54 protein-coding genes and 1 tRNA gene (1 of these 55 only partly in view) are annotated in these 55,935 nt (G+C 67.6%); 34 read left to right on the forward strand and 21 right to left on the reverse strand.

All coding sequences use genetic code 11. The features are described 5' to 3' along the window. Positions 1 to 579 precede the first annotated feature (579 nt). On the reverse strand, positions 580 to 1,845 hold the full coding sequence (locus QZM15_RS30150; protein WP_060008757.1) for an SGNH/GDSL hydrolase family protein: 1,266 nt from the start codon (positions 1,843 to 1,845) through the stop codon (positions 580 to 582). A gap of 200 nt (positions 1,846 to 2,045) precedes the next feature. Between QZM15_RS30150 and paaA the strand changes: the two genes are divergently transcribed. From paaA to QZM15_RS30205, 11 genes are all read left to right on the forward strand, one after another. Continuing rightward, on the forward strand, positions 2,046 to 3,044 hold the full coding sequence (paaA, locus tag QZM15_RS30155; protein WP_059578252.1) for a 1,2-phenylacetyl-CoA epoxidase subunit PaaA: 999 nt from the start codon (positions 2,046 to 2,048) through the stop codon (positions 3,042 to 3,044). A 36-nt stretch (positions 3,045 to 3,080) separates the two neighbouring features. Beyond that, positions 3,081 to 3,365 (forward strand): 1,2-phenylacetyl-CoA epoxidase subunit PaaB, encoded by a 285-nt coding sequence (gene paaB / locus QZM15_RS30160; protein WP_006482881.1) that lies wholly within the window; start codon positions 3,081 to 3,083, stop codon positions 3,363 to 3,365. Positions 3,366 to 3,375: 10 nt separating this feature from the next. Continuing rightward, positions 3,376 to 4,179: a 1,2-phenylacetyl-CoA epoxidase subunit PaaC gene (paaC, locus tag QZM15_RS30165; protein ID WP_059578249.1), complete on the forward strand. Its 804-nt coding sequence runs from the start codon at positions 3,376 to 3,378 to the stop codon at positions 4,177 to 4,179. 25 nt (positions 4,180 to 4,204) lie between these two features. Then, positions 4,205 to 4,768, forward strand: a complete 564-nt coding sequence (gene paaD, locus QZM15_RS30170; protein ID WP_302107809.1) for a 1,2-phenylacetyl-CoA epoxidase subunit PaaD — start codon at positions 4,205 to 4,207, stop codon at positions 4,766 to 4,768. 2 nt (positions 4,769 to 4,770) lie between these two features. Continuing rightward, positions 4,771 to 5,859: a 1,2-phenylacetyl-CoA epoxidase subunit PaaE gene (paaE, locus tag QZM15_RS30175; protein WP_059578243.1), complete on the forward strand. Its 1,089-nt coding sequence runs from the start codon at positions 4,771 to 4,773 to the stop codon at positions 5,857 to 5,859. Between the two features lie 128 nt (positions 5,860 to 5,987). Next, on the forward strand, positions 5,988 to 6,809 hold the full coding sequence (locus tag QZM15_RS30180; RefSeq protein WP_302107810.1) for a DUF1835 domain-containing protein: 822 nt from the start codon (positions 5,988 to 5,990) through the stop codon (positions 6,807 to 6,809). Positions 6,810 to 6,825: 16 nt separating this feature from the next. Further along, a complete protein-coding gene (locus QZM15_RS30185; RefSeq protein ID WP_059578238.1) occupies positions 6,826 to 7,431 on the forward strand; it encodes a TetR/AcrR family transcriptional regulator in 606 nt (201 codons plus the stop codon). 233 nt (positions 7,432 to 7,664) lie between these two features. After that, the gene (locus tag QZM15_RS30190) at positions 7,665 to 8,300 is read left to right on the forward strand and encodes a GNAT family N-acetyltransferase (protein WP_302107811.1); all 636 of its coding nucleotides are present in this window, start codon (positions 7,665 to 7,667) and stop codon (positions 8,298 to 8,300) included. A gap of 431 nt (positions 8,301 to 8,731) precedes the next feature. Next, a complete protein-coding gene (locus QZM15_RS30195) occupies positions 8,732 to 9,319 on the forward strand; it encodes a hypothetical protein (RefSeq protein ID WP_302107812.1) in 588 nt (195 codons plus the stop codon). Between the two features lie 215 nt (positions 9,320 to 9,534). Then, positions 9,535 to 9,825 (forward strand): hypothetical protein, encoded by a 291-nt coding sequence (locus tag QZM15_RS30200; protein WP_302107813.1) that lies wholly within the window; start codon positions 9,535 to 9,537, stop codon positions 9,823 to 9,825. Between the two features lie 2 nt (positions 9,826 to 9,827). Continuing rightward, on the forward strand, positions 9,828 to 10,214 hold the full coding sequence (locus QZM15_RS30205) for a DUF805 domain-containing protein (protein WP_059578232.1): 387 nt from the start codon (positions 9,828 to 9,830) through the stop codon (positions 10,212 to 10,214). A gap of 56 nt (positions 10,215 to 10,270) precedes the next feature. Here the strand turns inward: QZM15_RS30205 and QZM15_RS30210 are convergent, their stop codons facing one another. Further along, positions 10,271 to 10,786 (reverse strand): Lrp/AsnC family transcriptional regulator, encoded by a 516-nt coding sequence (locus QZM15_RS30210; RefSeq protein ID WP_059578229.1) that lies wholly within the window; start codon positions 10,784 to 10,786, stop codon positions 10,271 to 10,273. Between the two features lie 214 nt (positions 10,787 to 11,000). Here QZM15_RS30210 and hppD point away from each other — a divergent pair, with 214 nt between their 5' ends. Continuing rightward, positions 11,001 to 12,098, forward strand: a complete 1,098-nt coding sequence (gene hppD / locus QZM15_RS30215; RefSeq protein WP_059578227.1) for a 4-hydroxyphenylpyruvate dioxygenase — start codon at positions 11,001 to 11,003, stop codon at positions 12,096 to 12,098. Positions 12,099 to 12,232: 134 nt separating this feature from the next. Here hppD and QZM15_RS30220 read toward each other — a convergent pair whose 3' ends face one another. After that, a complete protein-coding gene (locus QZM15_RS30220) occupies positions 12,233 to 12,427 on the reverse strand; it encodes a hypothetical protein (protein ID WP_059578224.1) in 195 nt (64 codons plus the stop codon). 329 nt (positions 12,428 to 12,756) lie between these two features. Here QZM15_RS30220 and QZM15_RS30225 point away from each other — a divergent pair, with 329 nt between their 5' ends. Beyond that, entirely contained in the window at positions 12,757 to 16,347 is a 3,591-nt protein-coding gene (locus QZM15_RS30225; protein ID WP_302107814.1) for an indolepyruvate ferredoxin oxidoreductase family protein, read from the forward strand. A 166-nt stretch (positions 16,348 to 16,513) separates the two neighbouring features. Here QZM15_RS30225 and QZM15_RS30230 read toward each other — a convergent pair whose 3' ends face one another. Continuing rightward, positions 16,514 to 18,784: an NADP-dependent malic enzyme gene (locus QZM15_RS30230; RefSeq protein ID WP_302107815.1), complete on the reverse strand. Its 2,271-nt coding sequence runs from the start codon at positions 18,782 to 18,784 to the stop codon at positions 16,514 to 16,516. A gap of 459 nt (positions 18,785 to 19,243) precedes the next feature. Between QZM15_RS30230 and QZM15_RS30235 the strand changes: the two genes are divergently transcribed. From QZM15_RS30235 to QZM15_RS30265, 7 genes are all read left to right on the forward strand, one after another. Next, positions 19,244 to 19,930, forward strand: coding sequence for an orotate phosphoribosyltransferase (locus QZM15_RS30235; RefSeq protein WP_059578215.1), 687 nt, complete (start codon positions 19,244 to 19,246; stop codon positions 19,928 to 19,930). 240 nt (positions 19,931 to 20,170) lie between these two features. Next, positions 20,171 to 20,767, forward strand: coding sequence for a YbhB/YbcL family Raf kinase inhibitor-like protein (locus QZM15_RS30240; protein ID WP_302107816.1), 597 nt, complete (start codon positions 20,171 to 20,173; stop codon positions 20,765 to 20,767). Positions 20,768 to 20,985: 218 nt separating this feature from the next. Then, on the forward strand, positions 20,986 to 21,558 hold the full coding sequence (locus tag QZM15_RS30245; protein ID WP_011546661.1) for a flavodoxin family protein: 573 nt from the start codon (positions 20,986 to 20,988) through the stop codon (positions 21,556 to 21,558). A gap of 165 nt (positions 21,559 to 21,723) precedes the next feature. After that, positions 21,724 to 22,674, forward strand: a complete 951-nt coding sequence (argC, locus tag QZM15_RS30250; RefSeq protein ID WP_059578210.1) for an N-acetyl-gamma-glutamyl-phosphate reductase — start codon at positions 21,724 to 21,726, stop codon at positions 22,672 to 22,674. A gap of 433 nt (positions 22,675 to 23,107) precedes the next feature. Continuing rightward, the gene (locus tag QZM15_RS30255; RefSeq protein WP_059578207.1) at positions 23,108 to 24,529 is read left to right on the forward strand and encodes a DUF2957 domain-containing protein; all 1,422 of its coding nucleotides are present in this window, start codon (positions 23,108 to 23,110) and stop codon (positions 24,527 to 24,529) included. A 147-nt stretch (positions 24,530 to 24,676) separates the two neighbouring features. Next, entirely contained in the window at positions 24,677 to 25,918 is a 1,242-nt protein-coding gene (locus tag QZM15_RS30260; RefSeq protein WP_302107817.1) for a DUF2957 domain-containing protein, read from the forward strand. A gap of 18 nt (positions 25,919 to 25,936) precedes the next feature. Then, complete coding sequence (locus QZM15_RS30265) at positions 25,937 to 26,770, forward strand: OmpW family protein (RefSeq protein ID WP_060966385.1); 834 nt, start codon at positions 25,937 to 25,939, stop codon at positions 26,768 to 26,770. A 186-nt stretch (positions 26,771 to 26,956) separates the two neighbouring features. Here QZM15_RS30265 and QZM15_RS30270 read toward each other — a convergent pair whose 3' ends face one another. Then, a complete protein-coding gene (locus QZM15_RS30270) occupies positions 26,957 to 27,886 on the reverse strand; it encodes a LysR family transcriptional regulator (protein ID WP_059578201.1) in 930 nt (309 codons plus the stop codon). A 97-nt stretch (positions 27,887 to 27,983) separates the two neighbouring features. On the opposite strand from QZM15_RS30270, the gene QZM15_RS30275 reads away from it, so the two are divergent. Further along, positions 27,984 to 29,267, forward strand: coding sequence for an MFS transporter (locus tag QZM15_RS30275; RefSeq protein ID WP_302107818.1), 1,284 nt, complete (start codon positions 27,984 to 27,986; stop codon positions 29,265 to 29,267). Positions 29,268 to 29,356: 89 nt separating this feature from the next. Here the strand turns inward: QZM15_RS30275 and QZM15_RS30280 are convergent, their stop codons facing one another. Together QZM15_RS30280 and QZM15_RS30285 are read right to left on the reverse strand one after the other, a co-directional pair. Then, the gene (locus QZM15_RS30280) at positions 29,357 to 29,992 is read right to left on the reverse strand and encodes a LysE family translocator (RefSeq protein WP_059643694.1); all 636 of its coding nucleotides are present in this window, start codon (positions 29,990 to 29,992) and stop codon (positions 29,357 to 29,359) included. Positions 29,993 to 30,064: 72 nt separating this feature from the next. Then, positions 30,065 to 30,973 (reverse strand): NAD(P)-dependent oxidoreductase, encoded by a 909-nt coding sequence (locus QZM15_RS30285; protein WP_226094309.1) that lies wholly within the window; start codon positions 30,971 to 30,973, stop codon positions 30,065 to 30,067. 67 nt (positions 30,974 to 31,040) lie between these two features. Between QZM15_RS30285 and QZM15_RS30290 the strand changes: the two genes are divergently transcribed. Then, the gene (locus tag QZM15_RS30290; RefSeq protein ID WP_302107819.1) at positions 31,041 to 31,829 is read left to right on the forward strand and encodes a Mut7-C RNAse domain-containing protein; all 789 of its coding nucleotides are present in this window, start codon (positions 31,041 to 31,043) and stop codon (positions 31,827 to 31,829) included. A gap of 78 nt (positions 31,830 to 31,907) precedes the next feature. Here the strand turns inward: QZM15_RS30290 and QZM15_RS30295 are convergent, their stop codons facing one another. Further along, positions 31,908 to 32,141 (reverse strand): hypothetical protein, encoded by a 234-nt coding sequence (locus QZM15_RS30295; RefSeq protein ID WP_023477920.1) that lies wholly within the window; start codon positions 32,139 to 32,141, stop codon positions 31,908 to 31,910. Between the two features lie 350 nt (positions 32,142 to 32,491). Here QZM15_RS30295 and QZM15_RS30300 point away from each other — a divergent pair, with 350 nt between their 5' ends. Genes QZM15_RS30300 through QZM15_RS30315 form a run of 4 tightly spaced genes read left to right on the forward strand, consistent with a single transcriptional unit; the run spans position 32,492 to position 36,752 of the window. Further along, positions 32,492 to 33,697, forward strand: coding sequence for an efflux RND transporter periplasmic adaptor subunit (locus QZM15_RS30300; protein ID WP_059578187.1), 1,206 nt, complete (start codon positions 32,492 to 32,494; stop codon positions 33,695 to 33,697). 5 nt (positions 33,698 to 33,702) lie between these two features. Continuing rightward, entirely contained in the window at positions 33,703 to 34,401 is a 699-nt protein-coding gene (locus tag QZM15_RS30305) for an ABC transporter ATP-binding protein (protein ID WP_302107820.1), read from the forward strand. A 21-nt stretch (positions 34,402 to 34,422) separates the two neighbouring features. After that, the gene (locus QZM15_RS30310; protein ID WP_060008773.1) at positions 34,423 to 35,577 is read left to right on the forward strand and encodes an ABC transporter permease; all 1,155 of its coding nucleotides are present in this window, start codon (positions 34,423 to 34,425) and stop codon (positions 35,575 to 35,577) included. An 8-nt stretch (positions 35,578 to 35,585) separates the two neighbouring features. Next, a complete protein-coding gene (locus QZM15_RS30315; RefSeq protein ID WP_059643682.1) occupies positions 35,586 to 36,752 on the forward strand; it encodes an ABC transporter permease in 1,167 nt (388 codons plus the stop codon). A gap of 19 nt (positions 36,753 to 36,771) precedes the next feature. Here the strand turns inward: QZM15_RS30315 and QZM15_RS30320 are convergent, their stop codons facing one another. Together QZM15_RS30320 and QZM15_RS30325 are read right to left on the reverse strand one after the other, a co-directional pair. Further along, on the reverse strand, positions 36,772 to 38,103 hold the full coding sequence (locus QZM15_RS30320; RefSeq protein WP_302107821.1) for a carotenoid oxygenase family protein: 1,332 nt from the start codon (positions 38,101 to 38,103) through the stop codon (positions 36,772 to 36,774). 15 nt (positions 38,104 to 38,118) lie between these two features. Then, complete coding sequence (locus QZM15_RS30325; protein WP_302107822.1) at positions 38,119 to 38,760, reverse strand: DUF2239 family protein; 642 nt, start codon at positions 38,758 to 38,760, stop codon at positions 38,119 to 38,121. Between the two features lie 331 nt (positions 38,761 to 39,091). Here QZM15_RS30325 and QZM15_RS30330 point away from each other — a divergent pair, with 331 nt between their 5' ends. The 3 genes from QZM15_RS30330 (at position 39,092) to QZM15_RS30340 (ending at position 42,323) form a co-directional block, all read left to right on the forward strand. Next, complete coding sequence (locus QZM15_RS30330) at positions 39,092 to 40,432, forward strand: MFS transporter (RefSeq protein WP_275905634.1); 1,341 nt, start codon at positions 39,092 to 39,094, stop codon at positions 40,430 to 40,432. Positions 40,433 to 40,494: 62 nt separating this feature from the next. Beyond that, the gene (locus tag QZM15_RS30335) at positions 40,495 to 41,886 is read left to right on the forward strand and encodes an enolase C-terminal domain-like protein (RefSeq protein WP_302107823.1); all 1,392 of its coding nucleotides are present in this window, start codon (positions 40,495 to 40,497) and stop codon (positions 41,884 to 41,886) included. Between the two features lie 125 nt (positions 41,887 to 42,011). Continuing rightward, positions 42,012 to 42,323: a hypothetical protein gene (locus tag QZM15_RS30340; RefSeq protein WP_059578168.1), complete on the forward strand. Its 312-nt coding sequence runs from the start codon at positions 42,012 to 42,014 to the stop codon at positions 42,321 to 42,323. Positions 42,324 to 42,391: 68 nt separating this feature from the next. On the opposite strand, the gene QZM15_RS30345 is transcribed toward QZM15_RS30340, so the two are convergent. From QZM15_RS30345 to QZM15_RS30365, 5 genes are all read right to left on the reverse strand, one after another. Continuing rightward, positions 42,392 to 42,467, reverse strand: a tRNA-Ala gene (locus QZM15_RS30345). 66 nt (positions 42,468 to 42,533) lie between these two features. After that, positions 42,534 to 42,896 (reverse strand): c-type cytochrome, encoded by a 363-nt coding sequence (locus QZM15_RS30350; protein ID WP_302107824.1) that lies wholly within the window; start codon positions 42,894 to 42,896, stop codon positions 42,534 to 42,536. Next, a complete protein-coding gene (locus QZM15_RS30355; protein ID WP_059578262.1) occupies positions 42,893 to 43,693 on the reverse strand; it encodes a BON domain-containing protein in 801 nt (266 codons plus the stop codon). Before QZM15_RS30355 ends, QZM15_RS30350 begins: the two co-directional genes overlap by 4 nt. Before the next feature lie 17 nt (positions 43,694 to 43,710). Continuing rightward, the gene (locus tag QZM15_RS30360) at positions 43,711 to 44,295 is read right to left on the reverse strand and encodes an SIS domain-containing protein (protein ID WP_060310187.1); all 585 of its coding nucleotides are present in this window, start codon (positions 44,293 to 44,295) and stop codon (positions 43,711 to 43,713) included. 126 nt (positions 44,296 to 44,421) lie between these two features. Continuing rightward, on the reverse strand, positions 44,422 to 44,850 hold the full coding sequence (locus QZM15_RS30365; protein ID WP_275905656.1) for a YraN family protein: 429 nt from the start codon (positions 44,848 to 44,850) through the stop codon (positions 44,422 to 44,424). Positions 44,851 to 44,896: 46 nt separating this feature from the next. On the opposite strand from QZM15_RS30365, the gene rsmI reads away from it, so the two are divergent. Continuing rightward, entirely contained in the window at positions 44,897 to 45,784 is an 888-nt protein-coding gene (rsmI, locus tag QZM15_RS30370; protein ID WP_226225734.1) for a 16S rRNA (cytidine(1402)-2'-O)-methyltransferase, read from the forward strand. Between the two features lie 91 nt (positions 45,785 to 45,875). Here rsmI and QZM15_RS30375 read toward each other — a convergent pair whose 3' ends face one another. Then, on the reverse strand, positions 45,876 to 46,487 hold the full coding sequence (locus QZM15_RS30375) for a septal ring lytic transglycosylase RlpA family protein (protein ID WP_059578260.1): 612 nt from the start codon (positions 46,485 to 46,487) through the stop codon (positions 45,876 to 45,878). Positions 46,488 to 47,139: 652 nt separating this feature from the next. Here QZM15_RS30375 and QZM15_RS30380 point away from each other — a divergent pair. The 3 genes from QZM15_RS30380 to QZM15_RS30390 all read left to right on the forward strand — a co-directional run bounded on the left by QZM15_RS30380 (position 47,140) and on the right by QZM15_RS30390 (position 48,990). Beyond that, positions 47,140 to 47,784: an MBL fold metallo-hydrolase gene (locus QZM15_RS30380; protein WP_060008793.1), complete on the forward strand. Its 645-nt coding sequence runs from the start codon at positions 47,140 to 47,142 to the stop codon at positions 47,782 to 47,784. Next, entirely contained in the window at positions 47,781 to 48,440 is a 660-nt protein-coding gene (locus QZM15_RS30385) for an exonuclease (protein WP_006483674.1), read from the forward strand. The genes QZM15_RS30380 and QZM15_RS30385 overlap by 4 nt, the downstream gene beginning before the upstream one ends. A 79-nt stretch (positions 48,441 to 48,519) precedes the next feature. Continuing rightward, on the forward strand, positions 48,520 to 48,990 hold the full coding sequence (locus tag QZM15_RS30390; protein ID WP_006477376.1) for an Lrp/AsnC family transcriptional regulator: 471 nt from the start codon (positions 48,520 to 48,522) through the stop codon (positions 48,988 to 48,990). A 50-nt stretch (positions 48,991 to 49,040) separates the two neighbouring features. On the opposite strand, the gene QZM15_RS30395 is transcribed toward QZM15_RS30390, so the two are convergent. The 3 genes from QZM15_RS30395 to QZM15_RS30405 all read right to left on the reverse strand — a co-directional run bounded on the left by QZM15_RS30395 (position 49,041) and on the right by QZM15_RS30405 (position 51,762). Then, positions 49,041 to 50,198 carry a cation diffusion facilitator family transporter gene (locus QZM15_RS30395; protein ID WP_059578152.1) on the reverse strand — a complete coding sequence of 386 codons (1,158 nt, stop codon included), beginning with the start codon at positions 50,196 to 50,198 and terminating at the stop codon, positions 49,041 to 49,043. A 256-nt stretch (positions 50,199 to 50,454) separates the two neighbouring features. Then, complete coding sequence (locus QZM15_RS30400; protein ID WP_006491875.1) at positions 50,455 to 50,748, reverse strand: H-NS family nucleoid-associated regulatory protein; 294 nt, start codon at positions 50,746 to 50,748, stop codon at positions 50,455 to 50,457. A 354-nt stretch (positions 50,749 to 51,102) separates the two neighbouring features. Beyond that, a complete protein-coding gene (locus tag QZM15_RS30405; protein WP_226225732.1) occupies positions 51,103 to 51,762 on the reverse strand; it encodes a HugZ family protein in 660 nt (219 codons plus the stop codon). 239 nt (positions 51,763 to 52,001) lie between these two features. Between QZM15_RS30405 and QZM15_RS30410 the strand changes: the two genes are divergently transcribed. Continuing rightward, a complete protein-coding gene (locus QZM15_RS30410; protein WP_059578148.1) occupies positions 52,002 to 53,219 on the forward strand; it encodes an MFS transporter in 1,218 nt (405 codons plus the stop codon). Between the two features lie 89 nt (positions 53,220 to 53,308). Here the strand turns inward: QZM15_RS30410 and QZM15_RS30415 are convergent, their stop codons facing one another. Both QZM15_RS30415 and QZM15_RS30420 read right to left on the reverse strand, forming a co-directional pair. Then, the gene (locus QZM15_RS30415; RefSeq protein ID WP_059578145.1) at positions 53,309 to 54,451 is read right to left on the reverse strand and encodes a branched-chain amino acid ABC transporter substrate-binding protein; all 1,143 of its coding nucleotides are present in this window, start codon (positions 54,449 to 54,451) and stop codon (positions 53,309 to 53,311) included. 441 nt (positions 54,452 to 54,892) lie between these two features. Continuing rightward, a protein-coding gene (locus tag QZM15_RS30420; RefSeq protein ID WP_089464469.1) for a nitronate monooxygenase family protein crosses the window boundary here: on the reverse strand, positions 54,893 to 55,935 show its 3' portion. 40 nt of this gene lie beyond the right edge of the window; 1,043 of the gene's 1,083 nt are visible here — the last part of the coding sequence; its start codon lies beyond the right edge, outside the window; its stop codon occupies positions 54,893 to 54,895.

Here is a 55,935-nt window from a genome sequence, read left to right on the forward strand (position 1 = left end):
TCAAACTCTTCAGTTCAAACCTGTTACTGTTTTCGGTTCCGTAGAACCGGTCGCTCACTCAAAGCTGACAGGAATATGAATCACTTCATAAACCTGACTTACTTTAGTGTGAGACTCTTGATACTTTTGCTATCTGATCCGAGGATCAGCTCGCTTTCATCAAGCGCCCACACTTATCGGCTGTTAATTTTTAAAGAGCGTTTCTGCGAGAAACTCCGTGTTTCCCAGCAGCGCTGCGTTTTCAGCAGCAGAGAAGCGAGATTATGAACCGTATTTCGCAGCTCGTCAACAACTTTCTGAACGACTTCGTTGCGACTGCGGGGCCCATCTTCCTGCGCCGCCGAGGCTCGTTACCACCGAACCCCAACAGCACCGCTTCCCCTCCCCCCGCGCCGCGTTTCCGGTAGCGCGAAAGAGGCGTGATTCTAAGCACCCGCCCCCATCCACGCAAGCTCTTTGTGAAGAAAGCTTGAAAAAGCCTCCGTGCGCTGTCGCGCACGGAGGCTGGGGGCTCGACGAACGATGTAGCGCTGTCCGCCGACAGGCCGTCTGCAATATTCCTCTCTATATAGAGGGGCGTCACTTGCCGCCCACGGCAGCCTGCAATTGCTCGAGCGGCACCGCATCGGCCATCGCCGTGTAACCGGCATCGCTCGGATGGATTCCATCGCCGCTATCGTATCGGCGCTGCAACACGCTCGCACGCGCCGGATCGCGCAGCACCGCGTCAAAGTCCACCACGCCGTCGAACCCGCCGCCGCTCCGGATCCACCGGTTCACCTCGAGCCGGATCGCCTCGCGCCCGGCCGGCAACGCCGCCGGCGTGAGCGTCGCGCCGAAGACCTTCACGCCCTGGCGATGCGCCGCGTCGATCAGCCGGCGATAGCCGTCGATCAGCGATGCGGCCGTTACCTGCGTATGCGGGTGATCGCAATCGAGCCCGGCGCGCGGCGGCATCGCCGCGAAGTTGATGTCGTTGATCCCGATCAGCACGATCGCCGCCTTCACGCCGGAGCGCGACAGCGCATCATGCTCGAATCGCGACGCCAGCGAGGTGCCGTAGCACGCGGAGTCGCTGAGCAGCCGGTTCCCGCTAATGCCGAGATTCACGACACCGACCGAATCGGCGCCCGACGCGGCCAGCCTGCGCGCGAGTGCGTCCGGCCAACGGCGGTTCCGGTTGACGGTGGAGCGCAGCCCGTCGGTGATCGAATCGCCGATCGCGGCGACGCTGGCGCGCGCGGCGCCGGACTCGACAGCCAACTCGGTCACCCACGCATATTGGGTAAAACGGGTGCGGAACGCGTCGGCGCCCGGGTCGCCCACGTGATCGCCCGGCGCGGACACATAATTGAACTGGTTCGACACGCGGTGCCAGACCGTCATCCGCTCGTTCGGCCCCATCTGGAGACTGATCGCATACGGGCGCGCGGCCGTCACGTCGATCGTCACCGGATCGCTTTCGATCTCGTGACCAGGCGCGAGCGTCACCGACGCCTTGCCGCCAAACCGGACCGGCACCGCCGCGCCGCCGGCGAGCGCGGCACCTTCGCCGGCACGCGCGAGGCTCGCGGCCTCGACGACCAGCGGCGCGCGACCGTATGCGTTGCTCACGCGAATCCGCGCGGCCCGCCCCGACACGGTCGGATAGACGACCTGGCGCACGGTTCGGCCGGCCACGTCGGGCGCGCGGTAAAGCGGCGGCGGCGCGGCGAGGTCGGGAATCGGCTGCAGTGCGGTCGCCCACGCGGCGACCCATCCGGCCGGCGCGGCCGACGCCTCGAGCGGCGACACGAAAACGGCCGCCCCCAGCACGGCCGCGGCGAAACTGCTTCGAAATGACATCGGCAAGATCCTCATCGGAAAGCGGGCATTGTGCCGCAGAAGACGCCGGACCCTCGCGCGAAGCCGCACTTGCGCCATTCGATCGCGCCCCGATGTCCCTCGTTTACCCCAGTCCCGCCGCAAATCCGCAAGAAATTTATTAACCGACCGGTCGGTTGGTTTATACTTCGCACACATTCAACCGGACGAGAGCCTCCGCCATGTACACGCAATCCCTCGACATCCCCGGCAACGTCGCGCCGCTCGACGCCGCAGCCGAGTCGCCCGAGCAGGCGCGGTTCGATGCGGTGATGGCCGCGGACGGCAAGATCGAACCGCAGGACTGGATGCCCGACGCCTATCGCAAGACGCTGATCCGCCAGATCTCGCAGCATGCGCACTCGGAAGTCGTCGGCATGCTGCCGGAAGGCAACTGGATCTCGCGCGCGCCGAGCCTGAAGCGCAAGGCGATCCTGCTCGCGAAGGTGCAGGACGAAGCCGGCCATGGCCTCTATCTTTACAGCGCGGCCGAAACGCTCGGCGTATCGCGCGATTCGCTGGTCGACGCGCTGCACGCGGGCAAGGCCAAATACTCGAGCATCTTCAACTACCCGACGCCGACCTGGGCCGACGTCGGCGTGATCGGCTGGCTCGTCGACGGCGCCGCGATCATGAACCAGATCCCGCTGTGCCGCTGCACGTACGGCCCCTACGCGCGCGCGATGATCCGCGTGTGCAAGGAAGAGTCGTTCCATCAGCGCCAGGGTTTCGACGCGCTGCTGTCGATGATGAAGGGCACCGACGCGCAGCGTGCGATGGTCCAGCAGGCCGTCGACCGCTGGTGGTGGCCGGTGCTGATGATGTTCGGCCCGAGCGATGCGGATTCGGTCCACAGCAATCAGTCCGCGAAATGGGGCATCAAGCGGATCTCGAACGACGATCTGCGCCAAAAATTCGTCGACGCGACCGTCGATCAGGCGAAGGTGCTCGGCGTGACGCTGCCCGACCCCGACCTGAAATGGAACGAGGCGCGCGGTCACTACGACTACGGCGCGATCGACTGGGACGAATTCTGGCGCGTGGTCAACGGCGACGGCCCGTGCAACAAGGAACGCCTCGCCACTCGCGTGAAGGCGCACGAGGACGGCGCCTGGGTGCGCGAAGCCGCGCTCGCGCACGAAGCGAAGCGCCGCGCCCGCGCCGAACAGCACGCCGCCTGAGCGGCACCCCTCGAATTCATGAATCAGGAGAAGGTAATGAACAAGGAATGGCCGATCTGGGAAGTATTCGTGCGCAGCAAGCAGGGCCTCGACCACAAGCACTGCGGCAGCCTGCACGCCGCCGATGCGACGATGGCGCTGCGCATGGCGCGCGACGTCTACACGCGTCGCCAGGAAGGCGTGAGCATCTGGGTGGTGCCGTCGTCGGCGATCACGGCGTCGGATCCGAGCGAGAAGGCCGAACTGTTCGAGCCGGCGGGCGACAAGATCTACCGTCACCCGACGTTCTACACGCTGCCCGACGAAGTCAACCACATGTAACGCCCGCGCCATGACGATCACGCCCGAACACCTCTCCTACGTGCTGCGCCTCGCGGACAATGCGCTGATCCTCGGTCAGCGCAACGCCGAATGGTGCGGCCACGGCCCGATCCTCGAGGAAGACATCGCGCTCACCAACATGAGCCTCGACCTGATCGGCCAGGCGCGCATGCTGTACACGCACGCGGCCGAGCTCGAGCGCCAGCTCACCGGCGCGACGAAGACCGAGGACGATTACGCGTACTTCCGCACCGAGCGCGAATTCGCGAACTTCACGCTCGCCGAGCTGCCGCACTATGGCCCGCTCTCCGGTACCGCGCACGCCGACAAGGACTACGCGGTGACGATCGTGCGCAACTTCCTGTACGCGGCGCTGATGCTGCACGTGTGGAGCGCGCTGGAAACGTCGACCGACACGCAACTCGCCGCGATCGCCGCGAAATCGGTGAAGGAAACCCGCTATCACGTCCAGCATGCGCGCGAATGGCTCGTGCGCCTCGGCGACGGCACCGACGAATCGCACCGCCGCGCGCAGGCCGCGCTCGATTACCTGATGCCGTACACGCGCGAATTCTTCACCGCCGATGCGATCGACGACGCGATCGTCGCACCGGGCATCGGCCCGGCGCCGGCCGCGATCGAGGCCGCGTGGCGCGCGGACGTGGACGACGCGCTCGCCGAGGCCACGCTCACGCCGCCGACTCCGGTGAAGCATGTAACGACCGGCAAGCAGGGCGAGCACTCGGAGCACATGGGCTACCTGCTCGCCGAAATGCAGAGCCTCGCGCGTCAGCATCCCGGCGCGAGCTGGTAACCGCCCCACGCCACGGAGCCCGACGATGTCCGCCCAGACCGCCGCCCCTACCCACGGCGCTCCCGCCGCGCACTGCGACGATCCGCTGCTCGCCCGCGCATGGGACGTGCTGGAAGCCGTGCCCGATCCGGAGATTCCTGTCGTGTCGATCCGCGAGCTCGGCATCCTGCGCGACGTCCGCCGCGCGGACGACGGCCGGCTCGAAGTCGTGATCACGCCGACCTACTCGGGCTGCCCGGCGATGTCGCAGATCGCCGAGGACATCGCCGCCGCGCTGCAGGCCGCCGATCTGCCGCCGCACCGGATCGAGACGGTGCTCGCCCCCGCGTGGACGACCGACTGGATCACGCAGGAAGCGCGCGACAAGCTGCGGGCCTACGGCATCGCGCCGCCGGTCGGCCAGTGCGGCAGCACCGCGCCGCGGGAGAACGTCGTGCGCTTCGTGCCGCGGCCGGTCGCGGCGCCCACCTGCCCGCGCTGCGGCTCCGCGCGCACCGAACGTCTCGCGCAATTCGCGTCCACGGCCTGCAAGGCGCTGTATCGCTGCGTCGACTGCCGCGAACCCTTCGACTACTTCAAACCCTACTGAATATGGCGACCCCGCAATTTCACCCGCTGCGTATCCGCGACGTGCGGCCCGAGACCGCCGATGCCGTCACCGTCTCGTTCGACGTGCCGCCCGAACTGCGCGACGCATACCGCTTCACGCAGGGCCAGTTCGTCACGCTGAAGACCCACATCGACGGCGAGGAGACGCGCCGCTCGTATTCGATCTGCGTCGGCACGACGGACTACGATCGCGACGGCGAATTGCGCATCGGCATCAAGCGCGTGCGCGGCGGCCGCTTCTCGAACTTCGCGTTCGACACGCTGAAGCCCGGCCACACGATCGACGTGATGACGCCGGACGGCCGCTTCTTCACGCACCTGAACGCCGACCACGGCAAGCAGTACGTCGCGTTTTCCGGCGGCTCGGGGATCACGCCGGTGCTCGCGATCGTGAAGACGACGCTCGAACTCGAGCCGCGCAGCACGTTCACGCTGATCTACGGGAACCGCAGCGTCGACGCGATCATGTTCGCGGAGGAGCTGGAGGACCTGAAGAACCGCTACATGAACCGCTTCGTCCTCTATCACGTGCTGTCGGACGACCTGCAGGACGTCGAGCTGTTCAACGGCGTGCTCGATCAGGCGAAATGCGCGGAATTCCTCGCCACGCTGACGCCGGCCGACGCGATCGACGAGGCGTTCATCTGCGGCCCGGCGCCGATGATGGACGCCGCCGAAGCGGCGCTGAAGGCGGCCGGCGTGCCGCAGGCGAAGGTGCACGTCGAGCGCTTCGGCACGCCGCTGCCGCAGGCCGGCGCACCGGTCGTCGAGATCACCGCGCAGACGCCTGCCGCCGACCTCGAAATCGTGCTCGACGGCAAGAAGCGCAAGCTGCGCTTGCCGTACGAAGGCGTGAGCCTGCTCGACGTGGGCCTGCGCGCGGGCCTCGCGCTGCCGTACGCATGCAAGGGCGGCGTGTGCTGCACGTGCCGCGCGAAGGTGATCGAAGGCGAAGTGCGGATGGAGAAGAACTACACGCTCGAGGAGCACGAAGTGAAGGACGGTTTCGTGCTCACGTGCCAGTGCCACCCGATCAGCGACAAGGTCGTAGTGAGCTTCGACGAACGTTGAGCGGCGTCGCGTCGCGGCGCCGGGCGGTTTCTCGCCGTCACACATCTCGCTTACACTAGGGGCCGCCGGCCGGCTGGACATCGCAACGTCCGCCCGGCCGGCGGTTTTCTTTTGTTGACGACAGGCCGATGAGTACCATTCATGTGATTCAGGGCGGCACCGCCGCCGCGTCGCTGCGCGAGGCCCTTGCGCTAGCCGGACGCGACGAGCGCGTCGTCGGGTTGCTCGACGATCTCGGCGTCGGGCCGCTGAAGGGCGTCGACGAGACGCCCGACACGCGCGCCGCGTTCTGGCAGCACGTGCTCGGCGACCAGATTCCCGACTGGAACGCGGAAATCGAGGCCGAATTCGCGCGCCTCGACCAGCTTGCGATGGATGCCGGCCAGGTCGTCGTGTGGCACGCGCCGAGCGTCGGCGACAAGCTGCTGCTGCGCCGCGTTGCCTATCACCTGCGCAACGTGCCGCAGCGCCTGAACGAGGTGCGGCTGTCGGCCGCCGACCTCGACGCCGAGCAGCGCGCGGCGCTGTCGCGCACCGACCAGGCGTGCGCGACCGGAATGTTCTCGCCCGCGGAACTGGCGCGCAAGCGGCCGGCGGCCGCGCCGGTCTCGGTCCTGCGCATCGGCCGCCTCGCGCTCGAATGGCAGGAGGCGAAGCACCTGAACGCCGAACTGCGTTATTGGGTCAGCAACACGATCAAGAGCGGCCACTACGCCGATCTCGACGCGCTGATCGTCGCGCGCGCGGAAGCCGACTGGCAGCCCGCGCAGCGCCTCGTCGGCAGCATCATGGCCGCGGCCGACCGCGGCGGGCTGTTCGTCAGCGACTCGATCGCCTGGTGGCGTTGCCGCGAGCTCGCGGCAGCCGGCCGGCTCGAACTGCAGGACGATGCGCCCGCAGCCCTCTCTTCCACGCAGGTGCGCGCCGCCCACGCCGCCGCGCACCGCTAATCTTCCGCATTCGACCATGGCCCGAACCCGAGCGCCCGACCACGAATCCCAACGCGAGCAGATCCTCGACCTGGCCGCCGAGAAATTCGCGCAGACGAGCTACCCGAGCACGTCGATGTCCGATCTCGCGACCGCGAGCGGCACGTCGAAGGCGCGGCTCTATCACTATTACGAGAGCAAGGAAGCGATCCTGTTCGACCTGCTCGACCGCTACACGAAACGGCTGATGCTGATCATCGCCGAGGTCGAGGGCGCAAGCCAGCGGCGCGGCCTCAGCGAGCGCGACGCGTTCGCCGAACTCGTGCGCGCGTTCCTCGCCGAGTACGAGACGTCGCACAGCCGCCATGTCGCGCTGCTCAACGACGTGAAGTATCTGGAGGACGCGCAGCGCGAAATCGTGCTCGACCGCCAGCGCGACATCGTCGCGGCGTTCACGCGCCAGCTCGCGCGCGCCTACCCGGACCGGATCTCGAAGGAAAACCAGACCCCGGTGACGATGATGGTGTTCGGGATGATCAACTGGACCTTCACGTGGCTGAAGCCCGGCGGCCGCCTCGGCTACCGCGACTTCGCCGAACAGGTGATCGACCTGATCGAGCGCGGGCTGTCGACGGCGGCCTGATTGTCGCGCAGCAGCATGCGTTGCGCGACGGGCACAGTGGCGCCACCCGTCGCGCATTTCATATGATGAATTTTAAATCCATTCAAAATCAGCAGGTTACGGAATGAACTAAGCGGATTTAGAATTCCCCCTCAGGACAAAGAACGTCAAATACGGGTTTTCCCCAACCTCGCTCGGGTAAAATGCTGTTGCATTGCACAACCCGCTTGTGCACCCACACTGAGGAACCCACGATGAACACGCAATTCAACGGTCGTGCCGATGCTGTCGGCAAGGTCGGTACTGCGCCGGTTCTCGTCAGGGAACTGGCTTCCAAAGACCGTGAGCACATGCTCACCCACTTTCTCTCGCTCGACGAAGAGGACCGCCTGCTGCGCTTCGGCCAGATGGTGCCCGACCACGTGATCGAGAACTATGTCCGCACGATCGATTTCGGTCGCGATACCGTGTTCGGCGTGTTCGACCACGACCTCGAACTGATCGGCGTCGGCCACCTGGCCTACTTGCCGGCCGAGGGCGACACGCGCACGGCCGAATTCGGCGTGTCGGTGCTCGAAAGCGCGCGCGGCCGCGGCGTCGGCTCGAAGCTGTTCGAGCGCGCGGCGATCCGCAGCCGCAACACGCACGTGACGATGCTGTACATGCATTGCCTGTCGCGTAACGCGACGATGATGCACATCGCGAAGAAATCCGGGATGCGGATCGAGTACGCGTACGGCGAAGCCGATGCGTACCTGTCGCTGCCGCCGGCCGACCACTCGACGATCATCGCCGAGATGCTGCAGGAACAGGCCGCGGTGTTCGACTACGCGATGAAGCGCCAGGCGCGCCGCACGACGAAGTTCATCGAATCGCTGATGCCGGCCTGACGCCGGGCCCGACTCGCCAACCTCAAGCCCCAACGCGCTGCCGTTGCAGCCCGCGAAAAAGGGCTCGCCCCTTTCGCGCTTCGCGTGTCCGGCGGCTGCCGACGTCATTGTCACCCCATCGCCTCACCGATACGGCCGCCCTTGCAGCCGACATCACGGCATGTTTCCCGCGCTCCGGCGCAGCGCGTCCGCTGGCAGTGCGGTTCAAGCTCCTCTGTCGCCGGACAGTGCTCGCGCAGAAGAACATCTACTTTCGTATCCGTCCCATTGATCTTTGAGCGCCCGCCGATAGATGATCGGTCGCTTATTTCACTCGGCGAAAGGTCGAAGTGACAGGCTGTCTACCCGTGGTTTCTCCATACTCGGGCTACGCCTTCATCCATCGAACCTATTTTCCCGATTCGTCTATTTCATGTTGCGAGGATAAGGGTATGACGGGACAACGCATCAATTACGGGCAGCCTACCGGAATGTATCTGTTGATCGAACAACTGCATGCGAAGTCCGGACTGCCATCGTTGGCTAACACGGTTGGTGCATCCAATCTGCAAATCTATCGGACCGTTGCCCAACTGTATGAAACTGCCGATATCTACATCGACAATCAACGGGTCGTGTCTGGCGAGATGACCATGTGGCAAATGCTAAAGGGAGCATTCGGCATCGATGTCGTCACGCGCCCCAATGGTAAAACCACGCTGGTGCTTGAATATGCGGGCTTCGTCAGCAACATCACACCATTGCCCAAAATCGGCAACCTCTTGCCCGAACTCATTACCAAGGAATATACGCTGAAGCTTCGTTCTCCCTATATCTTCGGTACTGATCCCCTACCAGACATCCAACTCTACAGGCATGCCAAATCCGTATTTATGCAGCGCAATGGTGGCCAGTCTCCAGCCACGGCAATGGCGAAATACAATCGCCGAACCAGGGAGCTGATCCGACTTAATACAATCAGCGAAATCGACACCGTCCTGCGCGGTCAGCGCACGGCGCTTCCGTCGTTGAATTTCTGAACTTCCGTCTATCGCGACATGCGCCTCACCATCGCCAAACCGATATCGCTGGCCTTCTTTACAGTGCTAGGCGGTCTGCTGGGCTTCACCCTCCACAACAGGTTCATAGAGAGCCTCGCTAGCACGCATGCCGTATGGTTCGTCGCCGGCCCGCCATCACAGATGTTCGTCGATCAACTTCGGACCACTATCGCCTTTGGTACTCTTGGGGGGCCGTGAGCATCGGAATTTCGTTCTTCCGTACACACATCGCATCGGCCAAGGTTTGCACCGTGGCGACGTTGCTGGTTATCGCTGTCGCGGTAGCAGGTACATGGGGCGCGCAGGCGATTATTCTCGCCCGACTCGCCGCGACGACGGCGGCCACAGCGCAGTTGAACATCCCTTTATTACTCCCCTTACCCCACATTCCCGCTTTCTGGATCGCGGGAACAGCAACCGTCTGTGTTGTCATCGACGTCGGTATCACCATGCTGTTCCTGCGCCGCCGCCATGGTTGGAGATGACAATGAAGACCGCGCTGCATGCATGGCTGAACGGCTATCGGCGCATGCTGTCGTTTCGGGGCCGAGAACGACGCCGGGATTTCCTCTGCTTCCTGCTCGGCCATTACCCGCTCTTTTATCTTCTGATCACGCTGATCAAATGGTCCCACACTCGGCTTTCCGCCGACGCAACGCTCACGTCGTTCCTGCTGTTCTGCGCCGGGCTCGCGTCGCTATGCGCGACCCTGGCCTACAACGTCAGGCGCCTGCACGACAGCAATCGCTCCGGCCTGCTGTGCATCGGCTACTTCCTGTTCGCAGCCCCCATTGTGATCCTCGTGTCGCTGTGGCTCGCGCCCCGCAACGCCGGTAATCAATACGGCCCCGATCCGCGCCGCACGCGCACGTAGCTCCCGCACCGGCGGTACGGCAAGCCGGCGCGTCGCATCTACATCACACGTCGCCGTCAGCGAATCGGCAACGCCGTCGTTTCCTTGAAGCAATCGAGCGAGAAGCTCGTTTTCACGTCGATCACCGACGGGTGATGCAGCAGATGCTCCTGCACGAAGCGGGAGAAATGCGCCATGTCCTCGACCTGCACGCGCAGCAGGTAATCCATGTCACCCGTCATCGCGTGGCACGCGACCACTTCCGGCCAGGTCTGCACGGCCGCGCGGAACAGCTCCGCGTGGGTCGCGCCCGCGCGCGCCGACGTCTCGTCGGCCCGGACCGGCGCGAGGCCGCCGCGCTTTTCGAGCCGCACGCTCACGTACGCGAGCAGGTCGAGCCCGAGCTTCTGCGGATTCAGCAGCGCGACATAGCCGGTGATCACGCCGATTTCCTCGAGCCGCCGGATTCGCCGCAGGCAGGGGCTCGGCGACAGGTTCACGCGCTCGGCGATCTCCTGGTTCGACAGGCGCCCGTTCTCCTGAAGAATCGCGAGAATCCGCCGGTCGATGGCATCCAATTCAGCCTGCGCCATCTTCTGCCCTCCATCGATAATTTTGAGACTGGAAATTGCGCCATCGTAGGCGCGGGCGATTAAGTTCGCAAGTTTTCGCTCGCGGCCGCCCGCTACACTCTGTCGCATGTATCGACTTGCCGCGCATGCTCGTGACGGGCACGGCCGTCGACATCGAACCACGCCGGACATGCGCACGCCGCGCCGGCCGATCGCCCCGCACAGGAGACACGACATGCAGATCCCCACCTGGGACAACCCCGTCGGCACCGACGGCTTCGAATTCATCGAATACACGGCGCCGGACCCGAAAGCGCTCGGACAACTGTTCGAGCGGATGGGTTTCACCGCGATCGCGCGCCACCGCCACAAGGACGTGACGGTGTACCGCCAGGGCGACATCAACTTCATCATCAACGCGGAACCCGATTCGTTCGCGCAACGCTTCGCGCGGCTGCACGGCCCGTCGATCTGCGCGATCGCGTTCCGCGTGCAGGACGCCGCCAAGGCATACCAGCGCGCGCTCGAACTCGGCGCGTGGGGCTTCGACAACAAGACGGGCCCGATGGAACTGAACATCCCGGCGATCAAGGGGATCGGCGATTCGCTGATCTACTTCGTCGACCGCTGGCGCGGCAAGAACGGCGCGCAACCGGGCGCGATCGGCGACATCAGCATCTACGACGTCGACTTCGAGCCGATTCCCGGCGCGAACCCGAACCCGGTCGGCCACGGCCTCACCTACATCGATCACCTGACGCACAACGTGCATCGCGGCCGCATGCAGGAATGGGCCGAGTTCTACGAGCGCCTGTTCAACTTCCGCGAAGTGCGCTACTTCGACATCGAAGGCAAGGTGACGGGCGTGAAGTCGAAGGCGATGACGTCGCCGTGCGGCAAGATCCGCATCCCGATCAACGAGGAAGGCTCGGATACGGCCGGCCAGATCCAGGAATACCTCGACGCGTATCACGGCGAAGGCATCCAGCACATCGCGCTCGGCGCGAGCGACATCTACCAGGCGGTCGACGGGTTGCGCAGCAAGGAAGTGAAGCTGCTCGACACGATCGACACGTATTACGAGCTGGTCGACCGCCGCGTGCCGAACCATGGCGAATCGCTGGAAGAACTGAAGAAGCGCAAGATCCTGATCGACGGCGCGCGCGACGACCTGCTGCTGCAGATCTTCACCGAGAACCAGATCGGGCCGATCTTCTTCGAGATCATCCAGCGCAAGGGCAACCAGGGCTTCGGCGAGGGCAACTTCAAGGCGCTGTTCGAATCGATCGAACTCGACCAGATCCGCCGCGGCGTCGTGCAGGACAAGGCCTGACGCATCCGCCGGGTGGCGCAGCGCCGCGCCACCGGGCCAGCCGCACGATCCGGCGACGCAAAGAAAAAGGGCGGGAACCCGAGGATTCCCGCCCTTTTTGCATGTCGGCGCGGCCCGCAGGCCGCGCGATCGCATCAACGCACGCTCGCCTTCGACTCGGCGGCACGCGCGGCCGACGGCTGTGCCACGGCGTCCTGGGCCGGCACGATCTGAAGCATCTGCGCGCCGGCTGCCGCCAGCGCGCTCGCGCCTTGCGCACGCACCGGGCCGGTCATCGCGAAAAACGCGGCGGACACGATCAGGAAACTCTGGATATGACGTGTGTTCATTGCACCTCCTGTAAAACTGCCGGCGCCTCCCCGAGCGCGTCGGAACGCACCCACGCGGCCGGGCACCTCCGGCAGGCCGACAAGATTAACGGCATTTGCCCGCAGATCAATGCCGCTTTACATGCTTTTACATGATGTAACGCATGATCTCGCCCTGTTTCGCGACGTGCGGACGCCCGTGCCCCGCGTCGCGACCGATGGGCGGCGGGTTTGCCCCAGTGCTACCATCCCTTAAAACCGGCGAACATGCCGGCCACTGCAGACGCGTCCAAAAGATGCCGACGCAACCGAAGTTTTGGTGATCCCAGACCGGGTGGAGGAGACAGTTAATGAATGCCCCGCTAGACGCAGACCAACGCGCGTCGCTAGAAGCCGCGCTGAAGTCCGTCACGCTTGACGACAAATACACGCTGGAACGCGGCCGCGCGTACATGAGCGGCATCCAGGCCCTCGTGCGCCTGCCGATGCTCCAGCAGGAACGCGACCGCGCCGCCGGTCTCAATACGGCCGGCTTCATCTCCGGCTACCGCGGCTCGCCGCTCGGCGGCCTCGATCTGTCGCTGTGGAAAGCCAAGCAGCACCTGGCCGCCCACCAGATCGTGTTCCAGCCCGGCCTCAACGAAGATCTCGCCGCCACGGCCGTGTGGGGTTCGCAGCAGGTGAACCTGTACCCCGGCGCGAAATACGACGGCGTGTTCGGCATGTGGTACGGCAAGGGCCCGGGCGTCGATCGCACCGGCGACGTCTTCAAGCACGCGAACTCGGCCGGCTCGTCGCAGCACGGCGGCGTGCTCGTGCTCGCCGGCGACGACCACGCGGCGAAATCGTCGACGCTCGCGCACCAGTCCGAGCACATCTTCAAGGCCTGCGGGCTGCCGGTGCTGTTCCCGTCCAACGTGCAGGAATATCTCGATTTCGGCCTGCACGGCTGGGCGATGAGCCGCTACTCGGGCCTGTGGGTCGCGCTCAAGTGCGTGACGGACGTCGTCGAATCGTCCGCGTCGGTCGACATCGACCCGCATCGCACCGAAATCGTGCTGCCGACCGATTTCATCCTGCCGGAAGGCGGGCTGAACATCCGCTGGCCCGATCCGCCGCTCGTGCAGGAAGCGCGGCTGCTCGACTACAAGTGGTACGCGGCGCTCGCCTATGTGCGTGCGAACAAGCTCGACCGGATCGAGATCGATTCGCCGCATGCGCGCTTCGGGATCATGACCGGCGGCAAGGCGTACCTCGACGTGCGCCAGGCGCTGATCGACCTCGGCCTCGACGACGAAACCTGCGCGCGGATCGGCATCCGGCTCTACAAGGTCGGCTGCGTGTGGCCGCTCGAAGCGCAAGGCGCGCAGGCGTTCGCGCGCGGCCTCGACGAAATCCTGGTGGTCGAGGAAAAGCGCCAGATCCTCGAATACGCGATCAAGGAAGAGTTGTACAACTGGCCCGACGCGCAACGCCCGCGCGTGTTCGGCAAGTTCGACGAGAAGGACGGCGCCGGCGGCGAATGGTCGGTGCCGATGGGCAACTGGCTGCTGCCCGCGCACTACGAGCTGTCGCCCGCGATCATCGCGAAGGCGATCGCGACGCGGCTCGATAAATTCGAATTGCCGTCCGACGTGCGCGCGCGCATCGCGGCGCGGCTCGCGGTGATCAACGCGAAGGAAATGGCGCTCGCGAAGCCGCACGTGCAGACCGAGCGCAAGCCGTGGTTCTGCTCGGGCTGCCCGCACAATACGTCGACCAACGTGCCGGAAGGCTCGCGCGCGATCGCCGGGATCGGCTGCCACTACATGACCGTGTGGATGGACCGCAGCACGAGCACCTTCAGCCAGATGGGCGGCGAAGGCGTGCCGTGGATCGGCCAGGCGCCGTTCACCGACGAAAAGCACGTGTTCGCGAACCTCGGCGACGGCACCTATTTCCATTCGGGGCTGCTCGCGGTGCGCGCGGCGATCTCGTCGAAGGCGAACATCACCTACAAGATCCTCTACAACGACGCGGTGGCGATGACGGGCGGCCAGCCGGTCGACGGCGTGCTGACGGTGCCGCAGATCACGCACCAGCTCGCGTCCGAAGGCGCGAAGAAAATCGTGATCGTCACCGACGAGCCGGAGAAATACGACAGCCAGAAGGCGCTGCTCGCGCCGGGCGTGACGATCCATCACCGCGACCAGCTCGACGACGTGCAGCGCGAGCTGCGCGAGATCGAAGGCACGACGATCCTGATCTACGACCAGACCTGCGCGACCGAGAAGCGCCGCCGCCGCAAACGCGGCACGTATCCGGACCCGGCGAAACGCGTCGTGATCAACGAAGCGGTGTGCGAAGGCTGCGGCGACTGCTCGGTGCAGTCGAACTGCCTGTCGGTCGAGCCGCTGGAGACCGAATTTGGTACGAAGCGCCAGATCAACCAGTCGAGCTGCAACAAGGACTTCTCGTGCGTGAAGGGCTTCTGCCCGAGCTTCGTCACGGTCGAGGGCGGCCAGTTGAAGAAGCCGAAGGCCGTGTCGGTCGACGGCAGCGCATTGCCGCCGATTCCGGAACCGACGCTGCCGGCGATCGACCGTGCGTACGGCGTGCTCGTCACCGGCGTGGGCGGCACGGGCGTCGTCACGATCGGCGCGCTGCTCGGGATGGCCGCGCACCTGGAGAACAAGGGCGTGACCGTGCTCGACGTCACGGGTCTCGCGCAGAAAGGCGGCGCCGTGATGAGCCACGTGCAGATCTCGCACGCGCCGACCGACATCCATGCGACGCGGATCGCGATGGGCGAAGCCGATCTCGTGATCGGCTGCGACGCGATCGTCACGGCCGGCGACGAATGCACGTCGCGGATGCGGCACGACGCGACGCGCGTGGTCGTCAACAGCGCGCAGACGCCGACCGCCGAGTTCATCAAGAACCCGAACTGGGCGTTCCCCGGCCTGTCCGCCGAGAACGACATCCGCGCGGCCGCCGGTGAAGCGGTCGATTTCATCGACGCGAACCGCTTCGCGGTCGCGCTGCTCGGCGACGCGATCTACACGAACCCGTTCGTGCTCGGCTACGCATGGCAGAAGGGCTGGCTGCCGCTGACGCTCGCGTCGCTCGAACGCGCGATCGAGCTGAACGCGGTGTCGGTCGACAAGAACCGCGCGGCGTTCGACTGGGGCCGCCGCGCCGCGTACGACCTGGCCAGCGTGAAGCAGGCCGCGGCCGGCGACGCCCGGCCCGCGCAAGGCGCCACGGTGATCTCGCTGCACACGAGGAAGGCGGTCGACGCGCTGATCGCGAAGCGCGTGGAATTCCTCACCGCGTACCAGAACGCCGCTTACGCGTCGCGTTATGCGGCCTTCGTCGACAAGGTACGCGCGACCGAACGGGCGCTCGCGGACGGCGACGCAATGCAGGAGCCGCTGACCGAAGCGGTCGCGCGCAACCTGTTCAAGCTGATGGCGTACAAGGACGAATACGAGGTCGCGCGGCTGCAGTCCGACCCTGCGTTCCTCGCGCGCCTGACCGCGCAGTTCGAAGGCGACTGGAAGCTGAAATTCCACCTCGCGCCGCCGCTGTTCGCGAAGACGGACGCCCACGGCCATCTCGTGAAGAAGGCGTACGGCCCGTGGATGATGTCGGCCTTCCGGCTGCTCGCGAAGGCGAAGTTCCTGCGCGGCACGGCGCTCGACCCGTTCGGCCGCACCGCGGAGCGCCGCACCGAGCGCGCGCTGATCGGCGAGTACGAAGCGCTGATCGACGAGGTGCTGGCCAAGCTGAACGCGGCCAACCGGCCGCTCGCGCTCGAGCTCGCGGCGCTGCCGGACGGCATTCGCGGCTACGGCCACGTGAAGGAGAACAACCTGCGCGCGGTACGCCAGAAATGGGACGCGCTGCTCGCGAAATGGCGTTCGCCGGCAGGCGGCCAGTCGCACCAGCAGGTCGCGTAACGAACGGCGCGCGCCGCGGGCGGGCGCATTCCGGACGGTCTTCGTGACGTCCTGCCGGCGCCCCGCCCTCGGCCCGTTACGGTTCACGCGAAAAAAAGCCACGGAACGCAGGTTCCGTGGCTTTTTCATTGCGCCGCGCGTGACGCGCGGCACCGCGGGCGTGGACTTACTTCGTGTTCACGTTCGCGGCGGCAACGGCCGTCATGTTGATGATCCGGCGCACGGTCGCGGCCGGGGTCAGGATGTGGACGGGCTTGGCCGCGCCGAGCAGGAACGGGCCGACCGTCACGCCTTCGCCGCCGACCATCTTCAGCAGGTTGTACGCGATGTTCGCCGCTTCGACGTTCGGCATGATCAGCAGGTTCGCCTCGCCCGACAGCGTCGTGCCCGGGAACGCCTGCTTGCGGATCAGTTCCGACAATGCCGCGTCGCCGTGCATTTCGCCGTCGACTTCGAGGTTCGGCGCACGTTCGACGATCAGCTTGCGGGCCTCGGCCATCCGGCGCGACGACGCCGACGGCGCGCTGCCGAAGTTCGAGTTCGACAGCAGCGCGGCCTTCGGCGTGATGCCGAAGCGCTCGATCTCGGCCGCGGCCTGGATCGTCATGTCGGCGAGCTGGTCGGCGCTCGGCAGCTCGTTCACGTACGTGTCGCACACGAACAGGTTGCGGCCCGGCAGCATCAGCAGGTTCATCGCGGCGAAATGCTCGGCGCCCTTCGCGCGGCCCAGCACCTGCTCGATGAACTTCAGGTGGCTGTGGAACGTGTCGATCATCCCGCAGATCATCCCGTCCGCGTCGCCCAGATGCACGAGCATCGCGCCGATCAGCGTGTTGAACTTGCGCATCGCGGCCTTCGCGACTTCCGGCGTCACGCCGTCGCGCGCGCCGATCTCCTGATACGCCTGCCAGTAGCGGTGGTAGCGCGCATCGTCTTCCGGATCGACGATTTCGAAATCGGTGCCGGCCTTCAGCTTCGAGCCGATCTTCGCGAGGCGCATGTCGACGACCGACGGACGGCCAATGATGATCGGCTTCGCGATCTTTTCCAGCAGCACGAACTGCGCGGCGCGCAGCACGCGCTCGTCCTCGCCCTCGGCGAACACGATGCGGGCCTCCTTCTGCTTCGCGGTCGCGAACACCGGACGCATCACCATGCCGGTGCGGTAGACGGTCGCGCCGAGCTGCTCGCGATAGGCGTCCATGTCCTGGATCGGGCGCGTGGCGACGCCCGAATCCATCGCGGCCTGAGCGACGGCCGGCGCGATCTTGATGATCAGGCGCGGATCGAACGGCTTCGGAATCAGGTAGTCCGGCCCGAATTCGAGCGAATGGCCTTCGTACGCCTTCGCGACTTCCTCGCTCTGGTCGGTTTCCTGGGCCAGCTCGGCGATCGCGCGCACGCACGCGAGCTTCATTTCTTCCGTGATCGTCGTCGCGCCGACGTCGAGCGCGCCGCGGAAGATGAACGGGAAGCACAGCACGTTGTTGACCTGGTTCGGGTAGTCCGAACGGCCGGTCGCGACGATCGCGTCCGGGCGCACGGCCTTCGCGTCTTCCGGGCGGATTTCCGGTTCCGGGTTCGCGAGCGCCAGGATCAGCGGCTTGTCGCCCATCGTCTTGACCATGTCCTGCTTCAGCACGCCCGCGCTCGAGCAGCCGAGGAACACGTCCGCGCCGGCGATCGCGTCGGCGAGCGAGCGCGCGTCGGTGTTCGCCGCATAGCGCTGCTTCGACGGATCGAGGTTGCCGCGCCCTTCGTAGATCACGCCCTTCGAATCGGCGACGAGGATGTTCGACTTCGTGAGGCCGAGGTTCACCAGCAGGTCCAGACACGCGATCGCGGCCGCGCCCGCGCCCGAACACACGAGCTTCACGTCGGCGAGTTTCTTGCCGACGACCTTCAGGCCGTTCAGGATCGCGGCCGACGCGATGATCGCGGTGCCGTGCTGATCGTCGTGGAAGACGGGGATCTTCATGCGCTCGCGCAGCTTCTGCTCGATGTAGAAGCATTCCGGCGCCTTGATGTCCTCGAGGTTGATGCCGCCGAGCGTCGGCTCGAGCATCGCGATCGCCTCGACGAGCTTGTCGGGGTCGGACTCCGACAGTTCGATGTCGAACACGTCGATGCCCGCGAATTTCTTGAAGAGGCAGCCCTTGCCTTCCATCACCGGCTTCGCGGCGAGCGGGCCGATGTTGCCCAGACCGAGCACGGCCGTGCCGTTGGTGATGACGCCGACGAGGTTGCCGCGCGACGTGTACTTCTGCGCGTCGAGCGGATCGGCGTGGATCGCCTCGCACGCGGCGGCGACGCCCGGCGAATACGCGAGCGACAGATCGAGCTGGTTCGACAGCGGCTTGGTCGGGGTGACCGAAATCTTGCCGGGTTTCGGGTTCAGGTGATAAGCGAGAGCGGCCTGCTTCAGTTGTTCGTCCATGATTGACCTGCGAGAGACATGCGAAATATTGACGACTCAGTACACAGCACCTTCGGCCGCGTCTGCTTGAATCGAGGGGATGGTCGACTGCGAGACGGCCCGCGACGCGCCGGATCGGCACGCCATCGAACCTTGGCGGATGGCAAGAGGAAAGTACAAAGTACTGAACGATTTCTTAGGGTCGCCTAGTGTACACCCCCTAAATGACCTCCGTTGGTGCACCGCCGCATCCCCGGCATCCGCATCGGACTGGTCGCACCCCATTTGTTTCGCCTGTGGTGAGCCGCGCGCCGAACCGCGCGAATTCCGCCGAAAACCGGCCTGGATCGGGTAAAATAGCCGGCTACGCGCGCAGCGATGCGATTGGCCTGCCGATCGCGCCCCGGCCCTCCGGGCAGGTTCCCCTTGCTGCGCCATCGGGCCCGCGCCCGCTTCTCGCTCATCACCCAAGGAATGCCCATGACAGGCTACGATCGTCAGTCGATCTCGGATACGACCGCCAAAATCCTGCTCGAAGTGCAGGCGGTGCACTTCAATGCCGAAAAACCGTTCATCTTCACGTCCGGCTGGGCAAGCCCCGTCTATATCGACTGCCGCAAGCTGATCTCGTATCCGCGCGTGCGCCGTGCGCTGATGGAAATGGCGGAAACGACGATCACGCGCGACATCGGCTTCGAGCAGATCGACGCGGTGGCGGGCGGCGAGACGGCCGGCATCCCGTTCGCGGCATGGATCGCCGACCGGATGATGGTGCCGATGCAGTACGTGCGCAAAAAGCCGAAGGGTTTCGGCCGCAATGCGCAGATCGAAGGCCATCTCGAGGAAGGCTCGCGCGTGCTGCTGGTGGAAGACCTGACGACCGACAGCCGCAGCAAGATCAACTTCGTCAACGCGCTACGCACCGCGGGCGCGACGGTGAACCACTGCTTCGTGCTGTTCCACTACGACATCTTCAAGGAAAGCGTGTCGGTCCTGAAGGACATCGACGTCGACCTGCACGCGCTCGCCACGTGGTGGGACGTGCTGCGTGTCGCGAAGGCCTCGGGCTACTTCGAGACGAAGACGCTCGACGAAGTCGAGAAATTCCTGCACGCACCGGCCGAATGGTCGGCCGCGCACGGCGGCGCGACGGCCGCGAAGGAATGACGCCACGCCGGCATGCATGCCGGCGCACTGGCTGAACAAGCCGCCTGCTTCACCGCAGGCGGCTTTTTTTCGTCCGTTGCCATGCACCCTGACCGAGCGCAATCGCGGGCGGCAGTGGGCATCGCTCATCGAACCCTAATGCTAGACTTGATCCATCGCCGCCCTCAGCTGCGCGGGCAACACACAACGCCAACAATGCCGGGCATCTCGGTCCGGCCCACGTGACGGGAGAAGCGCCATATGCGTGTGGATCGCCGGATCGCTCCGCCTGCGCCATCGGGTCGCCCGTCTCCGTTGCTCCTCCCCGCCCTCCTCTGCGCCGCCGTTTTCGCGGCGCTGCCCGCGCATGCGGAAGGCCCGTTCACCGTGACGAGCGACGACCTGACGCCCGGCGCCCGCGTGCGGGCCGCGAACGTGTTCGACCGCGGCGACTGCAAGGGCGCGAACCGCTCGCCGCAACTCGCGTGGCACAACCCGCCGCCCGGCACGCGCGGCTACGCGGTCACGATCTTCGATCCCGACGCGCCCGGGCACGGCTGGTGGCACTGGGCCGTGGCCGGCATTCCGGCGACCGTCACGAGCCTGCCGGCCGACGCGAGCGCATCCGGCTTCCTGCGCCGCATCGGCGCGAGCGAGGCGCGCAACGACTACGGGATCGACGGTTACGGCGGTCCGTGCCCGCCGCCCGGCAAGCCGCATCGCTACGTGATCACCGTCTACGCGCTGAAAGGCACCGACCTGCGCGTGTCGCAGGGCCGCCCCGCGCCGATGTTCGAGCACGAGATCGGCACGCTCGCGATCGGCACCGCGCGACTCACGGTCACGTACGGGCAATAGCCGCGCGGTGCCTCGCCCGGCGGCGGCGCCGCGATTGCCTGCCGCCGCCAATTTCAGTATGCCGCGCGCGCACGTTGTCTCGTCATTTCGGCTTGCTAGACTCGTCGTCACCGGTCGCGGCATGCCCTGCCGCGCGACCGTCGCGCCGCCTGCCGGCGACGCGTGACGCGGCGAGCCGCGGCGGCCCGCCGTTCCCGTCCCTTTCCGGAGAACGCTTCATGTCGAACATCGTCATCGTCTATCACAGCGGCTACGGTCACACGCAGAAACTGGCCGAGGCCGTGCATGCGGGCGCGCAGGATGCCGGCGCGAACGTGCGCCTGATCGCCGTCGGCGACCTCGACGACGCGGGCTGGGCCGCGCTCGACGCGGCCGACGCGATCGTCTTCGGCGCGCCGACCTACATGGGCGGCCCGTCGGCGCAGTTCAAGCAATTCGCCGATGCCACGTCGAAAGCGTGGTTCACGCAGAAGTGGAAGGACAAGATCGCCGCGGGCTTCACGAACTCGGCGACGATGAACGGCGACAAGTTCTCGACGATTCAATATTTCGTCACGCTGGCGATGCAGCATGGGATGGTGTGGGTCGGCACGAGCCTGATGCCGGCGAACTCGAAGGCGGCCACGCGCAACGACATCAACTATCTCGGCGGCTCCACGGGCCTGCTCGCGCAGTCGCCGGCCGATGCGACGCCCGACGAGGGCCCGCTGCCGGGCGACCTCGAAACCGGCAAGGCATTCGGCCGGCGCGTCGCCGAAGCGACCGCCCGCTGGGACGCCGGCGCCCGCTGAGCACGCCCTCCCCCGGCCGCGCGCGTATCGGCGCGGGCGTCAAAGGGACACGAAGACGGCCGCCGGCCGTCTTTTTTCGTCCCGCGCGGCCCAGCGCCGCCGGATGACGTCTTAAAATGGCGGTTTCAGGGCGCCGCGGCTCCCGTTTCATCCAGTGAGAGCGAAATGAGCACCAAAGTTTTTGTCGACGGCCAGGAAGGTACGACCGGCCTCAAGATCTTCGAATACCTGTCGGCACGCAGCGACATCGAGATCCTGCGCATCGAGGAAGCGAAGCGCAAGGACGTCGACGAGCGCCGCCGCCTGATCAACGCGTCGGACGTCACGTTCCTGTGCCTGCCGGACGTCGCGTCGCGCGAATCCGCGTCGCTCGTCGAGAACCCGAACACCACGCTGATCGACGCGAGCACCGCGTTCCGCACGCATGCCGACTGGGCGTACGGCCTGCCGGAACTGACCCGCGCGCAGCGCGAGAAGATTCGCACGTCGAAGCGCATCGCGGTGCCCGGCTGCCATGCATCGGCGTTCGTGCTCGCGATGCGTCCGCTCGTCGACGCGGGCATCGTCGCGCCGACGTTCGCCGCGCACAGCTACTCGATCACCGGCTACAGCGGCGGCGGCAAGTCGATGATCGCCGAATACGAAAACGCCGCGCCGGGCGGCAAGCTCGCGAGCCCGCGCCCGTACGCGCTCGGCCTCGCGCACAAGCACCTGCCGGAAATGGCCGCGCACACGGGCCTCGCGAACGCACCGATCTTCACGCCGATCGTCGGCCCGTTCCTGAAGGGCCTCGCGGTGACGACCTACTTCACGCCCGAGCAGCTCGCGAAACGCGCGACGCCGCAGGACGTGCAGCGCGTGTTCGCCGAGTACTACGCGGACGAGGCGTTCGTGCGCGTCGCACCGTTCGACGCGGACGCGAACCTCGACGGCGGCTTCTTCGACGTGCAGGCGAACAACGACACGAACCGCGTCGACCTGTTCGTGTTCGGCAACGCGGAGCGCTTCGTCACCGTCGCGCGCCTCGACAACCTCGGCAAGGGCGCGTCGGGCGCCGCGATCCAGTGCATGAATCTCAACATCGGCGCGGCCGAGGACGCAGGCCTCAAACGCTGATTCAGCCTCGCATGCCATGCAAAGCCGGCCACTGGCCGGCTTTTTATTTACCCGTATCAGGCAATATATAAAACTCCGGATCGCGCATTTACAAATATTTACAAGCTTTCCATTGCGCGATTATCCGCGAATTAATCCAGCCCCTCCTTATCCAGTCAATCCCGAATAGGGATAAACCGGATACCCGTCAATTCAAACGTTGCCGTTATACGCGGGAAGGCGTTGCGAGAGCCTGCCGGGCGTCGCGCACGCCCCACTCCGGCAGCTTTCGACAGCCTGTCTCGCGTTTAAATTCTTACCAATTGCCTTATCAGGAAAGGATTCAATTGGCAGATCCCGTTTCAATCGCCTTTTTTAGACGGGTTCATCAATTGACAGCAAAAACACAGGCAGCGACATTAGCTCGCACAATTAAACGATTGGAGACAGCGGCATGTCGCACACCTTATCGAAGGGGGTGGCAACGGCCTTTGCCATTGCCCCTTTCCTGGTTGCATGTGGCGGGGGGGACTCCGGCGGCGCGCTCGCGCCGATCGATGCGCCCCAATGTTCCGGCTCGAGCTGCGGCCCGCAAGGGCAGCCGCCTTCGCAGCCGATCAACGGCGCATTGTGCCCGGCCAACGCGGACATCGTGAAGAGCACGTACCTCGGCGGTGCCGGTAGCGGCGAGATCGTCAGCGTCAACATCGACGCGGTCGCGATGACCTACACGCTCAAGTGGCTCGAATCGCCGATTCCGCTGAAGACGGGCACCGTCACGCCGAGCCGCGTCGGCACGACCATCACCGGCAAGGTCGTTCATCCGCCGACCGGCACGCTGCCGACCGCCGAGCAGACGCGCTGCGCGTTCGTCCTCACGCCGGGCACGGGCCCCGCGCCGGACGGCTCGACGTATTCGACGGCCGCCGACTTCAACCAGGCGAACCCGCCGATGCTGCTGGTCGGCATGGGTGTGGCGGGCGGCGGCATTCCCGGCGCGACGATCCAGTACGACGGGCTGACGATCATCCCAGGCGTCGTGCAGAACGTCGGCCAGGTGCCGAACCGTCACTTCGACTTCTATCCGTTCCTCGGCTTCGCGAACACGACGACCGACCTCTCGAAGCTGCCGGGCACGTACAACGCGCTGCTCTACCACCTCGTGCCGTCGGGCAATTACGCGACGAAGGGCTCGAACTCGAGCGAGACGTTCGATGCGAACGGCGCGTGCACGTCGAGCGGGGCGGGCGGCTGCCAGACGACCGGCGATCCGTGGAAGGCGAGCGCGAACGGCGGCTACTTCGACAGCGCCAAGGCGCCGCAGACACTGCCGCAGACGCAACTGCCGATCGTCGGCGCGACCGGCAAGTCGGCGACCGCGCACATGGTGATCGGCCAGCTCAACGGCGCGACGGTGCCGGTGATCGTGCGCACGGGCAACGTGAACCTCGGCACGCCGCCGCTGCACCTCGATGCGCAGGTCGACGACGAATCGGGCATCGCGGTGCTCGGCGCGGCGACGGCGATCACGTCGGGCGCGATCGACGGCGGCTACGCGGGCGCGGACTCGAACTTCAAGTACACGGCCGCGCTGATCCGCGGCGGCAATGCGTCGTTCATCAACCCGTCCACGCAGGCCGAGGAAGACGGCTTCACGCTCGACTACGGCCAGACGACGCCGGGCCTGCTGAACGCGAAGACCGCCCCGCCGAGCGGCGCGAGCTACCCGTCGGCATCGGGCGTGGTGATCGCGACGGGCGGGCTGTACGCGGCGTTGATCCAGGGCACGGTGAACGGCGGCGTCACGGCGACGTCGGCGAATTCGACGACGTCGTCGACCCCGTACTTCGGCGTGGGCGCGCAGATCAGCAAGTAGCGATCGAGGACGCGGCGGCCGGCCTGCCGCCGCGCGTTGCAGGGAAGGCACGAAGGCGCCCGGCACGGCGCGGGCAGGACGAGCACGACCAACAGAAGCGGCCGACAGGGAGCTGGCCGCCACACAAGACAAATCTGGAGGAGCAACATGAAGCGCAACCTCATTCTGGCGGCCGCTGCCGCCGCCCCCCTTCTTTCCGCTTGCGGCGGCGGCAGCGACAATCCGCCGCCGCTCGTCGAGGAGCGGCTTTGCCCCGCCACGCTCGACTACAACACCGTGTTCACGGGCGGCGCGGGCAGCGGCGAACTCGCGAAAGTCCAGCTCGACACGACCAGGATGACCTGGCAGGTCACCTATGTCGAATCGCCGGTGCCGCAAAAGACCGGCACCGTCGTGCCGACCCGCGCGGGCACGGTCGACAGCGGCACGCTCACGCAGGAAACGCTGCTGCCGACCAACAAGCTGAACCAGTGCGCGTTCCGCCTGAACGGCGGGAGCCTCGATGCGTCGCGTCCGGCGCGCATCTTCGTCGGCTTCGGCGTCGCGGGCGGCACGATTCCCGGCAAGGAGATCCAGTTCGACGGCGTGCTCGGCCAGGCCGCGGTGCCCGACACGAAATTCCCGTACTACCCGTTCATCGGCTTCTCGTCGATCGAAACGGACATCACGAAGGTCGCGGGCACGTACAGCCACATCGGCTTCGGCGAAGTGCCGTCGCAGAAATTCGCGCCGGCGTCGATCGACGCGAAGGTGACGATCAACGCGGACGGCACGTGGTCCAAGTGCGACACGACCGGCCAGTTCGCCGGCGGCGCGTGCACGCAGCAGGGCACGAACTTCGTGCAGTCGGCCGACGGCAGCGGCGCGTTCCAGTCGAACAACTACGCGAGCCAGATGAAGCCGACGCTGTCGGCCACGCCGCAGGGCAAGGGCTTCATGATCGTCGGCAAGCTGCGCAACCAGCTCGTGCCGATCCTCGTGCGCACGGGGGTCGCGAACCCGAACCCGACGCCGGACAGCAACGGCGTGCCGGGCCTGACCGCCGACGACGAATCGAGCATCTCGATCCTCGCGCCGCAGACGGCCGTCGCGGCCGGTTCGCAGAACGGCGAGTACATCGGCGTCGACAGCCAGTTCGATTACCGCACCACCGCGCTGATCGACAAGCAGGCCACGCTGCTCGATCCGTTCCAGCCGTCGCAGGCGTCGCTCACGCGAGTGCTCGACCTCGACTACACGCAGAAGGTGCCGGGCACGGTCACGACGATCCACACGGGTTCGGGCAGCACGTCGCCGACCGGCAAGTTCATCTTCTCGGGTGGCGTGTTCGGTTTCCTCGACAACGCGGGATCGACGCCGTATTTCACGATCGGCGCATTCGTCCAGTAAGCGGAGGGGAAAGCCGTGATGAAGAAAACCCTTCTCTGCGCGGCGGCCGGCGCCGCCGCCGTGGCGCCGCTCGCCGCGCACGCGCAGAGCGCCGGCAGCAACGTCGTCACGCTGGGCTGGTTCCACATCATGCCCCAGCAGAGCAGCACGCCGATGACGACCAACGTCGCGCCGACGCCGATCAACACGCCGCTGCGGCTGCCGCCGTCGTTCACGTCGGCAGGCACCGGGCTGCACACGAGCGGCGCCGACACGGTCGGCCTGACGGTCAGCCACTTCCTGACCGACCACATCGCGGTCACTTCGGTGGCCGGCGTGCCGCCGGTGTTCAAGGTGTCGGGCCAGGGCACGATCAAGCCGCCGGGCCCAGCGGGCGCGCTCGGCACGCAGAACATCGGGCTCGGGTCGGTCAACCCGATCGTGAAGAGCGTGCGGCAGTGGAGCCCGGCGGTGATCCTGCAGTACTACTTCGGGCAGGCAACCGCGAAATTCCGGCCGTTCCTCGGCCTCGGCGTGTCGTACAACTGGTTCAGCGCCCTGCAGCTCAACACGAACTTCATCAAGCAGACGCAGGACAACCTCGGCGCGATCCTCGCGGCGGGCGCGGGCAAGCCGGGGACGACCTCGGTGGAGGCGAAGGCGTCGTCGTCGTGGCAGCCGGTGTTCAACGCAGGCCTGCAGTACAACCTGACGGAACACTTCGGGCTGGTGGCGTCGGTGACCTACATCCCGCTGAAGACGACGTCGACGGTGACGATCAAGGCAGCCGACGGCTCGGTGCTCGCCGAGTCGAAATCGGATCTGAAGGCGGACCCGATCATCAGCTACGTCGGGATGACGTACAAGTTCTGAGCGCGGCGATGCCGGCGCGAATGGATGGCCGCGACACAATCGCAGGCAAAAAAAAAGCCCGCCTAAGTGGCGGGCTGAATCCATATCAGAGGAGACATGGAGGAGACAGGTGTCACTATAGCGAATCGGTTTCCGCAATGCAACATTTCCGTAGAGAAAATAAGGATTTTCCCTCGAACGCGGCCTCTAATTCACCGTGACGGCGCCTGACCCCTTTCCGTTCTCCCGTTCGAGCACCTCGCCCAATGCGTCGCGCAGCAGCGCGACAGGCCGCGTGAGACGGCCCGGCAACGTGCCGTGCACGATCCACACGTTGATCCGCGTTTCCAGCCCCGCCGTTTCCACCACCCTCAGCGCGTCGCGATGCGCGCTGCGCGCCAGCGCGTTCGGCGCGGCGATGCCGATGCCGGCGCCGCGCGCGACGAGCGACAACTGCAGCTCCGAGCCGAATGCCTCGACCGCGACGTCGAACGGCAGCCCGGCCGCGCCGAGCGCGCGGCTCAGCGCCGAGCGCATCCCGCAGCCGTCCTGGCTCAGCACCCACGGAAAACCCGACAGCGTGTCGAGCGACAGCGGGCCGTCCGGCAGCGGGAAATCGCGCGCGGCGACGAGCACCGTCGGCTGCGTGGCGAGCAGCGTCGCCGTCAACGCGTCGGGCAGCGCCGCGCTCGCCGGCACCATCACGGTCGCGACGTCGAGCGCGCCGCGCTCGATGCCCTGCACCAGCGCGGGCGACCAGCCGGCCGTCACGCGCAGCGTGAGGCGCGGGAACGCCTCGCGCAGCCGGTCGATCGGCCGCTCGAGCGCGAGCTCGGACAGGAACGGCGGCACGCCGATGCGCAACTCGCCCGACGGCTCGCCGTTCGGCGCGCCCGCCGCCATCAGCTCGTCGACCGCGCCGAGCACGTTGCGCGCGAGCGCGTAGACGTCGCGCCCGGCGGCGGTCGGCTTCAGCGGCTTGCTCTGCCGTTCGAGCAACGGCACGCCGAGCAGCGTCTCGAGGTTCTGCACACGCCGCGTCAGGCCCGGCTGCGTCAGATGGAGTTTCGCGGCCGCGGCCACCATCGACCCGCTGTCGACGACCGCGACGAAGGCCTGGAGATCACGCGTATTCAAAACAAACTCGCATAATCATGTTAGACATATTTCAATTGTCGCATAAACATCAGGCACCTAGGATGGGAATTCCTTCGACCCACCACCCGGCCTCCCGATGAACTGCCCTGCCAACCGTTGCCCCGCCCCCGTTTCCCCGTCCGTCGCCGCGCTGCCCGCGCTGAGCACCGGCATGACGCTGTTCTTCGCCGCGACGGTCGGCGTGATCGTGATGAACCTGTTCGCCGCGCAACCGCTGACCGGCCCGATCAGCGCGGACCTGCACCTGCCGCCCGGCCTCGCCGGCCTCGTCGCGATGCTGCCGCAGCTCGGCTACGCGGCCGGGCTCGCGTTGCTCGTGCCGCTGGTCGACCTGCTCGAGAACCGCCGCCTGATCGTCGCGACGCTCGGCGTCTGCGCGGCCGCGCTCGTGCTGCCCGCCTTCACGCGCTCGGGCACCGTGTTCCTGCTCTCGACGCTCGCGGCCGGCGCCGCGTCGAGCGTGATCCAGATGCTGGTGCCGATGGCCGCGTCGATGTCGCCCGAAGCTCAGCGCGGCCGCGCGGTCGGCAACGTGATGAGCGGGCTGATGCTCGGGATCCTGCTGTCGCGGCCGCTCGCGAGCCTGATCGCGGGCTCGGCCGGCTGGCGCGCGTTCTATCTGCTGGCCGCGCTCGCGAACGCGGCGATCGCCGTCGTGCTCGCGCTGCGCCTGCCGGCGCGCACGCCGTCGATCACGGCCAGCTACCGCGTGTTGCTCGCGTCGATGGGACGCCTGCTCGCCGACGAGCCGGTGCTGCGCCGGCATGCGCTGTCGGCCGCGCTCGCGATGGCCGCGTTCAGCGCATTCTGGACCGCCGTCGGGCTGCGGCTCGCGCAACCGCCGTTCGCGCTCGACCTGCACGGCATTGCGCTGTTCGCGTTCGCCGGCGCCAGCGGCGCGATCGTCACGCCGCTCGCCGGCCGCGCGGGCGACCGCGGCCACGGCGCGGCCGCGCAGCGGCTCGCGCACGGCACGATGCTCGCGGCCCTGACCGTGCTCGGGATCGCCGGCGCGGGCTGGTTCGGCTTCGATATGTACGCGCATCGCAGCCTCGCGCTCGCGCTGCTGGCCGGCGGCGCGGCGCTGCTCGACGCAGGCGTGATCGTCGACCAGACGATCGGCCGCCGCGCGATCAACCTGCTGAACCCGGCCGCGCGCGGACGCCTGAACGGGCTGTTCGTCGGGCTGTTCTTCATCGGCGGCGCGCTCGGCGCGGCGCTCGCGGGCAGCGCATGGGCATGGGGCGGCTGGAGCGCGGTGTGCGGCGTCGGGTTCGCGTTCGCCGGCGCGGCGGCCGGGTTCGGGCTGGTGGCCGGGCGCGCGGCGGGCGCCGCGGCGTTCGATCGCCCGCGTGCATAAGCGGGCAGCGGTGAAGCGGCGCTCGAAAGCCGAACGCCCCGCCCTCTCGCGAGGGACGGGGCGTTCGGTACGCCGGCGCGGGCCGGGAATCAGTGACGGACCAGCGCCATCATCGCGCCGAAGCCGACGAACAGCCCGCCCGTCAGCCGGTTGAACACCTTCGCGACGCTCTGGCTCTTCAGCGTGGCGCCGATGCGCGTGCCGAACGCCGCGTAGACGAGATACCAGCTCACCTCGATCACCGCGAACGTGACGACGAGAATGCCGAACTGCGGCAGCGTCGGCTCGGCCGCGTTGATGAACTGCGGCAGCAGCGCGGCCGCGAACAGGATCGCCTTCGGGTTGCTGCCCGCGACCAGGAAGCCGTTGCGGAACAGCGCCGCGCGCGATGCCGATGCCTGTTGCGACACGGCGTCGACGTCGGCCGCCGGCGCGTCGTCCACGCGTGCGCGCCACGCCTTCACGCCGAGATAGATCAGGTAGGCCGCGCCCGCGAAGCGCAACGCATTGAACATCGCCGGCCACGCTTCGAGCACCGCGCCGAGCCCGGCCGCGGAGACCGCGAGCATCAGCACGAGCGCGCTCAGGCAGCCGGCCATCGTCGCGGACGAACGCCGCAGCCCGTGCCGCGCGCCGTGCGTCATCACGAGCAGCATGTTCGGGCCCGGAATCGCCGACACGACGAATACCGTCGCCACGAAAAGCCACCACGTATGCAAGTTCATGACTGCCTCTGCCTGAAATGGACGGAAAACGAACTGCCGATTATGCCGTGCGTACGACGCTTGTGTCGCATGTCAGCGGCCGGCGCGGCGCAGCGCGGCTTCGCCGAGCACCGCGAAATCCTGGTCGCCGCCGCCGTGCGCGAGCGCGTCGAGCAGGCTGTCGCGCACGACGCTCGCGACCGGCAGCGGCACCGACGTCGCGTCGCCGGCCTCCAGCGCGAGCCGGACGTCCTTCAGCCCGAGCCGCGCCTTGAAGCGCGCGGGCTCGTAGCGCCGCTCGGCGATCATCGCGCCGTAGCCCTCGTAGACGGGCCCCGGAAACACGCTGCTGGTGATCACGTCGAGGAAATCGCGCATCGCGACGCCGTGCGCGCCCAGCAGCGCGGATGCCTCGCCGAGCGTCTCGATCGCCGACGCGAGCGTGAAGTTCGCGGCGATCTTCGCGACGTTCGCGTGCTGCGGCAGCGAGCCGAACCGCCAGGTCTTCTGGCCGATCGCGTCGAACAGCGGCTGCACGCGGTCGATCGCCTCGGCCGGGCCGCCGGCCATGATCGTCAGGCGCGCGGCGGCCGCGACGTCGGGCCGCCCCATCACCGGCGCGGCGACATAGTCGATGCCGCGCGACGCATGCGCGTGCGCGAGCGACTCGGCGAGCGCGACCGATACCGTCGCCATGTTCACGTGGATCAGCCCGCGCGGCGCCTGGGCCAGCAGCGCGTCGTCGAACACCGCGCGCGCGGCCGCATCGTCGCCGAGCATCGAGAACACGGCGTCGCCGCGGAACGCGTCGGCCGGCGTGTCGACGATCCGCGCGCCGAACGCCGCGAGCGGCTCGGCCCGCTCGCGCGAGCGGTTCCAGACCCGCACCGTGTGGCCCGCCTTCAGCAGGTTCGTCGCGATCGCCTGCCCCATTTCGCCCAGCCCGATAAACCCGAGATCCATCACCCGCTCCTTCGCTCCGTGAAGCCGCGAGTTAAACACAGATGCCGACGGTCTGCAGCGCCTGCCGCCTGCCGCCGACCGGCCGGCGCGGTGCGATACTGCACGAATGGCGACCGCGACCTTCCGCTTTCACGGCGAACTGAACGCCTTTCTCGCGCGCCCGCGGCGCGATCGGGCGTTCGCCCACGCGTGCGCGCGCGATGCGACGGTGAAGCACGCGATCGAGGCGCTCGGCGTCCCGCATACCGAAATCGGCCGGCTGTGCGTGAACGACGCGCCGGCCGCGCTCGACCGCCCGCTCGACGACGGCGACCGCGTCGACGTCTTTCCCGAGCGCGCGCGGCCGGCGGCCAACGGTCCCACCGGACTGCCGCCGGCGTCATGGCGCTTCGTCGCCGACGCGCATCTCGGCGGCCTCGCGCAATTGCTGCGCCTCGCCGGCTTCGACACCTGCTACGACAACCACTACCGCGACGACGAACTCGCGGCGCTGGCCGAGCGCGAGCACCGGATCGTGCTGACCCGCGACCGCGAGCTGCTCAAGCGGCGCGCGGTCGTGCGCGGCTGCTATCTCCATGCGCGGCAGCCGGCCGACCAGTTGCGCGAACTGTTCGAGCGGCTCGATCTCGCCCCGCACATGCGGCCGTTCCGGCTGTGCCTGCGCTGCAACGCGCCGCTGCATCCGCTCGACGCGGCCGCCGCCGCGCCGCGCGTGCCGGCGGGCGTCCGGCAGCGGCAGCGGCGCTTCGTCGCGTGCGACGTGTGCCGGCGCGTGTTCTGGGAAGGCTCGCACTGGCGGCGCATGCGCACGGTGGTCGACGCGATGCGCGCGCCGCCGCCCGTTCGGCTCGACGAACCGGGCGAATCCGACGAACCCGGCGAATTCGGCGCCTGAAAAACAAAACCCCGCATGCCGGAGCATGCGGGGCTGGCCGATCGATGGCCGGCAACGCCGGCCGTGGCGGCGAACCGCTTAGTTCTGCGTGCCTGCGTCGTTCGTGCCGGCGGCCGATGCGGCTGCGGCCTTCGCCTGGCCCTTCTTCGAACCGTGGTGCTTCAGCTGGTGCTTCGGCTTGCTGTGATCCTTCTTGGCCGGTGCCGATGCGGCAGCCGGCGTGTCGGCTGCCGGCGCGGACGCCTGTGCGAATGCCGAAACCGATGCGAGCGCGAATGCCGCGGCGATGATCGAAGCGAGCGTCTTCTTCATTGTTTTTCCTTTAGCGGAGAAAAAATCAAACGTACCGGTAATTAAAGATGCGAGGCATTCGCACCGGAGCCCCAGGCCGCGAGGCCGGCTTTCGCCGTTCCGTCGCGACGAAACCTGACGCACTGGTTCCATAACGCACCGCGTTCGCGGCAAGTTGACATGTTGCCTGCATCCTCGGGTTTTCCCGGGGGCCGCCGCGTCGCCCGGTACCGGCAAGCCGCCGTCGCACCGCGCCGCAAACCGGCTCGCGCGGCGCCGGGGCGACGCTTATACTGGCGTCCATCCGTCCCTTTCCCCGGAAACCGGATCGCGGCCGGTCGCACGACCGCCGCCGTCTCGAGGCGCTCAAATTGCCCGATCACAATCTGGACAAACTGAAAATCGACCGGCGTCCGCTCGCACCGGCGCCGCGCCGGCGCCGGTGGGCGCGCTATGCGTTCGCCGCCGCGCTCGTCGTCGTCGCGATCGGCGCCGGCCTCGCGCTCACCGGCCGGCCAAGCGTCGACACCACGTCCGTCACGTCCGCCTACCCGTACCAGAACGACACGCAGCTCAATGCGACCGGCTACGTCGTGCCGCAGCGCAAGGCCGCGGTCGCGTCGAAGGGCCAGGGGCGCGTCGAGTGGCTCGGCGTGCTCGAAGGCACGCGCGTGAAGCAGAACGAGATCATCGCGCGCCTCGAAAGCAGCGACGTGCAGGCGTCGCTCGGGCAGGCCCGCGCGCAGGTGCAGGTCTCCCGCGCGAATCTCGGCGTCGCGCAGGCCGAGCTCAAGGATGCGGAGATCGCGTTGCGCCGCACGGCCGCACTCGCGCCGCGCGGGGCCGTGCCGGCCGCGCAGCTCGACACCGACACGGCCCGCGTGAACAAGGCGCGCGCAACGCTCGCCAGCGACCAGGCCGCGATCGCGTCGGCCGAAGCGAACGCGCAGGCCGCGCAGGTGGCGGTCGACCAGACGGTGATCCGCGCGCCGTTCGACGGCATCGTGCTCGCGAAGCACGCGAACGTCGGCGACAACATCACGCCGTTCTCGTCCGCGTCGGACAGCAAGGGCGCGGTCGTGACGATCGCCGACATGGAAACGCTCGAAGTCGAGGCCGACGTCGCCGAATCGAACATCGCGAAGATCCGCGCGGAGCAACCGTGCGAGATCCAGCTCGACGCGCTGCCCGACATGCGCTTCGCGGGGCGCGTGTCGCGCATCGTGCCGACCGTCGACCGCTCGAAGGCCACCGTGCTCGTGAAGGTGCGCTTCGTCGACCGCGACGAGCGCGTGCTGCCCGACATGAGCGCGAAGATCGCGTTCCTGTCGAAGCCCGCGTCGCCGCAGGACCGGCAGCCGGTGACGGCCGTGCAGGCAAGCGCGGTGGTCGAGCGCGACGGCCGGCCGGTCGTGTTCGTCGTGAAGGACGACGCCGTGCATGCGGTGGCCGTGACCAAGGGCGCGCGGATCGGCGAGCTCGTCGCGGTGCGCGGCGTGAAACCCGGCGACACGGTCGTGCTCGCCCCGGGCGCGAAGCTGAAGGACGGCGCGAACGTGACCGTCGCGAAGAAGTAGCGCGCGTGAACGACGCCCAACCGCCCCTCGTCGAGCTCAGCCACGTCGCGAAGTCGTACCGGCGCGGCAACCAGATCGTGCCCGTGCTGACCGACATCACGCTCGACATCGGCGAAGGCGACTTCGTCGCGCTGATGGGGCCATCGGGCTCCGGCAAGAGCACGCTGCTGAACCTCGTGGCCGGCATCGACCGGCCCGACAGCGGCGAGCTGCGCGTCGGCGGCCTCGACATCTCGCGACTCGCCGAGGCGCAACTGGCCGAATGGCGCGCGGCGAACGTCGGCTTCATCTTCCAGTTCTACAACCTGATGCCCGTGCTCACCGCGTTCGAGAACGTCGAGCTGCCGCTGATGCTCACGCACCTGTCGCGCCGCGAGCGGCGCGAACGCGTCGAGCTCGTGCTCGACATGGTGAATCTCGGCGACCGCACGAGCCATTACCCGTCCGAGCTGTCGGGCGGCCAGCAGCAGCGCGTCGCGATCGCGCGCGCATTGATCACCGATCCGGTGCTGATCGTCGCCGACGAGCCGACCGGCGACCTCGACCGCGCGTCGGCCACCGACGTGCTCGCGATGCTGCAGCGGATGAACGCCGAGCTCGGCAAGACGATCATCATGGTGACGCACGACGCGCACGCGGCCGGCGCCGCGCGCTCGCTCGTCCATCTGGAAAAGGGGGAGCTGATCGATGGGCACGCCGGCTGAGCGGCGACAGGAGCGCGCGCCGTGTATGTGCTGAAGCTGATCGCGCGCAATGCGCTGCGGCACCGGCTGCGCACGCTGCTGACCGTGCTCGGGCTCACGATCGCCGTGCTCGCGTTCGGGCTGCTGCACACCGTCGTCGACGCGTGGTACGCGGGCGCGGCGGCGGCGTCCAGCGGACGGCTCGTCACGCGCAACGCGATCTCGCTGGTGTTTCCGCTGCCGGTGAGCTACGAGAACCGGATCCGCGGCGTCGACGGCGTGACGGCCGTGGTCCGCTCGAACTGGTTCGGCGGCATCTACCGCGATCCGAAGAACTTCTTCGCGAGCTTCGCGGTGTCGGAGAACTACCTCGACCTGTATCCGGAATTCATCCTGCCCGCGCAGCAGCGCGCCGACTACGACCGCGACCGCCGCGGCTGTCTCGTCGGCCGGCAGCTCGCGACGCAGTTCGGCTTCAAGGTCGGCGACGTGATCCCGCTGAAGGGCACGATCTATCCGGGCACGTGGGATTTCGTCGTGCGCGGGATTCTCGACGGCCGCGACGATTCGACGATCACGCGCCAGTTGGTGTTCCACTGGGATTACCTGAACGAGACGGTGCGCAAGCGCACGCCGAAGCAGGCCGACCAGGTCGGCGTGTTCGTGCTCGGCGTCGCGAACCCCGACGACGGCGCCGCGATCGCGCGCAACGTCGACGCGGTGTTCAAGAACTCGCTCGCCGAGACACTCACCGAGACCGAGCAGGCGTTCCAGCTCGGCTTCGTCGCGATGTCGAACCAGATCATCGCGGCGATTCGCCTGGTGTCGTACGTGGTGATCCTGATCATCATGGCGGTGATGGCCAACGCGATGGCGATGAGCGCGCGCGAGCGCACGGCCGAATACGCGACGCTGAAGGCGCTCGGCTTCGGCCCCGGGTTTCTCGCGCTGATCGTGTTCGGCGAATCGGTCGTGATCGCGGTGGTCGGCGGCGCGCTCGGGATCCTCGCGACGCCGCCCGCCGCGAGCCTGTTCAAGCAGGCGGCAGGCGGCATCTTCCCGGTGTTCAAGGTATCGACCGGGACGGTCGTGCTGCAGGCCGCGTGCTCGGTCGCGGTCGGCCTCGCGGCCGCGCTCGTGCCGGCGTGGCAGGCCGCGCGCGTGCGCGTGGTCGAAGGCCTGCGGGCGATTGGATAGCGACGCACATGGCGATCCCGCTCACCTACATCGCGCGCAACCTGTGGACCCGGCGGCTGACCACCGCGCTCACCGCGGGCGGGATGGCGCTCGTGATCTTCGTGTTCGCGACGGTGCAGATGCTCGATGCGGGTCTCACGAAAACGCTCGTGTCGACCGGCGAACCCGACAACGCGGTGGTGATCCGCAAGGGCGCCGAAACCGAGATCCAGAGTTCGATCGACCATCAGCAGGCCAACGCGCTCGAAATGCACCCGGCCGTCGCGCTCGGCCCCGACGGCCGGCCGCTCGTGTCGAAGGAAGCCGTCGTGCTGATCTCGCTCGTGAAGACGTCGAGCGGCAAGCCGTCGAACGTCGTGATCCGCGGCGTGTCGCCGGCCGGCCTCGCGCTGCGTCCGCACGTGAAGCTCGCGGCCGGCCGGACCTTCGCGCCCGGCTCGTCGGAGATCGTCGTCGGCAGCGCGATCGCGAAAGGCTTCAGCGGCACGCAGCTCGGCGACCGCCTGCATTTCGCGCAGCGCGACTGGACCATCGTCGGCGTGTTCGACGCGGGCGGCAGCGGCTTCGATTCGGAGATCTGGGGCGACGTCGACCAGTTGATGCAGTCGTTCCGGCGCACCAGCTATTCGTCGATGGTGCTGCGCATTCCGAGCGCCGACGGCTTCGCGCGCTTCAAGGCCGACATCGACGTCGACCCGCGCCTGACCGACGAGGCCAAGCGCGAGCAGACCTTCTACGGCGACCAGTCGAAGGCGCTGTCGACGTTCATCAACATCCTCGGCATCACGCTGTCGACGATCTTCTCGATCGCCGCGATGATCGGCGCGATGATCACGATGTATGCGTCGGTCGCGAACCGCGTGGCCGAGATCGGCACGCTGCGCGCGCTCGGCTTCAAGCGCACCAACGTGCTCGCCGCGTTCCTGCTGGAGGCGCTGCTGCTCGGCTTCGTCGGCGGCGTCGCGGGGCTCGCGTGCGCGTCGCTGATGCAGTTCGCGTCATTCTCGACGACCAACTTCCAGACCTTCTCGGACCTGTCGTTCCGCTTCGTGCTGACGCCCGCGATCGTCGTGAAGACGCTCGGGTTCTCGCTCGTGATGGGGCTCGTCGGCGGGTTCCTGCCGGCGATGCGCGCGGCGCGGCTGAAGATCGTCGACGCGCTGCGCGCGCAGTGACGCACGCCGCCGCTCACGTTCAACGTTCGCGCGGCACCCACGCGCCGTGGAACCCGGCCGGCACGCGGCGCGGCAGATGCACGGTCGCGACCGGCCCCGCGTCGATCGCGCGCGCATCGAGGATCACGACGTCGCTCGTATCCGTCGCCGCGCGGTAGACCATCACCAGCAGCCAGCCGTCGTCCTCGTCGGCGCCGCCCGGGCGCGGCACGAACACCGGCTCGCCGTTCTGGTCGCCGGCCGGCACCGCATAGTGCATCGTCGTGCCGCGCGCGTGGTCGAACCGCATCACGCCGCGCATTTCCGCGTTGTTCGGCTGCTCGGCCGCGTACAGGTAGCGATAGCGGCGCCCGGTGCGGGTTTCGTTGATGCGCGGCAACTCGATGCCGCCGTCGGCGAGCGGCCCTTCGTCGATCAGCCCGTTCGCGGTATCGATCACATAGCGCCACAGCTCGCCGACCGGGTTGTCGGCGAAGCGGCCCGTGCGCGCGTCGAGCCGCAGGAACGACGGATAGCGCACCGCGTCGAGCACGATGCACGATGCGTCGCAGTCGTACGCGTTGACGACGTGCTGGATGAAACACGGCTCGACGTCGAACCAGCGCACGTCGCCGCCGTGGCGCGGCAGCACGCCGATGCGCGCGGGCCGGTCGTCGTGCCAGCGCAGCGGCATCCGGTGGCCCTGCTTCAGCAGCGAGAAGTCGTAGCCGACGTTCAGGTCGAGCAGCAGGCTGCGGGTTTCGGTGATCGCGAGGTCGTGCATCATCGACGGCGCGCCCAGCTCGATCTCGAGATCGACGCGCTTCACGCCCGTCGCGTCGATCACGCCGTAGCGCAGCCAGGGCGCACGCCAGTCCGCGCGGAACAGGATCAGCTCGTCCGTTGCCGGGTCGACCTTCGGATGCGCGGTCATCCCGCCGTCGAAGCCCGCGTGCCGCGCCGGCATGCCGAGCGAATCGAGCGCGGCGGTGATCGCGAGCGGCGCGCCGCCCTCGGCCAGCGCGAGCAATTCGCCCGCATGCTGCAGCACGTTCACGTTCGGATTGGTGTCGGGCAGATGCGGCGCCCGCGCGGGCGCGTGCACGGCGGCCCAGCGCCGCGTGCGCGCCCAGCGGTTCCGGTAGCCGGCCGCGCGGCCGTCGTCGAACGCGATCGCGTGCAGCATCGCGGCCTCCGGCCACCACGACAGCAGGTCGTTGCCTTCGAAGCGGCCGCCCGGCGGGTTCGGGCCGTTGCGCAGCAACGTGCCGTCGAGTTCGCGCGGAAGGGTGCCCGTCACGCGCAGGTCGAAGAAGTCGACTTCGTCGGCAACCGGCGCGATCGCGCCGCGGTTCAGGTCGAATACGGTCATCGCATCGGCGCTCCGTCAGCAGTCTGCGGCGGCCGGCGGCAGATCGCCGCGCGCCAGCGCGAGCGCATGGTCGCGCACGTCGTCCGGCCAGCCGGCGATCAGCTCGGCCAGCCGCGCCGGGTCGTTCGCATACAGCGCCCGCGCGGCTTCCTCGAAACCGGGCAGGTCGCCCGCCATCGCGGACATGAAGTGGTACGCGCGCGCCTGCGCGTCGCGGCGCCGGTCGGCCGCCGCATGCGTGCGCCGCGCGTCCTCGACGAGCTTGCGCAGCGCCACCGACGCGCCGCCCGGCTGCGCGCCGAGCCATTCCCAGTGACGCGGCAGCAGCGTGACCTCGCGCGACACCACGCCGAGCTTCGGCCGGCCGCGGCCGCGCTGTTCGCCGGCGCCCGCGCCCGCCGGCTCGCCGGCGCCGCCGGACGCTCCAGATGCGCCGCCCGACGGCACCGCATAGCGCGCGCGGACGTCGTCCGCGGTGCCGCGCAGGTCGAGGTCGATCGAGCGGCCCGTCGCGTCGTCGAAGATCAGGATCGTGCCGGACGTCGCGTCGCCGGCCGCCTGCCGGGCAGCGAGCGCGACCGTCGCGAGCGTGCCCGACGCGAGCCGCCGGTGGCCGTCGAAGGCCGTGTACGAAGGAAGGAGCGTGGAAGCGGTCATCGTGGTCGCCCGCAGGCTGAAATCGGAATGACGCTATTTTTATCCGGGTATTAATTGGATGTCAATATTATCCGGGTAAAAACATCGCCCTCATCGAGTTCCCATCCTGCGGGGTCGACCGCGGGGAACCTCGCCCGATCGATTCAAATGCTGAATCGATCGAGTCAGCAATTGGCATGAAAACGCAAGTTTCGACATGACAGAATGGCCCGGACGCCCTCGCATCGGCGTCGGGTGCCCGGCCTCTCGCCGGCGGCATCCACCCACATCACGCGCGCACCGACGCGCCTGCCGCACGACGGCACCTTCCGCCCTTCGGAGGAGACAAGTCATGAATCCGCTTCACGCGCTGCCGGCGTCCGCGTCGGCAACGGCCCGGCGCACCCGCGTGCGCTGGCTGGTGCTCGCCGTCCTGTTCGCGGTCACGACGATCAACTACGCGGATCGTGCGGCCATCGCGATCGCGGGCCCGAGCCTCGCCCGCGCGCTGCACCTGAGCCACGTGCAGATGGGCTTCATCTTTTCCGCGTTCGGCTGGTCGTACGTGGTCGCGCAACTGCCGGGCGGCTGGCTGCTCGACCGCTACGGATCGCGTATCGTCTACGCATTCAGCATCTTCTTCTGGTCGCTGTTCACGCTGCTGCAGGGCGGCATCGGCTTCTTCGGCGGTGCGGCCGCGTTCGCGCTGCTGTTCGGGCTGCGGTTCCTGGTCGGCGCGGCCGAGGCGCCGTCGTTCCCCGCCAACAGCCGGATCGTGTCCGCGTGGTTCCCGGCCGCCGAACGCGGCACCGCGTCGGCGATCTTCAACGCCGCCCAGTACGCGGCGACCGTCGTGTTCGCGCCGCTGATGGGCTGGCTCGTGCACGCGTTCGGCTGGCAGGCGGTGTTCGCGGTGATGGGCGTGCTCGGCTTCGCGTTCGTGCTGGTGTGGAACCGCACGATGTACGACCCGAAGGAGCACCCGAGCATCAACCGCGCGGAACTCGACTACCTCGCCGAAGGCGGTGCGCTCGTCAACATCGACCAGGCGACGGGCGGGCGCGACGGCGGCCCGTCGATGCGCCACGTGAAGGCGCTGCTGCGCAACCGGATGCTGGTCGGCGTATACGTCGCGCAGTACTGCATCAACGCGCTCACCTACTTCTTCATCACGTGGTTTCCCGTCTATCTCGTGCAGGCGCGCGGGATGTCGATCCTCAACGCGGGGCTCGTCGCGTCGATCCCGGCCGTGTGCGGGTTCCTCGGCGGGATTCTCGGCGGCGTCGTGTCCGATGCGCTGCTCAGGCAGGGCCGCTCGCTGTCGGTCGCGCGCAAGGTGCCGATCGTGATCGGCATGCTGCTGTCGATGTCGATGATCGTCTGCAACTACACCGATTCGCACGTGCTCGTCGTGCTGTTCATGGCGCTGTCGTTCTTCGGCAAGGGGCTCGGCGCGCTCGGCTGGGCCGTCAACGCCGACACCGCACCGCGCCAGATCGCCGGGCTGAGCGGCGCGCTGCTCAACACCTGCGGCAACCTTTCCAGCATCACGACGCCGATCGCGATCGGCTATATCGTCGACCGCAGCGGCTCGTTCAACGGCGCGCTCGTCTATGTCGTCGCGCACGCGCTCGTCGCCGTGATCTGCTACCTGTTCGTCGTCGGCGAGATCCGCCGCGTCGAGCTTCAATGAACCGCGCTGGCCGCGCCGGCGCGTCCGTCGGCCCGCGCGCCACCGGAACCAGGAGCGAACCGATGTCCGAAACCAGCCGTGCCGGCACCCCGCGCGTCACGCGCATGCAGGTGATTCCCGTCGCCGGCCGCGACAGCATGCTGCTCAACCTGTGCGGCGCGCACGCGCCGTACTTCACGCGCAACCTCGTGATCCTCGACGACAGCAGCGGGCATACGGGCGTCGGCGAAGTGCCGGGCGGCGAAGGCATTCGCCACGCGCTCGAGCGCATGACGGATCGCGTGGTCGGGCAGCCGATCGGGCGCTACCAGGCGACGCTCAACGCGGTGCGCGCGGCGCTGTCCGGCGCCGGCGCCGGGCGCACGATCCGCCACGAAGTGACGTCGGCCGGCGAGGCGGCCGTGCTGCGCCAGCCGCACGAGATCAACCTGCGGCTCGACAACGTGATCACCGCGATCGAGGCCGCGCTGCTCGACCTGCTCGGCCAGCATCTCGACGTGCCGGTCGCGGCGCTGCTCGGCGAAGGCCAGCAGCGCGACGCGGTGCCGATGCTCGCGTACCTGTTCTACATCGGCGACCGGCGCCGCACCGATCTGCCGTATCGCGACGAGGCGCATGCGTCGGACCCATGGTTCCGGCTGCGCAACGAAGCGGCGCTCACGCCGGCCGCGATCGCGCGGCAGGCCGAAGCCGCGGTCGAGCGCTACGGTTTCGCCGATTTCAAGCTGAAGGGCGGCGTGATGGCCGGCGCGGACGAGATGGAAGCGATCGCGGCGATCAAGGCGCGCTTTCCCGACGCGCGCACGACGCTCGATCCGAACGGCGCGTGGTCGCTCGACGAGGCCGTCGCGCTGTGCCGCGGGCAAGGCCGCCTGCTCGCGTACGCGGAAGATCCGTGCGGGCCGGAAGGCGGCTATTCGGGCCGCGAGGTGATGGCCGAATTCCGCCGCGCGACGGGGATCCCGACCGCGACCAACATGATCGCGACCGACTGGCGGCAGATGGATCACGCGGTGCGGCTGCAGGCGGTCGACATCCCGCTCGCCGATCCGCATTTCTGGACGATGCAGGGCTCGGTGCGGCTCGCGCAGCTGTGCCGCGACTGGGGGCTCACGTGGGGCTCGCACTCGAACAACCACTTCGACGTGTCGCTCGCGATGTTCACGCATGCGGCGGCGGCCGCGCCCGGCACGATCACCGCGATCGACACGCACTGGATCTGGCAGGAAGGCGACGCGCGGCTCACGCGCGAGCCGCTCGCGATCGTCGGCGGCAAGGTGGCCGTGCCGGAGCGGCCGGGGCTCGGCATCGAGCTGGACATGGCACAGGTCGAGGCCGCGCATGCGCTGTACCGGCAGGTGGGCGGCACCGCGCGCGACGATGCGGTGGCGATGCGCTATCTGGTGCCGGGGTGGACGTACGATCCGAAGCGGCCGAGTTTCGGGCGCGGGTGACGGGGCGGTGTGCTGACGGGGGCGGTTGCCAAATACGGGAAACGGCCGCATCCTGCCGGCTGCCTGGATCGACCCGTGCGGCGGACGGTCGGGCGCTCCTCGTCCATTCGCAAATATCGCTTTTCATGACGTCATCCGGTCCGACACCGCGGCAGATCATCGTCTTCGTGCTGTATTCGGCGCTGTGTCTGCCCGCGAGCATGACCGTCGCCGGCTATGTCGCGACCCGGATCACGCGGCACGTGTCGAATTTCGAAGGCGGTGCGGGCTACGCGGCGCTCGTATGGATCATCATTTTGACCTGCGCGTTCTACGGGCTGTCGATCGCCCTGTGCGTGCTGCTGCGGAGAAGAACCGCGGTGCTCGCGGCCATGACGGTGGGGTTCGCCGTGCTGTCGGTGCCTGCGTTCAGGTTGGCCTGCCAGTTGGCGACCTAGCGCGTCGCGCCCATGGCTCGCGGAAAACAAAAAGGCCCGATCTTGCGATCGGGCCTTTCAAATTCCGTTGGTGGAGCGGAGGAGGATCGAACTCCCGACCTTCGCATTGCGAACGCGACGCTCTCCCAGCTGAGCTACCGCCCCAACAGACGACCATCATACACACGCATTTCCACGCTTGGCAATAGGGGTTACGTCACTCGCGACGCGTTACTTTGACGGCGCGCCGGCCAGCACCCATTCGACCACCGACCGGACGTCGGCGTCGCTCATGCGCGGATGCGCGGGCATCGGAATCGCGCCCCACACGCCCGAGCCGCCGTCCTTCACCTTCTTCGACAGCTTCGCGACGGCCTGCGGATCGGACTTGTAGCGAGCGGCGATGTCCTTGAACGACGGGCCGACGAGCTTGCGGTCGACCGCGTGGCAGCCCATGCACGCGTTGCCGCGCGCCACTTTCAGGCCGTCGCCGACGTCCGCGTGCGCCGCGCCCAGCGTGCCGGCCACGAGCGCCATGGCTGCGCCACCGCGCACCATCCAGCGTTTCATCTGCTTCATCTGCATGCCCGTCATTGCGCCTTCGCCTTCGGATTGCCGGGATGCACGCTCGACGAATTCGAGATCGGCGCGGGCGGCTGCAGCGGCGTGGACTGCACCGACGCGTCGGGCACCGCGCCGACCGTCGCGCTGTCCGCCGGTGCGGCAGCCGCCTGCGCGCCGGATGCGCCGCTCGCGGGCGACGCGTCCTGCAGCGCCTGCGCGTCCTGCGGCTTCACGTACTGGAACACCTTCACGACCTTCTCGACGCCCGGCACCTGGCTCGCGGCTTCCGCGCCGCGATTGCCTTCGTCCACCGTCACGAGCCCCATCAGGTAAAGATTGCCGCGTTCGGCAACGACCTTATAGTAGTTCGCCGAGATGCCCTTCGTCGCGATCAGCTCGGACTTCACGCGCCCTTCGAGGTACGAGTCGTTCGCGCGCGACGACAGCGACGACGCGGGCCCGACCGACAGTTCGTTGACGATGCCGTTCACGTTGTTGATGCCACGCACGATTTCCTCGGCGCGCTGCTTCGACGCATCGTTCGGCACCTCGCCCGTCAGCAGCACGCGGCGGTTGAACACCGTCACGTTCACGTGCGACTGGTCCGGCAGCCCGTTGTTGATCTGCGAGAGCGACTTGACCTGGATTTCGCGATCCTCCGTCTGCGCGCCGAGCGTACGGCGATCGGTCGCGATCAGCGCGCCGCCGCCGGCCGCTGCGCCCACGACCCCGAGCACACAGCCCTGCAGCGACACGGCGAGGCCCGCCGTCAGCGCGGCGAGCAGCGTGGTTCTGACGAGCGTCTGTTTGACGCGGCTTTGATTCATCGACGGCTCTCCTTCGTTCAATCCTCACCCAGCAGCATCGCGTCGATGCCGTCGCACAGGCAGTGGATGGTCAGCAGATGGACTTCGTGGATGCGCGCCGCGCGAACGGCGGGCACGCTGATCGGAATATCGGTGTCGGACAGCGCGGCCGCCACCGTGTGGTCGTTGCCGCCCGTCAACGCGACGACGGTCATCTCGCGCTCGTGCGCCTCGCCGATCGCCGCGAGCACGCGCGGCGATGCGCCGCCCGCATCGAGCACCAGCAGGATGTCGCCCGTCTGGCCCAGCACGCGCACCTGCTGCGCGAACAACTGCTCGGCGGCCGCCACGCCCGCGAGGCCGGCCTGCGACGCGTCGGTGGCCAGCGCGATCGCGGGCAGGCCCGGACGCTCGCGCTCGAAACCGCCGACGAGCGACGCGGCGAGGTACTGCGCGGCGGCGGCCGACGGGCCGTCGCCGCACGCGACGATCTTGTTGCCGTTCGCCAGTGCGGCGAACATCGCATCGACCGCGGCTGCGATCGGCAGCGACAGCGCGTCGGCCGCTTCGGCGTGAAGCGCGGCGCTGTCGCGAAATTGTTGCTGAATACGTTCGACTGACATCGATTCCTGGTGAACTGGGCGCGCGGCACAACTCGCGCGACATCGTGGGTGCGGCGAGTTTACCGTACTCCGGCGCCCTCTCCGGCGGTCCGGCAAGAACTCTTTACATCTCGTCACAGCTCGCGGCTACGCATCGTCGGTACGAAATGCATCGCGCAGCCACGCAAGCCGGCCGGCCTCGAACGCGACGACGTCGAAACGGCACGCGGCGCCGGCGCCGTGCCGCGACCAGAACTGCAGCGCGGCCGCGACCAGGCGCCGCCGCTTGCGCCAGCCGACGCTCGCGGCCGCGCCGCCATGCCGGGTGCTGCGCCGCGCGCGCACCTCGACGAACACGAGCATGCCGTCGGGCTCGCGCATCACGAGATCGAGCTCGCCGCCGCGCATCGTCACATTGGCGGCGACGAACGCGAGACCATGACGCTCGAGAAACTGCCGCGCGCGCTGCTCGAACGCCGCGCCGACCGGTTTGGATCGCGTCGCGCCGGAAAAGTTGTCGCCCGAAGGCGGCCGGCCGCGCGCGCCGTCCGGCCGGGCCGGCGCCGCGTGGCACAATGCCGTCCTTGTTCCGTTCGTGCCGCGATTGCGTGCATTGCCTGCCATGACTGCCCTCCTCGAACTCGCGCATACGCAGCACTACCCGGACGCCGCGCTCTACGTGGTCGCCACGCCGATCGGCAATACGGCCGACATCACGCTGCGCGCGCTGCACGTGCTCGGCCTCGCCGACCGCATCGCGGCCGAAGACACCCGCAACACGGGCCAGTTGCTCGCCCGCTACGGGATCTCGAAACCGCTCGTGGCCGTGCACGAGCACAACGAACGCGAAGCCGCGCAGCGCGTGATCGAACTGCTGCGTGGCGGCGAACGCGTGGCCTATGTGTCGGACGCCGGCACGCCGGGCATCTCCGACCCCGGCGCGCGGCTCGTCGACGCCGTGCGCGCGGCCGGCTTCGCAGTGGTTCCGCTGCCCGGCGCGAGCGCGGCCGTGACCGCGCTGAGCGTGGCCGGCGACTGGGCCGGCGCGTTCACGTTCGCGGGCTTCCTGCCGCCGAAGGCCAAACAGCGCGCGACCGCGCTGCAGGCGCTGGCGTCGCACCCGTACGCGCTGGTGTTCTACGAAGCGCCGCACCGGATCGCCGAAACCGTCGCCGCGCTCGCCGACGCGTTCGGCCCCGCGCGCCGGCTGCTGATCGCGCGCGAGCTCACCAAGCTACACGAGCAGTTGTTCCAGGGCACCCTGGCCGAAGGACAGAGCTGGCTCGCCGGCGATGCGAACCGCCAGCGCGGCGAGTTCGTGCTGGTCGTCGAAGGCGCGCCGGCGGCAAGCGGCGAAGCGGACGACACCGCGCACGACGCGCTGCTCAGGCTGCTGCTGGACGAGGTGCCGGTGAAGAGCGCGGCCCGGCTCGCGGCCGCGCTGACGGGCGCATCGCGCAACACGCTGTATGCGCGTGCGCTGGTGCTGAAGGAAGGCAGGGAAGACTGACGCGCGCCGCCGCCGCGCGAAAAGTACAAAGGGCTGCCGGAAGGCAGCCCTTTGTGCATGAGCGGTGGATTCTCCGGACGGGATCGCCGCGTTATTTCGCCGAGATCGACGCGAACATTTCGTCGCGCGCCTCGCGCGCTTCTTGCGGCGACAGCCCTTCGATCTTCACGCGGCCCGTGCCGGCGTGCACGAGGCCGATCACCTTGGCCGCCGCATACGACAGGTCGAGCACGCGGCCGCGCTTGAACGGCCCGCGATCGTTGACCTTCACGACGACCCACTTGCCGGTCGATGCGTTCGTCACCTTGATGTACGACGACAGCGGCAGCGTGCGGTGCGCGGCGGTGAACGCGTTCATGTTGAAGCGCTCGCCGTTCGCGGTGCGGCGGCCGTGGAAATCGCGCCCGTACCACGATGCGCGGCCGCTCTGGCGGAAATCGGATACATCCTTGCCGTCGATCGGCTCGGCGTCGGCCAGCGACGACTTCTTCGCGTCCTTGCTGTCGGCGGCCGGCATCGATGCCAGCGCGGAATCGAAATTGAGCGGCTGCTTGTCGTCGTCCGCCTTCGCGGCAGCGGCCGTCTTGTCGACCGCCCGCTTCGGGTTCACGCTGCCGGTGGTCTGGCTGGGTGGCACCGCACAGCCCGTCAGCGCAAAAAACAATGCAATGGTTCCGAATCGGCTCGGAAAACGTAAATTCATCGACGTGTCGCCTTCTGGTTCGGGCCGCATCGATACAACGCTGCTTCACAACGCGATGCGGCCCGGACGGCAAATGCGTGCACGCCCCGCTCGAATGCGAGCAGGCGGCTAGCATGGGCGCGGCGTTCGTCTGGGCCGCAACCGTCCTGATTAGTTTTCACGTCTGGCGCAACCTGTCCCCAACAGCCTGACCAGACCCCACATGCCGCCATCGAACATGGCTCCACGTTCGCGCGCGTCGATACGACCAACGCACAGGAACGGCGGCACAGGCCTCATCCGGCGGCGCGGCAGCAAGGCCGCAGGCGGGCGCGCAGCGCCCGGCCGGACAAGACGTGAGCACCGAATGTTCGGTGCTGGATACACCGCCGGACTCCCCGGCGGCCGATGCTTGACGGTGAATCGGATGCCTCGTTTAACGGGGCCGAAACACCAGCGAATGGCGTGAAATTCACGCGCAATGGGGCGCATTATACATAAATCAAAACCTTGTCTCGAAAAGGGTCCCCGGCGGACCATTGATTCTCGCTATGGCTGTAACAATCGGCATGCTCCGGGAATGCCCTGATGCGTGCACCTCGGGGTGCGTCGCACGCACGGCAGGCCGCGCGCACGACCGGTACAATCGCTCCTTTTAGCCGCCGGTGCCTCCATGAAAGTCACGCTCATTCCGGTCACGCCGTTCCAGCAGAATTGCTCGCTGCTCGTCTGCGAGAAGACGGGCCGCGCCGCCGTCGTCGATCCGGGCGGCGATCTCGACCGGATCGAACAGGAAATCGCGCGGCAGAACGTGCAGGTCGACAAGGTGCTGCTCACGCACGGGCACATCGATCACTGCGCGGGCGCCAAGACGCTCGCGACGCGCTACAGCGTGCCGATCGAGGGGCCGCAGGAAGAAGAGCGCTTCTGGATCGAGAAGCTGCCGACGCAGAGCGAGCGCTTCGGCTTTCCGGCCGCCGACAGCTTCGAACCCGACCGGTGGCTGAACGACGGCGACACCGTGCAGTTCGGCGACGAGACGCTCGAGGTCTATCACTGCCCGGGCCACACGCCCGGCCACGTGGTGTTCTTCAGCCGCGCGCATCGCGTCGCGATCGTCGGCGACGTGCTGTTCGCGGGCTCGATCGGCCGGACCGATTTCCCGCGCGGCAATCACGAGGATCTCGTCCGTTCGATCAAGGAAAAGCTGTGGCCGCTCGGCGACGACGTCACGTTCGTGCCCGGCCACGGCCCCGTGTCGACGTTCGGCGACGAGCGCCGCACGAACCCGTTCGTGTCCGACAAGGTATTCGGATGAACCAGACCGCCATCCCGGAAATTTACGTCAGCACCGACGTCGAGGCCGACGGCCCGATTCCCGGCCCGCACTCGATGCTGAGCTTCGCGTCGGCCGCCTATACCGAGGACAAGCAGCTGATCGCGACGTTCTCGGCGAACCTCGAGACGCTGCCCGGCGCGCACGCGCACCCGGTGCAGGAAGCGTGGTGGAAGACCGAGCCGGAAGCCTGGGCCGCGTGCCGGCGCGACCTGCAGACGCCCGAGGCGGCGCTCGTCGCCTACGTCGAATGGGTCGAGGCGCTGCCCGGCAAGCCGGTGTTCGTCGCGATGCCGGCCGGCTTCGACTTCACGTTCATGTTCTGGTACATGATGCGCTTCGCGGGGCGCTGCCCGTTCTCGTGGTCGGCGCTCGACATCAAGACGCTCGCGTTCGCGATGACGGGCCTGCCGTACCGCAAGGCGATCAAGCCGCGCTTTCCGAAGCACTGGTTCGACGACCATCCGCACACGCACGTCGCGCTCGACGACGCGATCGAGCAAGGCGCGCTGTTCTGCAACATGCTCGCCGACCTGCGCCGGCAGCAGGCCGCGCTGGCGGGCCTCGCGGTGTCGGATACCGATCGGTCGGAAAGCGCGGGGGCGGGACAAAATCCCACGGATCCGCGAGCAAATTAGCGAATCTCGCTCAGCGACGCGTCGCCAGATTGCCTTTCCTTTCCCGGCCCTCTAACATTCAGCGTGTTGTAGCTGCCGCATGGAGGCGCAGGTGACGCTCGATTCCTTTTCGCAAAAAATCCTTCGCCTGTTGCAGCTCGACGCGCGCCGCTCCGTTCAGGAAATCTCCGACCAGGTCGGGCTGTCGAGCACGCCGTGCTGGCGCCGCATCAAGGACATGGAACAGTCGGGCGTGATCCAGCGCTACACGGCGCTGCTCGATCGCGAGAAGCTCGGCCTGCACGTCTGCGCGCTCGCGCACGTGCACCTGACGCGCCACAACGAGGGCGGCGTCGAGCAGTTCGAGCGCGAGATCGCGACCTGCCCGGAAGTCACCGAGTGCTACAGCACGACCGGCGAAGCCGATTACATCCTCAAGATCGTCGCGCCGGACATCAAGGCCTACGACGTGTTCCTCCACGAGCGCATCTTCAAGATCCCGGCCGTGTCGCAGGTGCGCACGAGCGTCGTGCTGCGCGAAATCAAGTTCGACACGCAATTGCCGCTGTAACGCGCCGGCCTGCCGCTGCGGCGGGCCGCGCGTCGCGGGCTACCTGCCGGTCACGTCGGCGCGGGCAACGTACGCGTGAAGCTGATCCGGCGCGCGCCGAACTCGCGCTTCAGCGTCTCGACGTCGAGCCGGCCGGCCAGCGCCGCGTCGGTGTCGCGCGGGTCGCTGTCGAGCGTCACGTCGACCTCGAGCCCCGTACTCAGGTAATGCAGGTTGATCGCCGCCGCACGCAGCCCGCGCTGCGCGAGCGCGGCCTCGAGCCGCGCCGCGAGCTCCCCGCGCGGCGGCAGCGCGAGCGCCGGGCGCCGCGCCGCGTCGTTCTCCGGGTCGACATGGATCAGCGCATCGAGCACGCGCGGGTCGGACAGCACGCGCGCACGCGCGGTCTCGGCGATGTAATGACCTTCGGAGACGGAGATCTTCGGATCGACGAGGATGTGCGCATCGACGAGCGCGGCATCGCCCATCTTGCGCGTGCGCAGGTCGTGCACGTCGCGCACGCCGGGCGTCGCGACGAGCAGCGCGCGAATCTCGGCCGTGTCGGCCGTATCGAGCGCGCGGTCGGAGAGGTCCTGCAACGCGTCATAGCCGAACGTCCAGCCCATGCGCGCGACCATGAAGCCGACGATCGCCGCCGCGATCGGGTCGAGCAGCCGCACGCCGGCCAGGCTGCCGACGATGCCGATCGCGACGACGAGCGACGACGCGGCATCCGAACGCGCATGCCATGCGTTCGCGACCAGCATCGCCGAGCGCACGCGCCGCGCTTCGCGCAGCATGTAGCGAAACAGCGCTTCCTTCGACACGAGCACCGTCAGCGCAACGATCAGCGCGGAAAAATGCACGGCCGGAATATTTTCGAGATTAACGAGGCGGTCGCCGGCGCGCCAGAGCATGCCGATACCGACCGCAATCAGGATCGCGCCGAGAAACAGCGACGCGACCGTCTCGTAGCGGCTATGGCCGTAATTGTGGTCGGCATCGGGCGACGCGCCGCTATGCCGATTCGCAACCAGCACGACAAAATCCGAGATCAAATCGGAAATCGAATGCACGCCGTCGGCAATCAATGCCTGCGAATGCGCAATCACGCCGACGACGATCTGAAATGTCGCAAGTACGACATTCAGCACAATACTGACGAGCGTGCTCTTGCGCGCAACGGCGTGCTTATCTGCGCCCTGCGCGTCGCCGGAAAACGTGGACATGAAATATGAGATATCGGTGTGCGCATCGGTGTGCGATACGCAATTCTATCAAAGACGCGCCGCACGCCCTTCCAATACCCACAAATTTCCCATTTAAATCAATCGCTTATGCGAACGTGTCGCATTTTCATTCACACCGGATTCTTACATTTTCGTGACAGCGCCGACACGGGCCGCCGGCAGCCCGAAAACAAAAAAGCCGCGCTCCTCGACGGATACGCGGCTCTTTCGAAGAGCGGGCAACCTGAACGAACGTTTAAATCGCGAACTGTTCGCGGTTCTTGCCGGCGATCCAGCGCGGCGGCTTGCCACGGCCCGACCACGTCGCGCCCGTTTCCGGATCGCGGTACTTTGCCGCCACGCCAGCGCGCGGACGGCCGACCTTGCCGGCCTTCGCGCGGCTGAGACCGAGTTCGGCGAGCGAAAAGCCGTAGTCGGCAATTTTCTGCTTCACGTCATTCAGTACTTCAGCGTATTCACGCGACTTCGCTTCTTCGATTTGCTTCTCCAGCTTCTCCCGCTGGGCCAGCAGGTCCTTGTAAGAAGACATAGTTTCCCTTTCTATCTGACCAATGGCGCCGGTCTGCAGCCAGCTCACCATTCATGAAATATATGTGCCTCGGATTTTCGAAGGCAGAGATTAGCACAAAAAAGATTTGATAGAAGCGAGATTCATGAAAATCCTGAGATGCATTGTAATTCGCACATGTCATTTTGACCGGCCGCGGCCTTTTCTCAAATTTTCACGCTCCCGTACAGAGATTAGGACATTAGCGATTGGCTATTCGGTCTATCAACATACGCAATTACCCGCATTCGAAAAAATCAAAGCTTTCATCGGACGACAGTTTTGCGAAAACTACATGACGCCGTTCGCTAAACGGACAAATCCTGACCCGCGACGTCACGTCACATCCCGGGCGCAGGCAATCAGCCGATCGCGCAACGCCGCGGTGTCGGCCAGCGGCGCGTCGAACGGCGTACGCACGCGGCGGCCGTCGCATCGCCAGTCCGCGCCATGGCGATCGACGCCGAGCAGGTCGAGCCCGTCGCGGCGCGCGTCGCTCGTGTCGTAGGCATACCACAGCGCCTGTTCGTCGTCGAACGCGAGCGGCGGCAGCGTATCGAGACGCGTGCCGTCGACCCAGCCCATTCGCCCGAACCCGACGATATGGCGCAGCCGCTCGATCTCGAGCGCCCAGAACGCGAAATCGCCGAGCGCCAGATAGCGCTCGGCGTCCGGCTCGTAGCGCCGGTAGCGCGCGGTGACGTGCGGATCGTCGCCGAGCGGCACGAACCGGCCCAGCAGCGTCGCGCGCTCGGCGCCCAGGACATCGTCGCCGCCTGCATCGACGACGAGAAAGCCCGCACGCGGATCGGCGGCGAGATTGCGCGTGTGCTCGGCCAGGCCGCTCACCAGGATCACGGGCCGATGGCTTGCATCGGGCGCAAACGGGACGACCGTCGGATACGGGAAGCCCTGCGGTTCGCGCGTATGAGTAGCGAGCGTGCCGAACGCGCAACGGTGCAGCAGATGCAAGGTACGGGCGGGATCGATGTTCAAGGGGACTCCTGCGGTGAAAAAGCGGCGGCGGGGATGGTTTCGATGTTACCCGCGGGCGCCGCGCGCCGCGCATCGGCCGGATGGCCAATGCGCGATCGGGGACGCCGCCGCGGGATGGCGCGATCGCCCGCGCCTCGGCCGAACGGCCAGCGCCCGGCAGGATCGTAAGCGGTTCGATAGAATCGGACAAATCCGACCGGCGCCGCCCGCGCCCGCGCATTTCCCTGACGAGCCTTCCCGTGTCCGAATCCTCCTCCCCCGAATCGTCGTCTCCGTTCGCCGCGCCGCCCGACGCGCACCGCGTGCTGCCCTTGCCGGCCCGCCAGCGCGCGCGCACGGCGTCGATGGCGCTGTTCTTCGTCGCCGGCATGATGTACGCGTCGTGGGGCGTGCACGTGCCGACCGTGCGCGACAAGTTCGCGCTGAGCCCCGGGCTGCTGTCGATCGCGCTGTTCGCGGTCGCCGGCGGGTCGATCGCCGCGATGCTGACCATCGCGCGCTGGATCGCGCGCGTCGGTTCGCGCACCGCGTGCCTCGCCGGCGGGCTCGTGATGGCCGCGTGCGCGGCGCTGATCCTCGTCGTGCCCGACTACTGGATGCTGATCGCGGTGCTCGCGCTGTTCGGCTTCTCGATGGCGACGCTCGACGTCGCGATGAATGCCGAGGCCAGCGCGGTCGAAATCGCACTCGGCAAACCGATCATGTCGTCGCTGCACGGGATGTTCAGCATCGGCGGGATGGCCGGCGCGGCGGCCGGCGGCGCGCTGCTGTCGGCCGGCATGGCGCCCGTCGCGCATCTCGCGCTCGCGGCGGCGGTGAGCGCCGCGGTGCTCGTGGCCGCGAGCCCTGCCGTGCTGCCGCACGTGCCGCATCACGAGCACGCGCACGGCGGCGGCAACCGCTGGCGCTCGCCTGCGTTGTGGATGCTCGGCGGCATCGCGCTGATCGCGCTGATCGCCGAAGGCGCGATGTACGACTGGGCGACGGTCTACATGCGCGACGTCGTCGCGGCGAGCCCCGCGCTCGCGAGCGCCGCGTACGCGGCGTTCTCGGGCGGGATGGCCATCGCGCGCTTCGCGGGCGACGCCGTGCGCGCCCGTTTCGGCGCGCCGCAGCTCGTGTTCGCGAGCGCGTCGCTCGCCTGCGCGGGGATGATCGGCGCGCTGCTGCTGCCGTATCCGGCCGCGGTGCTCACCGGCTTCACGCTGATGGGCCTCGGGCTGGCCAACATGATGCCCGTGCTGTTCGCGGCCGCCGCGCGCGTGAAGGGCATCCACGCGGCCGAAGGGCTCGCGCACGTGGCCGGGCTCGCGTATTTCGGTCTGCTGTTCGGTCCGGTCGTGATCGGCGCGGTCGCGCAGGCCGCGAACCTGACGGTCGGCCTGTCGGTCGTCGCGCTGTGCGCGGCGCTCGTCGCACTCGTCGCGCCGAGGGTGCTCGCGCACCTGAAGATCTGACGGCCCGCCGGCGCCCGCCGGCCCCAAAAGAAAACGCGCATGCGTTGCCGCATGCGCGTTTTCACCCCTTCTGTCGGCCGCTTGCCGCGTTACATCTTCACTTCGTCGAGCAGCGACTTCTTGCCGCTCTTGTAGTTGTACAGCGAGATCACGCCGTGCTGCAGGTCGCCCTTCGAATCGAACGTCGTCGTGCCGATCACGCCCGTGTACTTCGTCGCCGGCATCGCCGCGAGGATCTTCGCCGGGTCCGTCGAGTTCGCGCGCTTCATCGCGTCGGCGATGATGTACACGGCGTCATACGTGAACGGTGCGTAGATCTGGATCGGCTGGCCGAAACGCTTCTCGTACTTCGCCTTGAACGCCGCGCCGCCCGGCATCTTCTCGAGCGAGGCACCGGCTTCCGAGCACACGATGTTGTCGGTCGCGTCGCCGGCCAGGTCGGCCAGCTTCTCCGTGCACACGCCGTCGCCCGCGAAGATCTTCGCGCGCAGGCCGAGCTGCTTCGCCTGTTTCGCGAACGGGCCGCCGGTGGCGTCCATGCCGCCGTACATGATCGCGTCCGGGTTTTCGCCCTTGATCTTGGTCAGAATCGCGCGGAAGTCGACCGCCTTGTCGTTGGTCGCGTCATGCGACATCACCTTCAGGCCGAGCGCCTTCGCCTTCTTCTCGAACTCGTTCGCGAGGCCTTGGCCGTACGCGGTCGAATCGTCGACCACCGCCACGCTCTTGATGCCCTTCGAGTGCGCGTAGTTCGCCAGTGCCGGGCCCTGCTGCGCATCGGTCGCGACCACGCGGTACGTGGTCTTGAAGCCCTGCTGCGTGTACGCCGGGTTGGTCGCCGACGGCGAGATCTGCACGATGCCCGCGTCGCTGTAGATCTTCGACGCCGGGATCGACGTGCCGGAGTTCAGGTGGCCGACCACCGCGACGACCTTGTCGTCGACGAGCTTCTGCGCAACCTGCGTCGCCTGCCGCGGGTCGGCGGCGTCGTCCTGCGGGTCGAGTTGCAGCGTGATCTTCTGGCCGCCGATCGTGAGACCCTTCGCGTTGAGTTCCTCGACGGCGAGACGCGCGCCGTTTTCGTTGTCCTTGCCCAGGTGTGCAATGCCGCCCGTCAACGGCGCGACGTGGCCGATCTTGACGACTTGATCGGCGGACGCGTTGCTTGCAGCTGCAGCACACAGCATCGCCGCTGCGGTGATCGGCAACAGCTTTTGCATCTTGATATTCATGTAAGTCTCCAGTTCGGTCCCAATAAACGCCATCGCCCGGTGCCCCGCTGCCATCCCTGTGTTTGCAATCACTGGACGATTCGCCGGTTGCATCCTTCATGCACTTGGCCTCAAGCACGTGAAAACAGCCGCTTTTAGCAGCCGCCCGCCCGTACTTGCGCGCAAGTGTAGGTGATCAAATTAATTTGTGGGACTTTTTTGGGGTAGTGGTAACACTACCGATATCGGCGCTTTGGAGAAATGACTCGAATATCGCTGCAGGCCCCGCCGGATAAGGGTTTCCGCTAATTCACGGCGATCCGTCGAAAGGTCGTTTCAGCCCATTCCCGGAGGCATTTCGATTCGGTATTTTGTGACTTGGATCATTGAATGAAACGCGCGTGACACCACGCGCGTTTCGTCGCCCGATGACATGAATGGTTCAAGCGGCCGAAGCAGTGTTCAGGCAGCCGATGCGCGCCATTCGGCGTCGAGCGCGGCGATCAGTTGCGCCGTCGTCAGCGCATCGCCGCGCCGCCGCGCGAGCGGCGCGCCCTGGCCGGCCCACAGCGACAGATAGTCGCCGTCGTTCGCGCGCGCGGCGGCCTGGCGCAGCGGCTGGGTCAGCGCGTTCTGCACCGGATACGGCGCGGCGTCGGCCTCGTGCTCGCCGAGCCGCGCCATCAGCGTGTTGCGCAGCCCGCGTGCATGACGGCCGGTGATCGCGCGCGTGACCTGCGTCGACGTATCGGCGCTCGCGAGCAGGCGCGCCTTCCAGTCGGCTGCGATCGCGCTTTCCGCGCACGTGAGAAACGCGGTGCCGAGCTGGGCGCCCTGCGCGCCGAGCGCGAGCGCGGCCGCGATGCCGCGGCCGTCCATGATGCCGCCCGCGGCGAGCACCGGCAGGCCCGTCGCGTCGACGAGCTGCGGGACGAGCGCGAGCGTGCCGATCAGCGCGTCGGCGGCCGAACCGATGAAGGTGCCGCGATGGCCGCCCGCCTCGGCGCCCTGCGCGGACAGCGCGTCGGCGCCGGCCGCCCGCCACGCGAGCCCCTCGGCGACGTGCGTCGCGGTGCCGATCACATAGGTGCCGGCGGCTTTCAGGCGCGCGACGTCGGCCGCGTCGAGCACGCCGAACGTGAAGCTCGCGACCGGCACGCGCAGCGCGACGAGCGCATCGAGCTGCGCGCGGAAATCGGGCGCGTAGCGCGCAGGCGCCGTGCCCGGCGGCAGGCCGAGCGCGGCGTTCAGCGGGTCGATCGCCGCGAGTGCGCGCGAGACGGTCGCCGCGTCCGGCGCGACTTCATCGGGCAAGACGAACAGGTTGATCGCGAACGGGCGATCGGTCGCCGCGCGGATCGCGGCGACTTCCGTCCCGATGCGCTCCGGTGCGAGCGCGCCGGCGCCGAGGCTGCCGAGCGCACCGGCATTCGATGCGGCGGCGACCATCGCGGTCGTGGTCGCGCCGACCATCGGCGCCTGCACGAGCGGCAGACGCAGGCCGA

Origin of the sequence: Burkholderia sp. AU44665, assembly GCF_030504405.1 — a bacterium.
GTDB classification, from domain to species: domain Bacteria; phylum Pseudomonadota; class Gammaproteobacteria; order Burkholderiales; family Burkholderiaceae; genus Burkholderia; species Burkholderia semiarida.

Excerpts from the sequence above, each read along its gene's own strand:
- QZM15_RS30150 (WP_060008757.1), bottom strand. The coding sequence starts at position 1,845 with ATGTCATTTCGAAGCAGTTTCGCCGCGGCCGTGCTGGGGGCGGCCGTT.
- paaA (WP_059578252.1), top strand. The coding sequence starts at position 2,046 with ATGTACACGCAATCCCTCGACATCCCCGGCAACGTCGCGCCGCTCGAC.
- paaB (WP_006482881.1), top strand. The coding sequence starts at position 3,081 with ATGAACAAGGAATGGCCGATCTGGGAAGTATTCGTGCGCAGCAAGCAG.
- paaC (WP_059578249.1), top strand. The coding sequence starts at position 3,376 with ATGACGATCACGCCCGAACACCTCTCCTACGTGCTGCGCCTCGCGGAC.
- paaD (WP_302107809.1), top strand. The coding sequence starts at position 4,205 with ATGTCCGCCCAGACCGCCGCCCCTACCCACGGCGCTCCCGCCGCGCAC.
- paaE (WP_059578243.1), top strand. The coding sequence starts at position 4,771 with ATGGCGACCCCGCAATTTCACCCGCTGCGTATCCGCGACGTGCGGCCC.
- QZM15_RS30180 (WP_302107810.1), top strand. The coding sequence starts at position 5,988 with ATGAGTACCATTCATGTGATTCAGGGCGGCACCGCCGCCGCGTCGCTG.
- QZM15_RS30185 (WP_059578238.1), top strand. The coding sequence starts at position 6,826 with ATGGCCCGAACCCGAGCGCCCGACCACGAATCCCAACGCGAGCAGATC.
- QZM15_RS30190 (WP_302107811.1), top strand. The coding sequence starts at position 7,665 with ATGAACACGCAATTCAACGGTCGTGCCGATGCTGTCGGCAAGGTCGGT.
- QZM15_RS30195 (WP_302107812.1), top strand. The coding sequence starts at position 8,732 with ATGACGGGACAACGCATCAATTACGGGCAGCCTACCGGAATGTATCTG.
- QZM15_RS30205 (WP_059578232.1), top strand. The coding sequence starts at position 9,828 with ATGAAGACCGCGCTGCATGCATGGCTGAACGGCTATCGGCGCATGCTG.
- QZM15_RS30210 (WP_059578229.1), bottom strand. The coding sequence starts at position 10,786 with ATGGCGCAGGCTGAATTGGATGCCATCGACCGGCGGATTCTCGCGATT.
- hppD (WP_059578227.1), top strand. The coding sequence starts at position 11,001 with ATGCAGATCCCCACCTGGGACAACCCCGTCGGCACCGACGGCTTCGAA.
- QZM15_RS30220 (WP_059578224.1), bottom strand. The coding sequence starts at position 12,427 with ATGAACACACGTCATATCCAGAGTTTCCTGATCGTGTCCGCCGCGTTT.
- QZM15_RS30225 (WP_302107814.1), top strand. The coding sequence starts at position 12,757 with ATGAATGCCCCGCTAGACGCAGACCAACGCGCGTCGCTAGAAGCCGCG.
- QZM15_RS30230 (WP_302107815.1), bottom strand. The coding sequence starts at position 18,784 with ATGGACGAACAACTGAAGCAGGCCGCTCTCGCTTATCACCTGAACCCG.
- QZM15_RS30235 (WP_059578215.1), top strand. The coding sequence starts at position 19,244 with ATGACAGGCTACGATCGTCAGTCGATCTCGGATACGACCGCCAAAATC.
- QZM15_RS30240 (WP_302107816.1), top strand. The coding sequence starts at position 20,171 with ATGCGTGTGGATCGCCGGATCGCTCCGCCTGCGCCATCGGGTCGCCCG.
- QZM15_RS30245 (WP_011546661.1), top strand. The coding sequence starts at position 20,986 with ATGTCGAACATCGTCATCGTCTATCACAGCGGCTACGGTCACACGCAG.
- argC (WP_059578210.1), top strand. The coding sequence starts at position 21,724 with ATGAGCACCAAAGTTTTTGTCGACGGCCAGGAAGGTACGACCGGCCTC.
- QZM15_RS30255 (WP_059578207.1), top strand. The coding sequence starts at position 23,108 with ATGTCGCACACCTTATCGAAGGGGGTGGCAACGGCCTTTGCCATTGCC.
- QZM15_RS30260 (WP_302107817.1), top strand. The coding sequence starts at position 24,677 with ATGAAGCGCAACCTCATTCTGGCGGCCGCTGCCGCCGCCCCCCTTCTT.
- QZM15_RS30265 (WP_060966385.1), top strand. The coding sequence starts at position 25,937 with ATGAAGAAAACCCTTCTCTGCGCGGCGGCCGGCGCCGCCGCCGTGGCG.
- QZM15_RS30275 (WP_302107818.1), top strand. The coding sequence starts at position 27,984 with ATGAACTGCCCTGCCAACCGTTGCCCCGCCCCCGTTTCCCCGTCCGTC.
- QZM15_RS30280 (WP_059643694.1), bottom strand. The coding sequence starts at position 29,992 with ATGAACTTGCATACGTGGTGGCTTTTCGTGGCGACGGTATTCGTCGTG.
- QZM15_RS30290 (WP_302107819.1), top strand. The coding sequence starts at position 31,041 with ATGGCGACCGCGACCTTCCGCTTTCACGGCGAACTGAACGCCTTTCTC.
- QZM15_RS30295 (WP_023477920.1), bottom strand. The coding sequence starts at position 32,141 with ATGAAGAAGACGCTCGCTTCGATCATCGCCGCGGCATTCGCGCTCGCA.
- QZM15_RS30315 (WP_059643682.1), top strand. The coding sequence starts at position 35,586 with ATGGCGATCCCGCTCACCTACATCGCGCGCAACCTGTGGACCCGGCGG.
- QZM15_RS30320 (WP_302107821.1), bottom strand. The coding sequence starts at position 38,103 with ATGACCGTATTCGACCTGAACCGCGGCGCGATCGCGCCGGTTGCCGAC.
- QZM15_RS30325 (WP_302107822.1), bottom strand. The coding sequence starts at position 38,760 with ATGACCGCTTCCACGCTCCTTCCTTCGTACACGGCCTTCGACGGCCAC.
- QZM15_RS30330 (WP_275905634.1), top strand. The coding sequence starts at position 39,092 with ATGAATCCGCTTCACGCGCTGCCGGCGTCCGCGTCGGCAACGGCCCGG.
- QZM15_RS30335 (WP_302107823.1), top strand. The coding sequence starts at position 40,495 with ATGTCCGAAACCAGCCGTGCCGGCACCCCGCGCGTCACGCGCATGCAG.
- QZM15_RS30340 (WP_059578168.1), top strand. The coding sequence starts at position 42,012 with ATGACGTCATCCGGTCCGACACCGCGGCAGATCATCGTCTTCGTGCTG.
- QZM15_RS30350 (WP_302107824.1), bottom strand. The coding sequence starts at position 42,896 with ATGACGGGCATGCAGATGAAGCAGATGAAACGCTGGATGGTGCGCGGT.
- QZM15_RS30355 (WP_059578262.1), bottom strand. The coding sequence starts at position 43,693 with ATGAATCAAAGCCGCGTCAAACAGACGCTCGTCAGAACCACGCTGCTC.
- QZM15_RS30360 (WP_060310187.1), bottom strand. The coding sequence starts at position 44,295 with ATGTCAGTCGAACGTATTCAGCAACAATTTCGCGACAGCGCCGCGCTT.
- rsmI (WP_226225734.1), top strand. The coding sequence starts at position 44,897 with ATGACTGCCCTCCTCGAACTCGCGCATACGCAGCACTACCCGGACGCC.
- QZM15_RS30375 (WP_059578260.1), bottom strand. The coding sequence starts at position 46,487 with ATGAATTTACGTTTTCCGAGCCGATTCGGAACCATTGCATTGTTTTTT.
- QZM15_RS30380 (WP_060008793.1), top strand. The coding sequence starts at position 47,140 with ATGAAAGTCACGCTCATTCCGGTCACGCCGTTCCAGCAGAATTGCTCG.
- QZM15_RS30385 (WP_006483674.1), top strand. The coding sequence starts at position 47,781 with ATGAACCAGACCGCCATCCCGGAAATTTACGTCAGCACCGACGTCGAG.
- QZM15_RS30390 (WP_006477376.1), top strand. The coding sequence starts at position 48,520 with ATGGAGGCGCAGGTGACGCTCGATTCCTTTTCGCAAAAAATCCTTCGC.
- QZM15_RS30395 (WP_059578152.1), bottom strand. The coding sequence starts at position 50,198 with ATGTCCACGTTTTCCGGCGACGCGCAGGGCGCAGATAAGCACGCCGTT.
- QZM15_RS30400 (WP_006491875.1), bottom strand. The coding sequence starts at position 50,748 with ATGTCTTCTTACAAGGACCTGCTGGCCCAGCGGGAGAAGCTGGAGAAG.
- QZM15_RS30415 (WP_059578145.1), bottom strand. The coding sequence starts at position 54,451 with ATGAATATCAAGATGCAAAAGCTGTTGCCGATCACCGCAGCGGCGATG.